Source organism: Chryseobacterium sp. CS3K3.1, assembly GCF_059515165.1.
The window spans coordinates 1-57,671 of sequence record NZ_JCAKRV010000020.1 but is presented as its reverse complement, the minus strand read 5'-3'; the positions used below and the strand labels follow the sequence as shown (position 1 = coordinate 57,671).

Genomic DNA, 57,671 nt, shown 5'->3' with positions numbered 1-57,671 from the left:
TCGTGGATTCTTATCTTTTTCTTCAGAAAGCCCGTTTTGGAGAAGGGATTAAGTTTACCAACGAACTTGGAAAAGAAACCGCTCAAACGCTTATTCCTCCTTTTACCCTTCAGCTATTGGTGGAGAACTGTATCAAACATAATATTGTCTCGCAAAGTAAGCCCTTACACATCAAAATCTATAATGCAGATGACAAAATTGTTATTGAAAATCTTATACAGCGAAAAGTAACCCCCGAAGATTCTTTGGGTGTTGGACTGGACAATATTAAAATGCGCTACAAACATTTATTGGAAAAGGATATTACCATTCATTCAGACGAAAAAACATTTCAGATAAAACTACCATTAATCCATGAATATAATCATTATTGAAGATGAATTCAGGGCGGCAAAATCCCTGCAGAATTTAATTTCAGACTTAAAACCGGAATCAAAGATACTGGGTGTTTACGACAGTATTGAAACAAGTATTGAAGGCTTAAAGGAGATCAAACCTGACCTTATTTTTATGGATATCCATCTTTCGGACGGACTCTCCTTTGAAATTTTCAAATCGGTGGAGATTACCTGCCCAGTGGTTTTCTGTACTGCCTTTGATCAGTATATGCTGGATGCTTTTAAAAGTAAAGGAGTTGATTATGTTTTGAAACCTTTTTCCAGGGAAGATATTGCCGAAGCCCTGCGAAAGGTTGATGAACTGAAAAAATTCTTCCAGAAAAATGATCTTCCGGACCTGGAGTCTCTGATACAGAAAATTAGCCAGCCTACTGTCGCAGGTAAGAGTAGTTTTCTGGTTTTTAAAAATCAGAAATACACCACCATTCCTACCGAAGACATTGCTTATTTTTACATTCATAATGAGATCACCCACCTGGTTACATTCACAAAGGAACAGTTTCCTCTTACCCAGCCTTTAGGACAAGTAGCGGAACAGGTTTCCGACAAACAATTCTTCAGAGTCAACAGGCAATATCTCGTTAATTTTAAAGCGATTAAAGAAATGGAGCATTATTTTCAGCGTAAAATACTCGTAAAGCTTACCGTTGAAACTCCCGAAAAACTTTTAATTAATAAAGAAAAAACGCATAGTTTTTTTACGTGGCTTGAGGACAGGTAGAGGAGAAAGGAAGCTGGAAGCTGGGTACTGGAAGTACTTGAAGGCTTTATAATCAATAAAATTTTTATTTAAATATACTATAGCCCTGATTGAGATGATCAGGGTTTCTTTTGTTAATTTTTTAAGCTTCCTGGCTTATATTAAAAATAAACCTCTATTCAATTTCGTGCTCAGAAACTTCCAGCCTCCCACTTCCAGCTTCCATCCTAAAACCCTTCCCCTCACAATTTCCGGATTCACCTCTTAATTTGTCCGGTTGAACCTATTTTGTATTCTTTTACCTTTATCAAGTATCTACTTTTGAATCAAATTAAAAGACATGATACTAAAAAACTTAATTACAGTAAGCGCTTTTACCGCAGTATTATTTGCAGCCTCAGCATTTATTCATCAAAATAAAGAACAAAAGACATCACAATCTAAAGCTTCTGAGAATAACGGATTTGCTGTTTTGGAACTCTTTACTTCAGAAGGCTGTTCAAGCTGTCCTCCTGCAGATGAACTGATGGGAAAAATTGAAAAGGAATACAAAGATGAGCCTGTTTACCTTCTCTCCTACCATGTTGATTACTGGAACCGTCTCGGATGGAAGGACCGGTTCAGTACGGCTGAAAACTCTCAACGGCAACAGCAGTACAGCCGAATATTGAATTCACAGGTTTATACTCCACAGCTGGTAGTGAACGGAAAAACAGAATTTGTAGGATCTGATGAAAATAATATCAGAAATGCCATCCGGAAAGCTCTGATTACTTCTAAAAAAATACATGTAGAGTTATCTGCCGCCATTTCTCAGCATAAAATTGATGTTCAGTATAAAACACCTTCCGCGGATCCTCAGAATATACTGCTCGTTAATCTGGTTGAAAAACATTCTTCCACGGAGGTTGGGAAAGGTGAAAATGAAGGACGTCATCTGCATCACTGGCAGATTGTCCACAAGCAAAACCTCATCTCATTGAATAAACAGCAGGAAGGAATCACAACATTTAAACTTCCGGAAGGCTTTTCTCCGGAAAACTGGGAAGTCATCGCTTTTATTCAAAATAGGAGAACGGGAGAAATCTCAGGATCAGCAAAAACAGCTTTTAAATAAAATACTATACAATTTAATTATCACTAAAAATTACAACAATGAAAACAAAAACTACAAAAATTATCTATTGGTCAGGTGCTATTTTTATGTCATTATGGTTTGGAGCCAGCGGTTTCTTTGAACTGACAAAAAATCCGGTTGTATGGGATATTACGCGACAGCTTGGATATCCGCCTCATTTTATTTATATATTAGGAATTTTTAAAATCTCCGGAGTTATAGTTCTTTTGCTTCCCAATAAATTATTGAGACTAAAAGAATGGGTGTTTGCAGGAATGTTCTTTGATATTCTTTTTGCTTTCTTTTCAAAAATTGCGGTCCTGGGTTTTCCGTCTACGGTAGATGCAATTATTGCCTTTTCTGTGTTAACGGTAACTTACATCATGTTCAGAAAGCTGTATTCTCCTGAATTGGTATTTGGAGAAGCGTAACATTAATAAACTCACATTTTCTTATGTTTGAAACAGATCCTTCCGTTGCCTGGGAGGATCTGTTGTTTCAGTGAGGTGATGAATAAGTTTTGGCTGAAGGCGGATAGAGGAATACTGTTTTTGAAAGCGGACTAAAGTCCGCTGCTATTGATTGTATTGCATGTATGATGTATCATTCCGTTTTGACCACCCCGTCAAAAATTCTTTGAATTTTTGACACCCCTCCAGAGGATGGGAATGCCAAGCACTTTATTCGTATTGGTTAAGATAACATTTCCTTGTTTCCAATTTCTATTTGTCGTCCCTAATCCCTGCAACCTATTACCTATTACCTATTACCTATTACCTATTACCTATTACCTATTACCTATTACCTATTACCTAATACCTGACACTTAATTCATAAAAGCTTCGGGAAACCATTCAAATCCTGTTTCTTTTTTCTTTGTGTAGCCAAGGCCCGGCCAGGGTAAATGATAAGCAAACGCTCTGATTCTGGTATCCGCCAGTTGCTGAAGGAGTTTTTTTCTTGAAGCTGTTGCGATATCCAGATCAGTGTCCCCAAAATAGCCCCATTCAGGGTGTGGAAACAAGACAACATCAGAATGGATAAGGTCTGCAATATAGATCAGCTTTTCATTTCCTGAAGAGATGGTTGTAACGGTTAATCCTGGTGTATGACCGGGAGCTAACTGAAAACTAAAATAATCATACAATGGATGATTAAGGTCATAAAACTTTAGTTTGGGCTGAATCGTTTTCAAAATATTCTGAATTGCAGGAATAATCTGATTAAGAAATCCAGGTTGTGTTTTCAATGCACTGTTGCTGAAATCTTTGATGGAAGCTTTCATCCAGAAATCATGTTCTGTTTTGGAGATGAAAATATCAGCATTGGGAAAAACAAACTGATTTTGTTTATCCACGACTCCGCCAATGTGATCCGGATGGGCGTGAGAGATAAAGACATCGGTAACATCTTTCGGAGAAAATCCTGCTTTTTGGAGGCTTTTCAATAAAAAACCGCTTCTTTCATCGGCGAAAATACCCATTCCGGTATCCAATAAGATGAGTTTATTCTTTGTTTTAACCAATAGAATGTTCATCGCCATATCAATATAATTCTCCGGTCTGAAATTATCTTTAAGAATTGTTTTCAATTCTGAAACAGTGCCTCTTGGTGCAAATGAATTCAGGTTTTCTTCATGGATATATCCGTCCGTAAGAACAAATAGTTCAAGCTCACCAAGCTGCAGTTTTTTAAATCCGGAAAGGTCATCACCAGTTTTTTCAACAGTTGTTTTAGACTGTGCCGTTAAGCCGGAGAAAGGAATCATGCTCAATGTACCTGCCAATAATCCGTTCTTTAATAATTCTCTTCTGTTCATAGTCGAACTCATTTTAAATATAAAAACAAAAAAACTGAGCTCTTTTTATTGTAAGAAGCTCAGTTTTTATCTAACATAGTGTTTAATTGTTCACCAGTTTCATTGAACCTTCATTGTATCTTTCTCCTACATTAGGGTATTTTTTCAAGATGGCATCAATGGTATCCAGATCTGATTGAGATAGTTCTATATTGACGGCTGCAATATTTTCTTCCAGATATTTGATTCGTTTTGTACCCGGAATCGGAATGATATCATCTCCCTGGTTCAGTACCCACGCTAAGGCAAGCTGGGTTCCTTTCACTCCTTTGGAAGCTGCAAATTCGTTGATTTCGTTAGCCAGCTTAGTGTTATTTTCAAGGTATTCCTGCTGATAACGCGGTAATGATTTTCTGAAATCGTCATCACCCAGATTTTGTGCATCATAGATATTGGTAAAGAGTCCTCTTGCTAACGGCGAATAAGGAACCAAAGAAATCCCCAGTTCTCTGATGGTGGGTAAAATCTCATTTTCGACATCTTTCGTAAGGATAGAATATTCTGACTGCAATGCTGCGATAGGGTGAATTTTATTAGCCTTTCTGATAGATTCTGCCGAAGCTTCAGACAATCCAAGATATTTCACTTTTCCTGCCTTTACCAATTCTGCCATTGCTCCTACCGTTTCTTCTACAGGAACATTAGGATCTACTCTATGCGCATAATACAAGTCGATTGTATCGATCTTTAATCTTTGAAGGCTTAAATCCACGGCCTTTCTTATCCATTCCGGAGAGCCGTCGAAATAAGTTCCCGGAGCACCGCTGTGGCTTGCCTTACCATCTTTAAACCTGAATCCGAATTTGGTAGCAATGAAGATTTTATCCCTGTTCGGTACTAAAACTTTAGAAATAAGTTTTTCATTTTCTCCATTGGCATACATATCTGCCGTATCCCAAAAGTTAACTCCTAAATCCAAAGCTCTGTGCAAAGTATTGATACTTTCCTGCTCGTCGGTAGGACCATATGCGAAACTCATTCCCATACATCCTAAACCGATTGCTGATAACTGTTCTTCTGTGTTTCCTAATTTTTTAAATTTCATGATAGGTATGATTTAATTTTACATGACAAAATTAGAACATCAGGAAGCCAACCCTGATATAGAATTCAAACTAAGAATTATAAAATTCAAACAACATCCATTCTTAAGGCATTGGGAGTAATTCCGGTTTGTTTTTTAAAATAATTGGTGAAATAAGCGGGTTCTTCAAAACCTAATCCGTAGGCAATCTCAGCAATATTCCAATCCGTATGTTTCAGTAAGGCATTGGCTTCCTGAATAATCCTTGCGGTGATCTGCTGGCTGGTTGTTTTTCCTGTAATCTCTTTTACCGAACGGTTCAAAGAATTCACATGAATGGAAAGACTCCGGGCATAATCATTCGGCGTTTTTAATTTCAAAAAGGCCTCAGGGCTGTCGATAGGAAACTGTCTTTCCAACAATTCCATAAATAAAGAGGCAACCCTTTGTGAAGCATTCTGATAAGGTTCGAAACTTTCTGCCGGCTGCATTCTCATCGTCTCATGAATCATCAGATGAAGATATGCTCTCAGCATATCATACTTGTGAATATAATCCGACTGGATCTCCGTCATCATTTTGGTATAGATCTCAGCAAGTATTTTCTGCTGTTGTTCATCTACAAAAAAAACCGGAGTTCCTCCAATCTTGAACAGCGGAGAATCCTGAAGGTTTCCCATACGGCTTCCATTGTGCAGAAACTGATCGGTAAAAAGGCAGAACCAGCCTTTCTGATCTTCATCATCGGCTTCCCAGGAATAAGGAATAATGGGGTTGGAAAACAATAATGCGGGACGGTCTACTTTGATCCATTTGTCAGCATAATGAAGCTTTCCCTTTCCTATAATTAAAGAAATCTTATAATAATCTCTCCTGCTGTAAGGAGTGTGCGGAGAGCAATACTCCCGTGAAAAGACATTGAAGTGGCCCATTTTATTCACCCCAATACATTGAGATGCCAGATTGGGAGCATTCCTTTCATAAAAACCTTTGAGTGATTCGTGTGATTCCATAGATCAAAGTTATAAAAATCAAACAAAATAAATCACATCAGATATTGAAAAATAAAATGGCTGACAAAAAATGTCAGCCGTTATAAGTGATAGAGTTGATAATGGGTTTAATCCCAATCACCGTCATGTCCGTGACCGCGATGTTTATTTTGTTTTTTATAGTATTTCTCCTGATTTTTATAATACTTTTCCTGTTGTTTACGATATTTTTTATAATCGTTTTTGTTTCTGCCATAGACGATTACCGGATTCTGACCTCTGTAATATTTCTTTTTAAAAAGGATATACTTTTCTCTACCCAGAATTCTTTCCAGCTCCGAATAGCGGTCATTCCTCCATCTTCCAGGTTCTACTACGTAAACTCTGTTCCACGTATCATAATCACGGTATCTGTCATTCAATACGTAAATCTGATTGGCCTGTGTTGTTGAAAGCACAAGATCAGTAATTACCCTTTGCCAGTTGATATCTGAGATACTCCTTCTGTAATCATTATAATAATCTGATTGGGCATAACTCAAACTGAAGGTCCCAACCAATAATGCTGTTAATATTAACTTTTTCATTTCACACCACTTTAAAATTAAACATGAAGGGATAGTCAATTAAAGTGCCAATTCTTAAATATAAATACTAATATTTGTTAATGAAAATCATAAACCACTGATTATCTTTGAATTATTTTCTGTATTTTTTATTAAATTCTTAACATCAATTATTCTAAAGTTATGATTAGATCCCAAGAATTATTAAACAACAACCCTATTATACATTAATAATCAACACATTGCAGATTTATAAAAACACCTATATTTAAGTTTCGGCTAAAGCCGTAGGAGAAATTATATATTGTATGGCGGGCTAAAGCCCACCTCTATTGATCCTGACATACGGATATTTAATGGTAATATCTTTTATCTTTTTCCAGTTATGTTATAAAATTCGTTAAGATTATTAAAAACTATTATCTGATATCATTTAATTTCGTAATTTTAATGGAGATAATGTTTTTAAAAGAATTTCTCAAAATTATTTTTAATCAACCAAATCTTAGATTGTTATGGAAAATATAAAGTTTCAGGTATCTCAATATCAGGATGAATTGCAGCTACTTATCGATGGGAAAAAGGCAGGTTATATGTCCATAGAGGTTGATGGAAGACTGTTAATTGTATTTTATACGAAACTTGACGAAGAGCGTGAGGGAAAAGGATATGCAAAACTATTGCTGGACGAGCTGGTACGCTATGCGGAAGAAAAAGATTTGCTTGTAGACCCGGAATGCGATTTTGTAAGACAACAGTTTGAAAATCACCCCGCAAGATATAAAGAAATCTGGCATGCCTGATCAGCTTTCCCACCAGGCTGTAAATTTCTGGTCTGACTGATTCAGATGTACAACCTCACCGATCATCGGGGTGAGGATATTCAGCTGTTTTTCTTTTCCAAGGGCGGTTATCTTTTGTAAAGGTTCATTCCACGGATGAAGTGCCAGTGCAAATTTGGCTGCATGAACCGGGATAATACGCTGTGCTTTAAGATCAATAGCAGCCTGAATAACATCTTCAGGTAGTGTATGAATATACCGCCATGCCTCTCCATATTGTCCGTTTTCAAGAACAGCATAATCGAAAGGTCCATATTGCTCGCCTATTGCTTTAAAATGGGAATCATAGCCACTGTCTCCTCCCAGGAAAATTTTCTTAGTAGGTGTTATCAGTACGTAAGAACTCCAAAGCGTATCATTCTGTCTCACTCTTCTTCCTGAAAAATGTCTGGCAGGAGTGAAAACAATTTTTACATCATTTTTCAGGGCAACTTCTGTTCCCCATTCTTCTTCAATAAGCTTGTGTTCAGCATATCCCCATCTTTCCAGGTGCGCTCCTACTCCCAATGGTATAATGGCCATTTCTGTTCTTTCTTCGATCGATTTTACCGTTGGGTAATCCAGGTGGTCAAAATGATCATGTGTGATGACCAGATAATCTATGCCGGGAATGTCTTCAGGCTTAAAAATATCTGAACCTTTGAAAGCTTTATTAAAATATTTGAAAGGTGAGCCGTAAAGACTCAGGACAGGATCTATCAAAAAGGAAACGCCATCTGTCTGCAGGTAATAAGATGAATGTCCCAGCCAGATTAAGGTATCCTGATTTTTATCAAAATTTTTCAAATCGGTATGAAGAGATGGAATGGCTTTTAAGGGTTTCAACAGAGGATCTTTTTTTCCTAAAAAGAAATCATAAGTCACTTTTGACATTTTGTAGCCTTCTGTAAGGGAAGGTGTATGGCTGATATTCTGGAATTGTTTCTTTTTATAAAGTTTCGACTGCCTGATGCGCTTCAGCCTTTTTCCTTTTGGTACACCACCAAACGCCTTCATATTGATCACGATAAAAAAAGTTACCGTCAAAACAACTATACACGTAATAATCCAGTAAATCATCTGTACGAAATAAATATCAAATGTATTGACTTTTGTCTTTAAATGAAAGTTTATTCCATTTTACTCCATTTTTTAACTAAATTTATCATGTATTTTTAAAAATTTATTATTCATTTAAGTCGGGATTAATTTTAAACTTTCTATTTTAGCACCCTAAAAAACTCAGATACATTGAAAAATTATTCGGTAATATTTCTTCTCGCTATTTTTTCGTCTTGTGCCTCTGTAAAAAAACACAACGAACAGCGGGCTTCATGTATTCCACCGGAGCAACTTAAAGAGGATGTGGACTTTGCGTATTCAAAATTACAGCAAATGCACCCTCAATTATACTGGTATATTCCCAGGAAGGAACTGGAGCGTAAATTTGACAGCCTCAAGCAAACGATCACCGAACCACTTACCCCACTTCAGTTTTATTTCAAACTTCAGCCCGTTATCGCCGGAATTCGTGAAGGCCATCTTTCATTGAGAATTCCCAGAAAGAAATTTACGAAAGAAGAAATTAAAAGGCTGGAACATCAAAAAGGAATGTTCAGCCGTTTTGAATATTATATATCGGGAGACCGAATGTATATCATCCAAAACAAAGATTCTATTGAGCACATAAAGCCGGGAACTGAAATTTTATCCATCAATAATGTACCTGTATCTGATTATATCAAAAAGTACAGAAGCCTGATCAGCAGTGATGGGGATAATACCACTTTCCACCCGTATTTTTTAAAAGATCTGTTCTTTAATTTTTATACTGCTGAAAATGGTTTTGACAGCAAAGCTACTCTTGAAACCCTATACCAGGGAGAAAAAAAGACGTACACCTTAACCAGAGAAACAAAATCTGACTCTGATCTTGAAAAGGATAAGGAAATGAAGAAAAAGACCCCGGAAAAGAAACTGAACGATTATGTAGCTTCAAGTGATTCTTATAACAGAAGCTTCAAGTTTCTGGATAAAGACAGTACTATTGCTTATATTAAGGTAAAAAGCTTCTCAAGGGATTACTCAGATAAGTTTTATAAAAAAGCCTTTGCCAGCATCAACCATTCAAAATCTTCCTACCTCATCATCGATGTCCGAAACAACTACGGCGGTTCATTATATGAAATCAATAACCTGTATTCGTATTTAGCTGATGCACCGTTTACTCTGATTAAACCCTCTCAGCTAACTTCAAGAAATGCGCCTTTACGCACCAATTATTTCAGAAAAAGTACTCCTTTAGAGTATGCTCTTAAAAGTATTGCCTATCCGAGTTATTTTCTTGCACAGACTTTCAGCACCTATAAAAAAGATGGAAAAGTATTCTACAAGATGAAGGCAGACAAGCCTACAAAGCCTAAAAAGGAGGCTTTCCATGGAAAAGTTTTTGTACTGATTAACGGAGGGAGCTTCTCGGCATCTTCTATTATCACCGCCAAACTTAAGAATGATAAAAGAGCAACGCTTGTGGGAGAGGAAACCGGTGGAGCCAATGACGGAACTGTGGCCGGATTTTATTCCTACCAGAAGCTTCCCAATTCTGAAATCAGATTTCCGATAGGACTGCTCCTGGTGCAGCCTAATATTAATTTTTCAGAATCACGGAAAGGGGTTGTTCCGGATGTGACTATTATTGAAAATATGCAAGATATTATTGATCAAAAAGATCCTCAGCTGGATTGGATAAAGAACGAAATTGCCAAAGAAAAAGAAAACAAAAGTAAGTAATGAATATTGATCCGGCGGGCTTTCAGCCCGCCGGAATCTTTTCTGTATTTTCAATTCTCACAGAAGACTTTGCATATGCTGACTGGTAATTTTTTGAAAATTATTTTGTAAAAAAACCTGGCAGAAAATACAGCCAGGCCTCATTGTATTTTGAAGCTTTTTACGATTTCCCCTGAATAGTATGAGTCGGAATAATTTTTTTCCGAACTGATCAGTTAGTAGGAAAAATTAAAAATGTTACGTAAAAAAAACAATAACCTGAAATTTTTAACATTAGGTCATTGTTTTTATGTATCTAATTCTTTTATTATTTAAAATCAAAGAAGTCATCTTTTTCCAGATAATGGTTCAGGGCAGTGATAAGCTGAGAAGAGCTAATATCAGCACGCTGTCTGAAAGCAAGATCCACCACATCCTGAATATTTTCATCCGAACACATATAATGGAGCTTGTTATGAAAAACAAAATCAGGTAAGATTTCATTATCATCCCCACCAATATCCAAAGGATCTCCGATAAAAATTTTCATTCCGGGCTTAAATTCGTCTGCTGAAGAATAAACTGCATAATTATATTCAGGGTCGAAGGCTGCTTTCCTGTCCTGCTTGTTCTTTACAAGCTCCAGAAATTCTTCTATAGAATACATCTGATTTTTAAAATCATCCATGTAATATTTTTTTTACAACTCAATGTTCTAAAGATAGAAATTTTACAGAAGATACAATCATTTCTAATTCAGTTTATTTAAAGCTCGCTGTAATGAACCGATATCCAGGAAATCAAATTTTGCTCCCACTATGATAACGATCAGAAGAATAATTGTCAGCAATAAAATGATTAAAAAATACATGGACACAAACCATATCACGGTATTCAGAATATTTCCTTTAATCCCCATTTTATTCATAAAAAATCTCTGTGAACGTTCAAACCATGTCATTTTCTTTTCAGGTTTTGGGCTTACTTCAATTCCGTTAAGCTCATCCACCAGACGCACCACGTCATCAATATATCTTCCGTACATATAATAGATCCAGTATTTGATGATAAAGGCGATTAACAGAAGGGTAATGAGAAGACTGATACCGAAAATAGCCAGGTTATATTCCCTATCAAAATGAAAATTAATTTTGATCAGAGACAACAGAAACCCAAGAGGAATATAAGCAATATAATAGGAAATATAAATTTCTTTCGATATGAGGAGCTGCGTTCTCAGATTAAACAAATCATAATTGGTATTGATGCTGTTTTTTCCAAGCAGCTTATACAATTTCAGGAAGCGGGAATAAAAATAAATAATAACAGCAACTGTCAGAATCGTGACAAATATTGAAATGGTTTTAATATTAGAATCGGCAGAAGCCAATGGAACACCTGTTAAGAGCAAAGGCAGTGTTATAATCATCAGCCAGAATTCAGTTTGCATATTCACTTTCAGCATCTCCAACGGGGAATGTATTTCCTTCTGTTTTTCCAGAGAAATTTCAGGGGATCCGTGTCCTGTATCTTTATTCCAAAGTTCTTTAAAGTTTTCTAACTCCATAGTGTCATTTTTTAATGGGAATCTGCACCTTGTCCGGCAATAATCTCTTTCAGCTTTTCTTTCGCCCTCTTCAGCTTTACGCGTGTATTCACTTCAGTAATTCCCAGTTGTACAGCAATCTCTTTTCCCGAAAAACCCTCTAAAAAGAAAAATATAAGGGCTTTATCAATGGGGCTTAGTTGATGGATGGCTTCATACATCCTCTTCATATTCATATCATCCGTATCATTATAAGGTTCCTGCCTGGCACTCAGCCCATCCACATTCTGATTTTGTATAAAACTACGTTTTTTTTCACTTCGCAAAAAAACAATGGCTGTGTTGAGCGCAGTTCTGTACAGCCATGTGGAGAAATCACTTCTCTTTTGAAAATCAGCGTATGATTTCCAGGCCTGGTAAATGATCTCCTGGTAGAGGTCATTCTGGTCGTCCTTATTATCCATATACATTTTAGAGATCTTGAAAATAACACCTTTGTGCTTTTCAATTTTCTCTAAAAATTCTTTTTCGGGTGAAGACATGATTTACACACTGATCATTAGATGACATCTCTAAAAAACACCATCCTATTATAACACAAAACTTTAATTTCCGGTATTAAGTTAAAAAAATCCTCAACAAATCAAGGCATTTATTGAGGATTTTATTTTATGTTAAATATAATGCTGGTCAGAATCAGAAAATATAATCTGTGCTTAAAAAGTTAGAATCATGTTCCCTTACAATCGTATTCAGCAGCTCTTTGTTGGAATCTGTCAGCTTTGCCGCCACCAGAGACCGGATGGAGAATGAACGGAGCGCATCAAATACAGAAAGTGTTCCTTCCGCACTGTCTTTTCTTCCGGTAAATGGAAAAACATCGGGACCTCTCTGTGCCTGGCAGTTGATGTTGACACGGCTTACAAGATTCACAAACGGATCAATCAGTCTTGCTACTTCATGAGGATCTTCACTGAAAATACTTATCTGCATTCCGTGGGAGGCATTCACCTGATATTCTATAGGCTCTTCTATATCTTCGAAGGGAACAACAGGAATCACAGGGCCAAACTGTTCCTCATGATACAGCTTCATATCACTGTTTACAGGATATACTACAGCCGGAAAAACAAAAGATTCATCTGTATATCCTCCATCTTTATTCAGTACTGCAGCTCCTTTCTGTAAAGCATCATCAATACATTCTTTCAGATAAGCAGGTTTGTTGACCTCCGGAAGCGGTGTTACTTTAACGTCTTTTTCCCATGGCAGCCCGGCCTTTAAGGCAGAGACAGCGGCACTTAATTTCTCTGTAAACTCCAATGCCACTTCTTTCTGAACGAATATCAACTTCAATGCTGTACAACGCTGCCCATTAAAAGAAAGCGTTCCTAAAATACACTCACTCACCGCAACATCAAGATTCGCATTTTTGGTAACGATGGCTGCATTTTTAGCATCCAGACTCAGAATAGCTCTTAAACGGTTCACTTTCGGGTGTAGTTTTTTTAATCCGTTAGCCACTTTACTGGATCCGATAAAAGCCAGAACGTTTACTTTCCCGCTTTCCATAATCGGAGTGATGATTTCTGATCCTTTTCCATATAATGTATTCACCGTTCCTTTCGGGAATGCTTCCTTGAATGCGTTTAATAAAGGATAATGAGCAAGGACACCATGTTTCGGCAGTTTAAAAAGGATGGTATTTCCCATGATCAGAGCCGGAATCAATGTGGTAAAAATTTCATTCAGAGGATAATTGAATGGCCCCATACTTAACACTACACCAAGCGGTGCCCTTCTGATCTGTGCAATCGTTCCCTCAGCCTGTTGAAAGCGTGAAGATTCCCTATCAAGATCTTTTAATGCATCAATGGTCTGATTGATATAATCTACCGTACGGTCAAATTCTTTGGTAGAATCGGCCAGTGTCTTTCCGATTTCCCACATCAGCAGTTTGATAACCAGATCTCTCTGCTGGATCATCAGGTACACGAATTTCTGCATACATTTGATTCTTCCTTCCACAGACATGGTAGGCCATTCACCAAGACCATTATCATAGGCTTTTACACAAGCTTCAAGGACTTCCATGGCTTCATTCGGGCCAATATTCGGGATGCTTCCCAGAAGCTTCCTTTCCAATCCGTTTTCTGTAGGAATGCATACCGGGGAATAGATTTCGGTAACTTCGCCGTTCCATTCCACCAGTTCTCCATTTAAAAGATAGGTTCTCTGATGGATCACCGGAACTTTATATTCTTCCGGAATTTCGTTTTCTCCTTTAAAAATGTTGTGACGAAATGATGCTGTATTTTCTGAACTCATAAATCTTTATATTTTTTTATGTGATAAGATTGAGATTGTCTCAAAATTTAAATTATTTGACTTTTGTCACTCTGACGAAGGAAGAATCTCTATTGATTTTTATATGAGATTCTTCATTACATTTTATTTCATTCAGAATGACACCTTTGAAACTACTACGTTTTATAATATAAAGGTAAAAGTAAATTATGTTGAAAAAAATAATCTGACAATAGATTCGATCTATTTGAATTAAAATTAATCTCAGCTCCTGAAAAAAGAATAATTTAGCTTAAAAATAAATTTCATGTTTTCAAAATTAGTTTGCAGCACACTGTTATTCTTCTCTGCAGTGGGGTTTGCTCAAAAATCTAAAGCGATCAATACTGTTTTAATGGGAGGAAAAGAAGTTCACACTTATGCCAAATTGCCGGCACTGAACAAACCGGCTCCTAAATTTACCCTTACCGATGTGAATATGAATGACCAGACACTGGATTCCTTCAAAGGAAGATATGTTATTCTGAATATCTTCCCGAGCGTAGACACTGGTGTTTGTTCTGCTTCTGTACATCATTTTAATGAAGAGGCTGGAAACCTTCCCAATACGGTAGTCCTTTGTATTTCCAAAGACCTGCCGTTTGCCCAGAAAAGATTCTGTGGTGCGGAAGGAATTAAAAATGTAGTTATGCTTTCCGATTTCCGTTCAGATTTTGGCTGGAATTATGGGGTGGAACTGGTAGATTCTCCAATGAAAGGTCTTCTGAGCAGAGCGGTTGTGGTGATAGATCCTTCAGGTAATATTATCTATGAAGAACAAGTGCCGGATATTTCTCAGGAACCCAACTATGAAGCGGCTATTGCGGCTGTGAAATAATAAATTACATTAAACCATTAAGAAAAATTAAATAGCTAAGAATATTAAGGTGAAGATTGATATTCTTAATGGTTCAAAAAAACTCAGCAAATTGCTGAGTTTTTTTACCGTAGTTGAAAACGCAAAGATCAAATTAAAGAAATACAATACTCAAGCGGGCAAAGAAGAATCAATCAAGATTGATTTTATGAAGCTGCCGTTTTACATCCCGCTTCATCAGTGGCGCAGCCACATCCCTTTGCTTCCTTATTCTAAGGAGAATAATAATTAAAAGCTTTGCGTCAAAAACATATTTTGTTGGTAAACGCAGAGGCGCAAAATAATATTCAAAAAGACTGTTTTAAGGCGCCAGGATTTTATCTACGATAAAATTTCAACGGCATCTTTGTCATTCCGAGCAAAGCAAGGAATCTATACCTTAATGATCTCTCGCAGATTAAGCAGATAAATATGAAAAAGATCTGTGAGATTTGTGGGAAAATAATCACGTATTACCTGCTGAAAATCTCATATTGAGCGAAGTCGAAATGTTCTGCACCTTAAAATAAGACATCAAGCATAAAAAACTTTGCGTCTTCGCGATTCTCCAACAAAAATTTTGCATATTTGTAGAAAATACGGGTCATGCAAAAAGAAAAACTACGCAATGCAAGAAAAGTAAAAGGCATCACGCAACAACAGATTGCAGATATCATCGCCACAGATGTCTCTAACTACAGCAGAAAAGAAAGTGGAGATGTAAGGATTTTCAATGATGAATGGGAAAAAATTGCCCGTTTTCTGGAAGTTCCCGTAGAGGAAATCTTTGAAGAAGAGGAAGCAAAGCAGATCAATCATTTTGATAATATTACTGGAAGTAGTGGTTTTGGAAATAACATAAATGGTAATCTTTATTGTAACGTTCCAGAGTTCCTTCTCGAAAGCCAAAGAGATTATATAGAAATCTTGAAAAAAGAAAACCAGATATTACAAGAGGAGCTAAATGCCCTTAAGAAAAAATAAAAAACTCAGCAAATTGCTGAGTTTTTTTACCGTAATTGAAAACGCAAAGATCAAATTAAAGAAATACGGTATTCAAGCGGGCAAAGAAAAATCAATCAAGATTGATTTTATGAAGCTGCCATTTTACATCCCGCTTCATCAGTGGCGCAGCCACATCCCTTTGCTTCCTTATTTTAAGGAGAATAATAATTAAAAGCTTTGAGTCAAAAAAACATATTTTGTTGGTAAACGCAGAGGCGCAAAATGATATTCAAAAAGACTGTTTTAAGGCGCCAGGATTTTATCTACGATAAAATTTCAACGGCATCTTTGTCATTCCGAGCAAAGCAAGGAATCTATACCTTAATGATCTCTCGCAGATTAAGCAGATAAATATCAAAAAGATCTGTGAGATTTGTGGGAAAATAATCACGTATTACCTGCTGAAAATCTCATATTGAGCGAAGTCGAAATGTTCCTCCGCCTAAAAAAATACTTATGCTTACACAACTTGCATGTTCGCGGTTCTCCAACAAAATAATAATCCACCTATTTCTGTGGAGTTTCACCACTCTCTTTCTTCTCTGATGTAGAGTTCTTTGCTGCCTTCACCAACTCGTTAGTATCACTGTACAGCAATTCCCAGCCTGATACCTCTTTCATTACCGTAAGCAGATTAAGATAAGATTTCACTGTTTTCTCCAGATCTTTACGGATAGCACTAGCACTCGTCATTTGACGAAGATCGGCATTAGCTCCCGCCTGCTCTGCAAACACTATTTCAAAAGCATCCTGCTTAGCTTTCATCTCTGCAAAGGCTGCATCCAGAGAAAGAAGTGTGATCTTCTGTTTGTTTTCTGTCGTTTCTAATGCTTCTATAAGCTTCTTCATCTGAGCGGTTTGTGAAGAATAACTCAGCCTGTCCAGGTTCAGCCCAAAAGTTTTGAATACTCCGTAGAGATCCTCTGCCAGCTGATAGTTGGCCGCAGAAGGCAGCTTACGATACCCGTTCAGGAAAGATTTCAGATTGGCATACGCGGTATCTCTTTTGTAATCGGCTGTGGCTACGTCCTTCCCTTTTCCGCTGTAGACTTGCTTTGTATAGACCTTATCGTATTCCGTATAGGAAGATGCCAAAGAGCCTACAAGAGGATGATTGTTAATAACAGGGTATTTTCCGGATTGGGCATTGGAAATAATTCTTTGAGCTAAAGTCGCAAGATCTTTAGTGCTCAGCTGTGTGAGGGCAATTTTCATTTTTTTGTGTTTTTGGTTTTAAAAAATTAATAATCAAATATAGAAAAAAGTTGTTTTGTTACAAACATACCTGCAACAAACCTCCCAAGGTCTTGGGAGGTTTCCCCCAACTTGCAGGAGACTTCACAAGTTCTTGGGAAGTTTCAAACATACTTGTTTGTAATAAGCGGAGGGCTTGGGAGAGCTGTTTTACTATTGTTTTGGAGTTCTGAAGGGTTGGGATGGTTGTAAATGGGATGTTTTAGCACTGGAAAGTTTTGGGAGTTACGGAAACCCGTAAGATTTTGAAAATGATGTAGTTTATATTTGATAAAATTTCCGTAGAAATACGGAGATTATTGTTGAACTACTTTTATATTTTTGATAATCAAAATAATACATAAGCCTTAATAAGCTAACATATTAATTAATGGAATATTCACAATAAAACCCAATATTATGGCAAAAAAAATTACTCCTAAAAAAACCACATCAACTAAAGTTGCAGGTCAAGCCTCTAATGTATTAAAAAGTAAATCCACTGGTAAGGATTCAAAAACATCAGCGGGAAGTGCTCTTTCACAAACAAAGGATTCAAAGAAAGTAACTTCAAAAAGAGCCGCAACAATTGCATCAAAGGTTTTAAAAGATGGAAGAACATCTTCTAGTTCAAAAAGTGCAGCTGGAAGTACCTTAAGTCAAGCTGAAGGTAAGGGAAAAATAAATATTAAAGGAACAGGACCTAGAGATAAATAATTATGAAGCTTTCAGAATATCAACAAGATTATTATACTTTTACTGGTAAATTGAGTGATATTACAAGACAATTGAGCTTAGCAGGCATCGCCATAATTTGGATATTTAAAACAAATTTTAAAGATAAAATTATACTTGATGAATCATTACTTTATTCTGCTATACTTATTCTATCCAGTCTAACTTCAGATCTATTTCAGTATACATATCAATCTATTATTTGGTCAAGGTTTTACCATAAAGAAAAGAAAAAAGGTAAAAATGATGATGATATTGTTTCATCTCCAGAAAATTTAAACTACTTCTCATGGTTTCTTTTTGGATTAAAAGTAATCCTACTAATTATTGCCTATATCAAAATTTTAATATTTTTAAACGAAAAAATTACCACCCACTAAAATAATTATACTTTAGCCTTTTCCAATCTTATTCTAATTACTTTACACTAAAAATACTTACAATGAATTTACATGATTTCGATTATGCACTAAAAATTAAAACACAATTAGATAAATTAAAGCTTGACAATGAAAAAATAAAACTCTTACAAGAAGCTGTAAATCATTTCAGAAACAAAGGTTATAATGATTTAGCCATTAAAAAACTTTTTGAAACTGAGTTAATCAAAGAACAGGATAACTCTCATATGGTTAATAATAATAGCAGATATTTAGCTTTATTAAATGAAGTCTTAAATAAAAAATAACAACAAAATGGATTGGAATATTATTCCAGGAATTATTTCAGCAGTTGGGAGCTTGGCTACAGTAATTGTAGCGTATTATCAACTTTCAAATCTTAATAAAAGTCTTACAGCAAATAATTTAATGACAATTTTTGAAATTGAATTTGAACTTAATAGGAGAAAAGAAAGACTTTCTGAAATTAGAAATGAAAATGAGAAATTTATACATTCTCTCGAAGAACAACCCTCTTCAAAAGAAAAAGAAATTTTGAAGGTACTTGACAGTCATAGAAAAGAAGCTTTCGAAAATTATTTGAATGTATTTGATAGATTATGCTATTTTGTGATTAAGAAAAAACTAGATGAAGATGATTTTAAACTTGAATATAGAGATATGCTTTTCAAAACTATTGAAGATGATCAAGAAGGAACTTTTCAAACAGGAACTAAATGTAGAAATATGAAAAGATTATACAATAAATGGAAAGAGGAATAAATTCTTTTTATTGGATATTATATAATAATTTACTATGAGCTCAGCTTATTAGCAGATTTGTATTTTAACCAAACAGAAAATAATCTGAAAACATTTTGGATTTCAAACCATTATATTCTCATTTTTCACAAAAAACTTTAACCTTAAAATTGAGTTATCAGACAGACAGGCTGCTGAGATTTATGAGTTTGTGGGAATTCTGCGCTGTTTGAGAAAATATGATATACCCATCAAATGTTTTGGGATTTCAAACATTCAAAAAACACAGGAAAGCTCCCTACTATAAGTATTATCTTTGAGGAAGATGGTATTTATATTTGTCAATATAGTTCTTCTTATGCGTGGACAAATCTTGGAGATCTGAAAAACTATCTGGAGAAAGGGAAAATATAATACAAACTCATCGATTATCAGGAAGCTATGGAAAACTTTTCATAGCTTTTTTGTTGAGAAATTTTAAAGGTTTTGATGTTTAATCGTTGTCGAGATTCCTGCGGAATGACAAACTGTGTGGATAATCTAAGCGCTCATTTTGTCGTTCCGAAGGAAACTAAACTCTTATTATTAAATAAATAAAATACAATAAGGTTATCAATAGCATCGGCCTTTGTCCAATATAAAAAGAAAAATACAAAAGGCTTTAGCCAAAACTTAATTTTAAATTTCGGCTAAAGCCAATCTTATTACGCACAAAAGAAAACAGGCTTCCTTCGTCTATGCTCAGAATAATAACCTGCTCCTATTAATGTTGAGATTCTTCATTCCATTGCATTTCACTCAGAATGACAGTTTTCCTTACAAATATCAGTTAAGATTCTACCAGCATTGCTCCATCCTTCAAAACCACATGCTCCTGTCCTATTTCCTCAGAAATATTTTTCAAATCCTGCTCGTCAAAAACCTGAGGAATATAGCATTTCTCATGAGCAAACAATCCGTAATGTATAGGCACCAGCTTTTTAGCATGCAGAAGATGAGCTGCAGCAAAGGCTTCTTTCAGATTGAGGGACGCGGGAACTGGGCTGTATTCTAATCCAATGATCTCAAAGTTGACTACTACTCCGTTTACGGGTAAGAAAGCGTAATCTATATTGGGGTTTTCTTTTCCAAGCTTCCAGAACTGGTTGTGCCAGATGGTATCTCCTCCGTGAAAGATTTTAGTGTCACCATCATCTACAATCCAGGAAGACTGTATTTCTCCCACACCATCCATGGCAAATACTGGTTTGAAGGTGATGTTGTTTTCTGTGAAGGTTTCATTAAGATTCAGGACGATCATTTCAACATCAGGTACAAGTTTTCTTACAATAGGTTCCAGTCCCGCATAGATGATCAGTTTTCCGTCTTTCTTTAAGCATTTCCGGATCACTCCTTTATCAAAATGATCGAGATGTAGATGGGTAAACAGGATATAATCTGCCTGTACATGGTCTGAAAATTCTATGAGATTCTCTACAGCATCTCCCAAAACAGGTTTGTAATAAGAGAAATCTTCTACAGCATCTATTAAGATGGTTTTGTTATGTGAAGTGAGTTTTACACCTGCCCAGTTTAATTTTTGTATTTCCATATTCTTTTTTCAGCAAAGGAAGAAACTTACGGAAGGCCAGTCAATAAACAAAAGATAATTAATGAATAGGTATGTAGAAAGATAAACGCGATGTATGCAAAGAATATATTAATGATGGTTATTTTTTCGATCGCAAGGGCATTTCATTCAGCTAAAAAATTATACCATTGCTAAGCGACAGCACATTTGCGAACGTTGCGTTAAGGCTTACGAAGACAAGGCAATAAACAAAAGATAATTAATGAGGATGCATGTAGAAAGATAAAAACGCGATGTACACAAAGAATATATTGATGATGGCTATTTTTTCGATCGCAAGGGCATTTCATTCAGCTAAAAACATACTGTTGCTGAGCGACAGCACATTTGCGAACGTTGCGTTAAGGCTTACGAAGACAAGGCAATAGACAAAAGATAATTAATGAGGATGCATGTAGAAAGATAAAAACGCGAAGTACGCAAAGAATATATTAATGATGGCTATTTTTTCGATCGCAAGGGCATTTCATTCAGCTAAAAAATTATACCATTGCTGAGCGACAGCGCCTTTGCGAACGTAAAAATAAAATGAAAAATCTTTGCGAGCGTTGCGTTAAAAATAACACTAATTAATACGCTTCCTGATCCGGCTTAAAGAGATTGCCGTAATGCCAATATAAGAAGCTAGATATTTCAAAGGAATATTTTGAATGTAATGAGGCTTATTTTTCAGCAGATATTCATACAGATCCTGCGGAGTATTTTTCAGCAGAAGCATTTCCCTTTTCATTGCAGCGTTGAGCTTTCTGCTCAGATAGTAGTTCTGTACGAAACGGCAGTGCGGATTGACAGCGAACAGGTTTTTCACCTCATCCAGGGTGATTTCCCATGCCAGTCCTTTGTTGATGGACTCATAAACGGCATCAGAACTTTTTTCTTCAACAGTAAAAATATCGCCGGGAAAGTAGAATTCTGCACAGATCTCGGTGTCGATATCTGAGGTACTGTTGATGTAGTATTTACGGACAAGCCCATCTTCTACAAGATAGGCTTTGTTGTCAGTAAATATATTTTTCTTTGAAAATTCAACTTCAGCAAACTTCTCCCATACAGGATCACTATCCTCTACGTTCAGGTGTGAAAACAATTTTTTGTTGATGGTTGCCAATGTTGAATTTTTATATTACAATAAGTTTTCGTCTACAAGGTTCGGAAGGGTTACTTTCAGGTTCGGTTCTGCTTCCATCGCCCTTTTAATGGCGAAAACAGCACCTTCATTTCGTGCCCAGCTTCTCCTTGAGATTCCGTTGTTCACATCCCAGAAAAGCATGGATTTTAATCTTCTGTCGGCATCATCGCTTCCGTCAAGGAGCATTCCGAAACCTCCGTTGATTACTTCTCCCCAGCCTACTCCTCCTCCATTGTGAATGGAAACCCACGTAGCTCCACGGAAACTGTCCCCAATCACGTTGTGAATGGCCATATCTGCTGTAAATCTTGATCCGTCATAGATATTGGAAGTCTCTCTGTAAGGAGAATCTGTTCCTGAAACATCGTGATGGTCTCTGCCCAATACAACTGGTCCTATTTCCCCATTTTTAATGGCTTTGTTGAAGGCTTCAGCAATTTTTATTCTTCCTTCTGCATCTGCATAAAGGATTCTTGCCTGAGAACCTACCACCAGTTTGTTTTCCTGTGCACCCTTGATCCATTGGATATTGTCTTTCATCTGCTGCTGGATCTCTTCAGGAGAGTTTTTCACAATTTCCTCTAATACTGCACAGGCAATATCATCTGTTTTTTTCAGATCTTCAGGGTTACCGCTTGTACATACCCAACGGAATGGTCCGAAACCATAATCAAAACACATAGGCCCCATAATATCCTGTACATAGCTCGGATATTTGAATTCTCTTCCTAATGTCGGGTTTTCTGCCATTACATCGGCTCCTGCTCTGGAAGCTTCCAACAAAAAGGCATTTCCATAATCAAAGAAATAGGTTCCTTTTTCTGTATGTTTGTTGATGGCTGCAGCGTGTCTTCTCAATGTTTCCTGAACTTTTTCTTTGAACAACTCAGGGTTTTCAGCCATCATGGTATTGGATTCTTCAAAACTTTGTCCTACAGGATAATAACCACCCGCCCATGGATTGTGAAGGGAAGTCTGATCTGATCCGATATCGATTCTTAAATCTTCCTGATCAAATTTCTCCCAAACCTCTACAATATTTCCAAGATAAGCCAAAGACACTGTTTCTTTGTTAGCCTGTGCTTCTCTTACTCTTTTTACCAATGCATCAAGATCTTCATGAATTTCATTCACCCATTTCTGATCGTGGCGGATTTTCGTGATCTTAGGATTCACTTCTGCACATACGGTAACGCAGCCTGCAATATTCCCTGCTTTGGGCTGAGCTCCACTCATTCCTCCTAATCCTGACGTTACAAATAGTCCTCCTTTCGGTTCTTTTTTGATTTTTCTGAAAGCATTTAATACCGTAATCGTTGTTCCGTGAACAATCCCCTGAGGACCGATATACATATAACTTCCCGCTGTCATCTGCCCATACTGGGTAACGCCTAATGCATTGAATTTCTCCCAGTCATCCGGTTTTGAATAATTCGGGATCATCATACCATTCGTTACAACAACTCTTGGTGCATCTTTGTGAGAAGGAAATAAGCCCATCGGATGTCCTGAATACATCACCAGGGTCTGTTCATTGCTCATTTCAGACAGATATTTCATGGTCAGCAGATACTGAGCCCAGTTGGAGAACACCGCTCCGTTTCCACCATACGTAATCAGTTCATGTGGATGCTGCGCTACTGCATAATCCAGGTTATTCTGAATCATCAGCATGATCGCTTTTGCCTGTTCAGATTTTCCGGGATAGTCTGTAATAGGTCTCGCCTTCATTTCATAATCCGGACGAAAACGGTACATATAAATCCTTCCGTAATCTTCCAGTTCCTGCTTAAATTCAGGAATCAGTTCTGCGTGAAACTTAGGATCGAAATAACGTAAAGCATTCTTCAATGCCAGTTTTTTCTCTTCTTCCCCTAAAATTTCTTTACGCTTCGGAGCATGGTTGATATTGGTCTCGTATGGTTTGGGTTGTGGCAGTTGATTCGGAATCCCCTGCTGTATCTGTTCTTGAAATGTCATATTGCTATTTAAAGGTCTATGTTTTTAAACAATGTTTGAAGTTTTAAAGATATTCAAAATAGGAAATATAGGCAAGAGGCGTAGAGAAGAATGGTTTAAAGTTTAAGGTTTAAGCTTAAACCTTAAAGCAAAATTATGAAAACTGTAAATCGACTATCATTTGATATTAAATACTATATTTGAATAAATATACCTCAATTCCCCTCCCTCGGAGGGGTGGATTTCAAAGTTAATAACTTTGAAAGACGGGGTGGTTAAAAACACAATCATGAAAGAAATCCTCACCGTCATCAACGGAATTCCGATCCGCAGGAATTTCGTTGAGAACCTGCCCTACAATCCTTATTTAAAAGTATTATTAAAAGAAAAACGTAAAGCCCGGATTTTGGGTGAAGTGATATTCTGGAAGAAAGTCCGTGCAAAAAAATTCTATACCATTGATTTTGACAGACAAAGTATTATCGGAAATTATATTGTTGATTTCTATGTGAAAACTCTTGGACTTATTATAGAAATAGATGGTTCGAGCCATGACGAAAAACAGATTTATGATGGGATAAGAGAGGAATATCTTGAATCTTTGGGGTTGTTGGTTTTTAGAATCAGTGATTTTGATATGAGGAATAATTTGAGTTGGGTGATGAAGGAATTGGAGGATTTTATTGTGCTGCACTATGGAACCACCCCGTCTTCAAAAATTCTTTGATTTGTGAATCCACCCCTCCGAGGGAGGGGAATTGCCCTTCCCCATATTAGTTGGTATTTCACATAAAAAAACCTTACTGAAATTCAATAAGGCAGGTTTTTGTATCGTTAAAGTTTACGTTAAAACATCATCGTTTTCCTCTTCATGGTCATCTTCATTATCGCTGAGACTCCAGTAATTATTTTCTTCATCTTCTGCACCTATTTCTTCCATTTCATCATCATCTTCGGCTCCCGGAATATCCAGGCCTTTATCGATTTTATCTTCATCAAAATCTTCATCCAGAATGGGATTTCCGTCTCCATCAAGCGGAATGTGTTTTTCTTTCTGGAAAATATCTTCATTGGGATTATAATCCATTTGTTCCAGCTTTCTGTTCTGTTCATTAATATTGTCTTCCGGTATCATGATAGTGGTATTTAAGGGTTTACATATTTAAAACAAAAATAATTCCAAGTTATGCTGAATAATCAGAATAAACGTCAGGATTTGCACAATGCGGCATTTTCTCATTTCGTGAAAAAGCGATGATATTTCCTGCTGCCAGTCTGGCCATTCCGTTTCGGGCCTCAACAGTAGCCGAACCTATGTGCGGAAGAATACAAACACTTGAAAGCTGCAGAATAGGATCATCTGCAGACATCGGTTCCGGATTGGTTACATCCAGACCTGCTCCCCAGATTTTTTTATCTACAAGTGCCTGATACAAATCTTTTTGGTTATGAAAACCTCCTCTGGCTGTATTGATGAAAATCGAGTCCGGCTTCATTTGTTCAAATATTGAATAATTAAACAATTCTTTCTGTTCGGGGGTAAAATTAGCGTGTACACTCAATACATCCGAGCTTCTGATTAGTTCTTCGAAAGAAACATAAGCTGCCCCCAGCTCGTTTTCTGCTTCCTCATTCTGATGGCGGTTGTGGTAAATGATGTTCATACCAAAAGCCTTTTTTGATTTTTCAGCCATTTCATAACCGATTCGGCCCAATCCAAAAATTCCCAGTGTTTTTCCATATAATTCCTGGCCCAGGGCATGTAGAGGATCAAATGCTCCCCAATTATCATCTTTTACTTTCTGAAAATTATAGCTCGCTCTTCTGGCAACAGACTGCATCAGTAAAAAAGCAACATCTGAAGTAGCCCTGCTCAGAACATCGGGCGTATTTCCCACCGGAATGTGTCGTTGTGATGCTTCTTTAATGTCAACGTGATCAAATCCTACGGAATAAAGAGCAATAGCCTTCACATTCGGGCAGGCTTCAAAGAAGTTCTTATCATATTTAAAATCTGCGCCAATACTTAAAATCGTATCTGTATTTTTACAGTAATTAAGCCATTCTTCGTAAGAAAGGTTTTCTTTTTCCGGGATTATAATCTCCAGGCCTGCTTCTTCCAGCATTTTAATTCCTGTCTCGGGAATTCTTTTATTGATAAAAACTTTCATAGTACTGTGGTTTGGTTATTTTAAATAAAAAACCTCACTCGCAAAAAGTAAGGTTATTGAACTTTAATATTAAAAAATTATTTCTCTTCATCCGAATGGTCTTTGTTTTTCTCCCAGGCTTCAGAAGCAATTTCCTGAATTTCTGTCCAAACTTCTTTTGCAGATTTCTGAGCCTGCGCCATAAATCCTTGTTTGGTAGCTTCCTGATTCCTGCTTTTCATGTCATGAAGGTAATCTTTCACCTGCTGGGAATAGCTTTCTATACTGTATCCCGGGTTATTATGCAGATTTTTCTGAAGATTACTAAAATCATGTGACGCCTTGAATCTGTTCGTGTCCATAATATTAAGATTTTAGTGATTGGGTTCTCATGTGAATCCAATTTTTATTCCGAAACAGATTTAAAATGTATTAAAAAAAGATTAAATCTTATTAATTATCGAATTTCAAAAACACAAACTATGGCTAAGAACAGGTATTTGAGACCAGTAGGCTGACCAGTCCTTGTCTGTAATACATTATTGATTTGTATTTCCAAGCATCGGAACAAATTTATAAGCTCCGAATTCTTCTTTTTCAAATTCTGTAGGCCCTACTTTGGTAAATCTATATAAAACCTGTTCATCCGTTGGTCCCAATGGGATCACCATTATTCCACCGATGTTCAGTTGTTTTAAAAGCTCTGTGGGTAATGTAGAAGCACCACAGGTTACGATGATTTTGTCAAAAGGAGCAAAAGTTGGAAGCCCGGCAAAACCATCCCCAAAACTCTGAAATTTTGGAAACAGATGAAGTTCTCTGAGTTTCTTTTTGGAAAAATCAAAAAGGTCTTTCTGCCTTTCTACAGTATATACATGAGCTTTCATCGCCATTAAAACTGCGGTCTGGTATCCACATCCTGTTCCGATCTCCAAAACTTTTTCACCTGGTTTTACCTTCAACAATTCAGACTGTTCCGCTACCGTGGACGGATGGGAAATGGTCTGATGGGCGAGAATAGGAAATGCCCTGTCTTCATAGGCAAAATCTTCAAAAATACTTTCGATAAAAAGGTGTCTTGGAATTTCATTCATTGCCGAAAGTACATTTTCATCCGAAATACCAATTCTGTTTCGAAGGTAGTCTACTAAAATCTTTCTTTTTCCTTTATGTACAAACGAATCCTGCATTTGACAAAAGTAAGAAATTAGAAATTAGATTTCAAATCGGAACAAAGAATATCCCAAAAATAAAGCAGCCATTATTTTGACTGCTGTGTTTTTATTTTTAATTCCATTGTATCGGATAAGGCCCGTAAAAATCACTGAAGGTATTATCAGCACATCTTTTTCTCACAAAAAAGTTATAATTCACTGTTTTACTTAATCCTACATAAACAGCTTTTTGGCCTGCAAACACCAAATCTCCACTTGCAGGAGGAGCAAAACTTGTTGTCAGAACAGTTTCATATGCGGAAACCCCATCATTTTCCCAGGATACTGTAGCATCAAAAATAGAAGAATTCGCAGAAGAGGTTGTTTTCGAATAGGTTGCATATTCTGGTTTTGCGCAGGTGGTAGTAGTGCCAGCCAATACGGTAACAGGTCCTGCCCAGTTGCTCCGGCCGTTGTCAATTCCGCAGTTTTTTCTTACGTAAAGGTCATATTTGTTATCTTTATAGAAAGGAAGGCTATAAAAATACTTGTTAGTGACCACTGTAGTTCCCTTTCCCAAAGAGAAACCCTGTTCCCCATACTGTACCTCATAATATCCTTCTCCCTGACTGATAAAGTTCCAGGAAAGCCGATTATTTGCTTTTTCAAACATCAGATTTGTGGGAGTACCACATTTGGCCTGCGGATCATATGGACTATCTCCTATACATCCGGCAGTACATAATCCGGAAAGGATTACAATCGAAATTATTCTTTTCATAGCTATTTTTCTAACCGTGAATTTAGTATAATTTCTTTAATGAATGTAGGCGTTCATTCCTGACTATCACCAAGTGAAAAGTCATGTATTTTATAAATGTACATTCACTATCTTTACAAAAATTTAATACAGCTATGTTAAAAGCAGGTTTGGTAGGTGCCGGACACTTGGGAAAAATACATTTAAAACTTCTTAATCAGTCAGATAGATATGAATTTGTAGGTTTCCATGATAAAGATGTTGAAAACGGAAAGAAATTAGAAGCCGAATTCGGATATAAATATTTTGAAAATTTTGATGAATTGCTTGAGCAGATTGACATGCTTGACATTGTCACTCCGACTGTTTATCATTATGATTATGCTTTAAAAGCCATTGAAAAAAGCCTTCATTTCTTTATTGAAAAACCGGTAACCCAGACTCTTGAACAGGCAGAAGAAATTCTTCGTCTGTGCCAGGAAAAAGGAATCAAAGCACAGGTAGGACACGTTGAGAGATACAACCCGGCGTTTATTGCTACTAAGGAATACATCAGTACTCCAATGTTTATTGAAATCCACAGACTGGCAGAATTTAACCCACGTGGTACGGATGTTTCTGTAGTATTGGACCTTATGATTCACGATCTTGATATCTTATTAAGCATTGCAAAATCCAAAGTAAAAAACATCCATGCAAGCGGTGTTTGTGTAGTCAGCAAAACTCCGGATATTGCCAATGCAAGAATAGAGTTCGAAAACGGGTGCGTTGCCAACCTTACTACTTCGAGAATTTCTATGAAAGCTATGAGAAAAAGCAGATTCTTCCAGAAAGATGCTTACATTTCCGTTGACTTCCTTGAGAAAAAGGCTGAAGTGATCAGAATGAAAGATGCTCCCGAAAACCCTACTCCATTTGATATGATTATTGAAAATGCGGAAGGAGAAAAGAACCAGATCCTGTTTGAATATCCGAATATCCAGCCCAACAATGCTATTCTGGACGAATTAAATTCTTTCGCTGACGCTATTACTGACGACAAAAATGTAGAAGTTTCTCTTGAAGATGGTACTGAAGCGTTGAAAGTGGCTTTGGAGATTATGAAACTGATCAGTTAAAAACATACTGATTCTTAAATATATCATGCTATCTTATAATCAGAATAATGGATTATGAGATAGCATTTTTTATTATTATAAAACGCAAAGTTTCATTTTCAGCCACGGATTATGTTAAGTAAGCAAAGAATGAATCAATTAAAATTGATTTGATGAAGCTGCATATTTAATTAATTCAGAATTTGTATTTTAAGAAACTCATGTAAAAAAAAACGATTCATTAATAATTACGATTTATCAATAAAAAACCCTTTTCAAAACAAAAAAATAATATATTTGAAGAATAATTCAATAAAGCATTGAAAAATTTTGTTTTACATATATGGATATCCGGCAAACGCGAAGATGTGAACTTTGATTCATCTCGTTTGGTCACCATTCCGTATTATTTCTAATATTTTCCTATTATTTTAAACATTGCAATCACTATGAAAAGAGCCATTCTATTATCCGCACTTTTATTGTCTCAATTTGGGACATCACAATTACTGAAGACTTCAGGACAGAAAATCGTTAATGATAAAGGTGAAAATATTCAATTGAAAGGCCTTGGGCTGGGCGGTTGGATGCTACAGGAAGGATATATGCTGAAAACTGCCGATTTTGCAGGCCCTCAGTATAAGATTAAGGAGAAAATTGCAGAATTGATTGGTGAAGACGGAATGAATGAGTTCTACAAAGCGTACCTGAAAAACGGAATCACTAAACAGGATATTGATTTTCTGGCCAAAGCCGGATTCAATTCGATAAGGCTTCCGATGCACTACAATCTTTATACACTACCGATTGAAAAGGAACCTGCAAAAGGAAAAGATACGTGGCTGGAGGAAGGTTTTACAATGACTGATGATCTTCTTCAATGGTGTACCGATAACAAAATATACCTGATTCTCGATCTGCATGCAGCACCAGGAGGTCAGGGAAATGATGCGAATATCTCTGATAATGATAAATCCAAGCCTTCACTTTGGGCCAGTGAAGAAAATCAGAGAAAAACAATTGCCCTCTGGAAAAAACTGGCTGAAAGATATAAGGATCATCCATGGATCGGAGGCTATGACCTGATTAACGAACCCAACATCAACTTTACAGGTAAAAACCCGAATGGTACAGATGAAATGTCCAATGCTCCGCTCTGGAAACTTCAGAAAGATATTACAGCGGCGATCAGAGAGGTGGACAAAAAGCATATTATTTTTATTGAAGGAAACGGCTGGGGAAACAATTATAACGGACTTCCGGCGATCTGGGATAATAATATGGCCTTCAGTTTTCATAAATACTGGAATTACAATGATGATCAAACCATTAAGTTCGCCCTGGATCTCAGAGAGAAACATAATATGCCGATATGGCTTGGGGAAACTGGTGAGAATTCCAATGTATGGTTTACCGAGCTGATCCAGCTTTTGGGCAAGCATAATATCGGTTATGCCTTCTGGCCGATGAAAAAGATTGATAATATTGCAGGAATTACCAATGTAAAAATCACACCTGAATATGAAAAGCTATTGGATTACTGGAAAAACGGAGGTGAAAAGCCTTCTAAAGAATATGCCAAAAAAGCTTTATTACAGATTGCCGACAATTATAAGCTGAACAACACGGAAATTAAAAGGGATGTGATTGATGCGATGTTCAGACAGATTACAGATATTTCAACAAAACCTTTCAGAAATCATCAGGCTCCGGGAAGAATATTCGCTTCAGAATATGATTTGGGAAGAATGGGTGCTGCCTATCTGGATAAGGATTTTATTAATCTCTGGGTAAGTGATCCGGCAAAAAGATCGGAGTGGAACTCCGGACAGCAGATGAGAAATGATGGGGTGGATATTTATCAATGTAATGATAAGGTTACCAATCAGTATTATGTAGGAAAAACAGAAACAGGAGAATGGCTTCAATACACGGTTCAGTCCAAAGAAGACAAAAGATATTCGATGGATATCAGATATTCGGCGGCCAATGATGCTAAAATAAGAATTGAAACGGCTTCAGGAAAAGTTTTAGCTACAGTATCATTGTCATCTACGGGTGGAAATGAAAACTGGAAAACGGTTTCAGCAAAAAATATCAGCCTTCAGAAAGGCGAAAACAAGATCAGAATTGTCTTTGAAAATGATGGAATCAATCTGAATTATTTTGAATTAAAATAGTAATAATTGTCTTAAATTGCAGCTCTCTTCCGGTCTTCGGAAGAGGGCTTTTTTAATGATCATATTATGAAAAAAACAGCACTCTTTTTCCTTCTGATTTCAGCATTTACCTTTGCTCAGACTTCTCTATTGGAACAAAAAATAAACTCAATTCTCAAAAACAAAAAAGCGACGGTAGGCGTTTCTGTCCTAGGTTTTGAAAATGGTTTTACATACAATAAAAATGCAGATAAAAAGCTGCCAATGCAAAGTGTATTCAAGTTTCACATTGCCGCAGCGGTTCTGAATGCCGTAGACCAGGGAAAGCTTTCTCTGGATCAGAAAATTAAACTGGATCAGTCAAATTTACTCGAGAATACATGGTCGCCGCTTCGTGATCAATATGCCGGAAAGAATGCAGAAGTTCCGTTAAGTGAAGTGATTGAATATACGGTTGCCAAAAGTGATAACAACGGCTGTGATATTCTTCTCAGATTATTGGGAGGAACCCAAACTGTTCAAAAATTCATGGATTCCAAAGGGGTAAAAGGTTTTCAGATCAAATATAATGAAGAGGATATGCATAAAGACTGGAATGTTCAATATGAAAATTACAGCACGACAAAATCAGCAGTCGATGTCCTTAAAAAGTTTTATGACGGGAAATTACTTTCCAAAAAATCTACAGATTATCTGATGAAAGTACTATGGTCTACTTCCACAGGATTGAATAAAATGGTAGAACAGCTTCCGAAAAACACGCCTGTGGCAAGAAAAACGGGAGCTTCAGGGAAGAATGATGCAGGTCTAACAGGTGCAGAAAATGAAATTGGAATCGTTACTTTACCCAATGGAAAACATTATGCATTAGCTGTATTTGTCAGTAATTCAACGGAAACGGATGCTGTCAACTGCAGGATGATTTCAGATATTTCCAGGGAGGTTTGGGAATATTTTAATAAGTAAAATTTTAAGCTTATTTTTAAAGCGATTTAACATGAAAAAAATAATACTAACAACGGCTCTGTTTGCTTTCACGTTCTTTTACGCACAGAAGAATCAGAATTATTTAGAAATCAGCTACGGAAGTGTATGCTGTGGCCCTGCCTCTGATAAGCCTGTGATGAGTTTTCTGAAAGAATTTAAGAACAAAAGCCAGATAAAAAGCCTGGAAGTCCTGATGCAAAAAGGCATGGGAAGAGAAGGCGAATATACATTGTATGTGGGCACCGACTTTCTTACAAAGAATCAGAAAAAACGATTGATAAGAGGTTTAACAGCTACTGTTTCCAATCAGAATAACAGTAAAAAAAGCCAGAGTGTAGGAAATGTTACCTTTGATTCAACAGCTGTTGTCACACAATCTGACCTTACAGACGCAAAAAATTTAACTATCTATAAAAAATAAAGGAAAAATGATCAAAAACATTGTAGTTATCGGAGCGGGAACCATGGGAAATGGTATTGCACATACTTTCGCACAAAGCGGTTTTAAAGTAAATCTTGTAGATGTATCCCAGGAAGCTTTGGACAGAGGTTTAAAAACCATTACTACCAATCTTGACAGAATCATTGCAAAAGGGAACCTTACAGAGGAGCAAAAAGCTGAAACTTTAGGTAATATCACAACTTTTACAGCATTGAATGAGGCTGCAGGTTCTGCAGATCTTATTGTAGAGGCTGCTACTGAAAATCTTGATCTTAAACTGAAGATCTTCGGTCAGATGGATGAACTGGCTCCTGCCAACTGTATCCTTGCAACCAATACTTCTTCTATTTCTATCACAAAAATTGCTGCGGCTACCAAAAGAGCTGATAAAGTAATCGGAATGCACTTTATGAACCCGGTTCCTATTATGAAACTGGTAGAAATTATCAAGGGATATTCAACTTCCAAGGAGACTTTTGACGCCATTTATGAAATGAGTAAAACTTTGGGTAAAGTTCCTGTAGAAGTGAATGACTACCCTGGTTTTGTGGCGAACAGAATTCTAATGCCAATGATCAATGAGTCGATCGAAACCCTTTATAACGGAGTGGCTGGTGTAGAAGAAATTGATACGGTAATGAAACTGGGAATGGCTCATCCGATGGGTCCGCTTCAGCTGGCTGACTTTATTGGTCTTGATGTATGTCTTGCTATTCTGAACGTTATGTATGACGGTTTCAAAAATCCTAAGTACGCTCCGAACCCATTGCTTGTTAACATGGTGACAGCCGGAAAACTGGGTGTAAAATCTGGAGAAGGGTTCTACGATTATTCTGAAAGCAAAAAAGCTGAAAAAGTTTCAAAAATGTTTTTGAAGTCATCTTAAATCAATAATTTTAATTATCTTTGAGAAAGTTAAAACATTAAAAAAATGAAATTACCAAAGTTTTTATTAGCAGATAATTCGGAATTTCCAGAGGATCTATTCGTAGTTCATACAGAATATCCAAGATTTATCTTAAACGTTGAGGAAGAAGAAGTTGAGTGGTTAGATGATCTTGAAGGTGATGATGAAGAAACGATGGCAGACGAGGCTACTAAAGTAGTAGAAGCAGCATTCAAATGGTGCGATGAAGAGTTGGCTAAGTACGACGAAGAAGAGGAAGATTAATAACACTCTAAACATAAAAAAGGAACTCAATTGAGTTCCTTTTGTTTTTTTATTCTGATTTAGTGAATTTCAATAACAAAAGATTGTCTTTGTACAATTCTAAAGTATTTCCGGAAACCACATATTTGTTAGCTTTCCCCATCATATCCATAAAGTTCTGTTCTACCCCGATGTTGCTGCACATCATTTTTGTAGATCCCATCTGTCCGGCTGTAAAACTTCCTGTAGACGGATCTATGGTAGCCGTTCCGAAATAGTTGTTACATCCTGCATTTCCGGTGATCTTTTCTCCTTCAATATTCAATGTCGGAACTTTACCTTTTACCGTTTCAGCCAATGTCCATTTTGTGCTGGCAAGAGCAGGCTGAGCTTTTCCTACTTTAGATGCAGACGGGCTTGTCATAGATCCACATGAAGCCAATACTGCAGCTGTACATATACTTAAAAAAAGATTTTTCATTTTTTTCTTTTTGAATTAACCCAAATTTACGGAAATTATATTATTTAAACGGGCTGCCGTGAATTTTATTATTCTTTAACATCTTGTATTTTGAATAATTTTCAGAATTATTTTTATGCTCTTGATGATCAAAAAAGGATTGAAAGCCTTAATACATAAGAACTTTATCTGCACTAAAGTTGTAACGTTGCCTTTGTCATTCCAAAGGAATCTCTATTACAATTAGCTTATAAAGAGCCCTGAGACTTCTACGGAGTGACAAAGGCTGTGGATAGAGTGTTTTTATACAAAATTTCCATTTTAAACACGAATAACACTAATATTTTCACTAATATCACTAATGCAATTCAATAGGAACGGGCTTTAGCCCGTTTTTCTATCCACAAAAATTCATTTGGCTTTAGCCAAAACATATTAATACATTTTTATTAAACTTAAAAAACAAAAAAAAAACGGACTTAAAAAAGTCCGTTTCTATTTATTAATGAAATATATTTTCAAGTATTAAGATCTCAACTCAGCGTTGAATTCTTTCTGGAAAGCTTTGATCAGAGAATCCATTACTTCTGTAATCTCTTTTTCTTCCAGTGTTTTTTCTTCGTTTAACAACTCGAAGGTCATGGCATAAGACTTCTTACCTTCAGGAAGATTTTTACCTTCATACACATCGAACAGATTAATGTTTTTAATGAATGGAGATTTGTTCTTTTTAGCCGTCTGGTATAAATCCTGATAGTTAACTGTTTTATCAATCAATAAAGCTAAGTCTCTTCTGATTTTGTTGAACTTCGGAATGTCTTTGAATTTCAATTCATTTTTAGAACGCAATTCCTGAGCAAATTCCAGTTCAATTTCAGCGTAGAAACATTCCTGATCAATATCAAAGTCTTTCAATAAAGCAGGCGCTACCTTTCCGATTCTTACCAATGCTTTACCATCCGCTTCATATACCAATGCATCAGAGAATCTGTCATCAGTTAGAGCTAATTCTTTATAATTTACAGCTAATCTTTCCAATAAAACTTTTACATAAGCTTTAAGGTTATAGAAGCTTACTGCAGATTTTGGCTGAAGCCAGTTTTCTGCAACATCTCTTCCTGAAACCAATAATGCAAGTTGTTTTCTTTCTTCGTATTTATCTTTTTTGTGATAAATTTTTCCTAATTCGAAGAACTTGATATCCTGATTTTTTCTGTTGATGTTATATACTGTATTCTGAAGAAGTCCTTCCAATAAAGACTTTCTCATGAATGCCAGATCACCGCTTAAAGGGTTCAATAGTTTTACCGCATCTGTTTCGTCTTTCACAGAAGTTAATGAGTTGTTCATTACTTCATTGAAACCAAGACCTTGTAAAGTTCTTGCCCAGCTGCTTTCCAGTTCGTCCTGATCGTTAGCACTTAGCTTAACAGGAGTAAACGAAATCTTCTGTGGAGCATCAATTTTATTGTATCCGTAGATTCTTAAAATCTCTTCAATCACGTCAATTTCTCTTGTTACATCTGCTCTGTACGCAGGAACGGAGATTTCGAAACCATTTGGGATTTCATTTAAAACCTGAATTTCCAATGCTTTTAAGATTTCCTTTACTTTTTCTCTGTGGATTTTTGTTCCTAAAATCTGCTCAATTTTAGAGAATCTAAGAATCACATAATTGTCCTCTATTTTCTTAGGATATTCTTCCAATAAGTCACCTACCAATTTACCTTCAGCAATTTCCTGAATCATTTTAATAGCGTGAGTGATGGCTGTTCTTGTAAGATTCGGGTCTACTCCTCTCTCAAATCTGAAAGAAGCATCTGTATTCAAGCTATGCGCTTTTGCTCCTTTTCTCACTGCAATCGGGTTGAAGTAAGCACTTTCAAGGAAGATTGTTTTTGTAGTATCAGATACTCCTGAATTCTCGCCACCGAATACTCCGGCAATACACATCGGCTTATCTTTACCATCTTTGATCATGATTTCAGAACCATTTAATGTTCTTTCAACACCATCTAAAGTCGTGAATTTCGTTCCCGGTTTTACTACACCTACTTTCACTTTTTTATCTGCAATTTTATCTGCATCAAATGCGTGAAGCGGCTGTCCGTACCCGTGAAGAATATAGTTGGTAATATCTACAACGTTATTGATCGGGCTTAATCCGATCGCTTTCAGTCTGTCTTTCAACCAGGATGGTGATTCTGCTATTTTTACATCTTCAATAACGGCTCCGATATATCTTGGACACAATTCTGCATCTTCAATTTCCAGTTTGAAATCATGTGTTCCTTCATTATTCAAAACTTCAGAAGCAACTTTATTAAATTGCGACTTCAATTGGTTTGTAGAAAGGTAGGCATGTAAATCTCTGGCAACGCCATAATGAGACATGGCATCTGTTCTGTTCGGCGTTAATCCGATTTCAAATACCTCATCATTGGTCAGTTCAAAATAGTCTGCAAAGTTTTTTCCTACTTCATATTTTGTTTCATCCAGCACCATAATTCCTCCATGATCATCGCTAAGACCTAGTTCGTCTTCTGCGCAGATCATCCCCTGAGAAACCTCACCTCTGATTTTTGCTTCTTTAATTTCAAAAAAGTTTCCGGTCTTGTCATAGATTTTTGTTCCGACAACGGCTACAGGAACAGTTTGCCCCGCTTCTACGTTAGGAGCTCCGCAAACAATGTTCAGCACTTTTCCGTTTCCTACGTCTACAGTTGTCTTCTTCAGTTTGTCAGCATTAGGATGCTTTTCGCAGGTAAGTACTTTACCTACAACAATTCCTTCCAGGCTGCCTCTTACACTTTCAAATTTATCTATCCCTTCAACCTCAAGACCTATATCTGTAAGGAATTCACCGATTCTTTCAGTTTTTGATTCCGTTTTTACAAAGTCCTTCAGCCAGTTGTTTGATATTTTCATTTGTTAATCTATCTACTTATTTAATTTGTCAGATGTACCCTAAGGTTTTATCTGCTCTATTTTGAAACTTTTATTTGAAATCCCACACCCTTTCCGGTGTGATTTTTCGAGCTACAAATGTCGTGTTTTTTTGAGAAATAGAGAAATTTACAAGCGATTTTAAGATAATAAATTTTCGTTAATCTTTGTGCTGCTGATTCGGGAATCTATTGATCCGACGGACCTACCAGCTTCTTCAGACTGTCAGAAAATAACACCAGCCCTGCAGCCATCATGATAATATCCTTTAGTACAAGACGTCCTGCCCCTGACAGATATGGAAATCCATATTGAGGAGTTGCATAGTCTCCACCCAGATTGGGGACGTAAACTTCAGGAGTAGTGATCAGGAATGACAGGGTAACGAGTGACATTAAAAATGTTAAAGCGCCTCCAACAGCTCCAATTTTAGGAAACCAGATTCCCAATACTACCAAAACTCCTATCACAACAATCATTGTTCCCAAGCCATAGGAGAACGCATACGTTCTGTTTTTCTGATGCCAGTCAATATTTTTCTGAACTACCTTTCCTTCCGGATTTTTGTACAAAGTATATTCTTTAACCGATTTTTGATCTTCATTAAGCACTTTATGGTTTGCATTTTTGTAAAAAAAACTCATCAAAGGGCTGTTGGCTACGAAAGGTACAATTCCATCAGCTTCGTAATGAAAGGCTTTCAAGCCTCCAATCCAGGCCATGACGATGAAAATTGAAATTCTGAGAAAATTGAAGAAGTACGTATCCCATTGTAATAATTGGTGATAAAGTCTGCTGTTTTTCATGTGATTTATTTTTTACCAAAGGTATTCACATGCCTGCAGCACCAACATAGACATTTCAGGACATTACATGGACATTTTCGCCACCACGGAGATCCCTACTTTTTCTCTGTAATTTTTAGGTGAGCAGCCTACTGACTTTTTGAAATACCTGCTGAAATAAAATTCATCTTCAAATCCCAGTTCAGAAGCAATCTCCTTTACAGATCTGTAGGTTAAATGTAGTAGTTTTTTAGATTCCAGAATAATTCTCTCATTGATAAGCTGAGTGGGTGTTTTGGAGAATTCTTTCTTTACTGCCTTGCTTAATGTACTATTGGTAATGTTTAGCTTATCGCTGTAAAATGACAGTTCTTTTTCATTTTTAAAATATGTTTCCAGAAGTTTCTGAAATTCTGCAGCATTTTTATTGGGAAGCTTTTCGTGAGAAACCACATTGTTTTCAATACTGCTTTTCTGTTTGCTTCCAATGGCAAGAATAAGCTGGATATAGGTCTTGATAATGGATTCCGAAAACGGATGTTTTTCAGATTCTTCTTTTTTAATATGATTAAAAAGCTCAAGAATATAATTGAAGTTTTCTTCTGACAGTTCAACCCCGGGATTCAGATAAATATTATTGAAAAGAAGTCCGTTACAAGCCACTTCTTCTTTATGATATTCTATACAGTAATAATCTCCGTGAAAGAAAAGCACGTGGATATTTTCATCAGATTCCGAAACCAGCTTTACCTTTTGATAAGGAGAAAGAAAGAGAATATTGTATCCGCTGTAAGAATAATTAATACCATCTACTGAGAAAACACCGGAACCTTTCCATAGAAACACGCTGTAATTTTCGGTTGTGAACTCTGCGGAAAAATCTGAGGTGTGGTAAGACTGTATTTTTATTTCCATGATGAGTTAATTTAAACACTAATGACGCTAATGATTCACAAATAACACTATCTGTTTAATACTCTTTTGAATACGTCTTTTTCTCTGTCAAATATTCATTTTTATTTCCGTCACCAGTTCTGAAAAGAGTTTTGATTGTTTCTCTGTATTTATCATTTTCCACTCTGGGAAGATAGCATACAAAGTGCAAATGAGGCCCTTTGCTCCACCCTGTATTACCACTTAATCCAATGACATCTCCTTTTTTCACCTGATCTCCAATATGTACTTTAACACCGTTTTGCTTTAAATGATAATATTGTGCAAACGTTCCGTCTGGATGCAGAACAGTGATATAATTTGCTTTATCTACACAACTTCTTGTTGGGCAGCCTATATCACTGGTGCTTACAAGATCAGTTACCAACCCTTCTCTGGCAGCAATGACTTCAGTACCTTCCGGCATTGTAAAATCTAAAGAATTTTCATTTTGATGAGAGAAAGTTCCATTATATCCTTGATAGATGTTAAATGATTTTCCTTTTTTAAAAGGTAAATCATAATGATAATCTTTATCATAGTTCTTTAAAGTAACATCTCCGATATACATCATATAGCCCGGAATCTTTTTCACTTTCCATCCTTTCATTTTATCATCGACAATAAAGTAACCTACTTTATTTTTCACTGAATTAGCAGGAATCACCTGTGTTGTTCTAAATGGTTGTGGTATTCTCATATTTTCTACTTCCGGAGATCCTGAAAACACTAAAGACATCGGGTAAATTCCCTTATTATCTGCATAAAGGCTCAAAGTATCTCCTTTCTTCTCATGATATACTTTGATATTATTTTGTGAAAATAAAGTGATAGATGATAATAATAGAATAAGAGTTGTTATTTTTTTCATGTTTATTAAATGCTTTTTTCTTATTATACTTTTACCTTGAAGCAAAAGTATACAAAAGTTCAAGACAGGAATCATCCGCTAAAAATTTGAATGTACTCCTAAAATTTCCAAACTCGCATGGATCGTCCGGTTCTTCTTCGGTTCTAAATTTTGTCCATGCTCAAACAATGGAAATTTTTTAACGGATTACATTTAAATTTTCTTAACGCTCCTGATTCCTAAGTCGATTAGCCCCTATTTACAACTATAAGTCAGAGAGCAGACTACAAAAAAAGCCGGAGAATTCCGGCTTTCTATTATTTGTTATCTTACTATTACAATCCGATAACCGGCATTGATAACATTAAGATATTTTCGTTTTCTTCAAGACCATCAAGAGGTTCGATGATCCCCGGTCTGTTAGGCTGAGACATTTTCATGGTAATATCGTCAGATCCTAAAATCGTCAGCATTTCTGTTAAGAATTTTGAGCTGAATCCGATATTGATATCTTCTCCGTTGTAATCACAAGGAATCTGCATGTCTGCTTTGTTGGCATATTCAGTATCTTCTGCATGAAGGTGAAGAATATTTCCGGAAAGCTTGAATCTTACCTGGTTGGTAGATTTGTTAGACATAATAGATGCTCTTTTGATAGCTCCTAACAACAGATTTCTGTTGATGGTCAATACATTTGGATTTTCTTTTGGAATTACCGCAGTATAGTTCGGATATTTTCCGTCAATCAGTCTGCAGATCCAGATATGCTTACCAAAAGTAAACTTAGCCATATTCTCATTGAAGTCGATGGTAACGTCTTCATTGGAACTAGCCAGGATATTTTTGAAAATGTTAAGAGGCTTTTTAGGCATGATAAACTCCATCGGCTCAGCATTCATCAGGTCTGCTCTTTTGTATACCACCAATCTGTGGGAGTCTGTAGAAACGAAATTGGTTTCATTTTCTCCAAACTGGAAAAGCACTCCTGTCATTACCGGACGAAGAGAGTCGTTACTTGTAGCGAATAGTGTGTTTGTCAATGCTTCAGACAATACTCCTGCCGGCATTGTTACACTTTGGGAAGCGTCGAATTCCGGTAATTCAGGATAGTCATCAGCATTGTCTAATGCTACTGCGAAATTATCTTTTTCATCTAAAATCTCAAGCTGGCTTCCGGTACCTTCAGCATTGTCTTTTACAACAAATGTCAGAGGCTGTTCACCATATGTCTTGATAAAATCCTGAAAAATTTTAGCAGGAACAGCAAATTTACCTGTATCATCAGACTTTACTTCCAGGGAAGTAACAAGAGTTGTCTCACCGTCAGATGCTGTAATGGTAACATTATTTCCGTCTAATTCAAAAAGATAGTTTTCTAAAATCGGTCTCGATTGAGAGCTTGATATTACGCCACTTACAGTTTGCAAAGCCTTCTGCAGTTCACCACTTGAAATAATAAATTTCATAGATTTATAAAATAAGTTTCTACAAATATAATAAATAGATACAACAAAGAAAAGAATAATATGGAGGAGTTTTTAACAAAGATCCTTAATTTGTTTTGAGCCTTGATATTATGCTTATATTTCTTCGGGCAACTCTATTTTATCAAAATACAAAGACTATCTTTGTCTCAAAAGTTTAAAATTATGCAAAAACCTCCCATCCATAAAAGTTTTCTCAATGCTTTCCGGGGTGTTTTTATGATGATTAAAACAGAAAGAAATTTCCAGATTGAGCTTCTGGCATTTTTTGTCAATCTCTTCCTTATTTTTTATTTCAACCTGAGCAGCACAGACACCGCTTTGGTTATTATCGCTTCAGTCGCTGTTTTAAGTGCTGAAATTTTTAATACCGCTATTGAAAAGATCTGTGATATCATTCAGCCTGATTTCGACAAAAGAATTGGCTTTATTAAAGACATTGCTGCCGGAGCTGTATTGCTGACGGCCATTGCATCTGTGATTGTCGGAGTCTTGGTGTATGGGAAATATGTTTTCAGTTAAAATGGGGGAATTATTGAAAAATGCTGCTAAACCACCCCGTCAAAAATTCTTTGAATTTTTGACACCCCTCCAAAGGAGGGGAATATCACGTCTTCAGTTCAAAGGTCTGTGAAAGTATGAGATTTTTCACTTTTTTATTTTACAGCGATGAAGATATCTACTTCGGCATCTGAAGGATTTTGTGCTTTTTCTCCATACACTTCAAAATCGGCGGTAAATGTTCTGTTCAAATCCATTTCCCAGATTTTTAACCATTCGTTGATAACCAACCCTTTTGAAAGATCTCCTTTTGTGGTAAATTTCAGATATTCTCCTCCATCAAAAGTATAGCCGACCATTCCTTCCGGGATATTATCTAGGTTTTCCACTTTACATCCAAGAACTGTTGTATAAGGCTTTGTATGGTCTTTTTCGTAATCGGTGTAGATAGAATAAATGGTATTGTCTATTTTATTTGGAATTGAATTGACAATATTCTTGCTGATCATTTTTTCCCATAGTACAGGAATATCTTTTCCTGCCTGTCCATTTTCATTGGTTGTTCTTACTGCAATACCGATTACCTTAAAAGGTCCGATTTTTACTTTATTCATATCTTGATTTTTTGTTATGACAAAGATAAAAACAGGTTGTGACAAGGGTATGTCAGTAGTTTTTTTTAAATTTGGGCTAAAGCCAATGGATTTATTTTATAAGATAAGTGGACTAAAGCCCACTTCTATTGAATATTAAATTGGTCATATTAGTAGAAAAGCACATATTAAGTCTAAAAGTTACTCCATTTGCAAAAGCTGTGAGAAAACTTCATATTTAGATTCCTTGCTTTGCCCGGAATGACAATGTTTTAAAAGATGAGAAACTATTTTCCGACATAGATAAATCCTTTTTTCCTGGATTTAAAGACTGTTTCTATTCTTTTATAATCATCTACTTCATATTCGTCTGCCTGGAGGATCTCTTCATCTGTCACTTCAAAAAGTACTCCTTCTATCTCATCCTCATTGTTTCCTGAAAACTCCAGTACAGGATGGTATTTCTGGCCGCTTTTTCTCAGGACTTCAGGATCTGTGATTTCAAGCATGTTTAATTTGTAGCCTGATAAAACATCTTTTTCACCCTGCAAATGTCTTCCGAAAGTTTCAAGCTGTACCTGCTCTTTCTGCAGGGTTCCATAAGAAAATAAATTAGGCATTACAGATACTTTTCAATGATTGGTATTGCGATTTCGGCCATCATTCCATAGCCTTTTTCATTTGGATGTACACCGTCTGCAGAAAGCAGAATTTCTTTATCATCTAGGAAAGCAGAATAAAAATCTATATATCCCAATGAGTCTTCTGCCGCAATATTTTTCAAAATCTGATTATATGTGACAACATCTTCGTTGATTCTTTTCTTCCCTGAACTTACCACTACTCCATCTATTTTTTGAGAAAAAGGAAGAATACTTACGAGATAAATGGTATTGGAAAACTGCCTGGCATGGGCAACAGCTTCTTTGATATTGGTTTTAAATTTTTCAGGATCTACGATCTGTACTCCATCTTTTACCGCAAGATCATTGGCTCCATAACTTAGAAAAACGATATTTCCATCAGCAGAATTTCTTGCAGCCAATTCATGAGGAATTCTTTTGAGTAATCCTTCTGTGGTTTCTCCTCCTATTCCGAGATTGAAGAGAATCAGTTCATCTCCATTTCCTTCATGAAATTTCTGCAGGGCATATCTTTTCAGAATATCTACCCATCCGCCAAAAACTCCGTCATATTCTCCATAGGTAATGCTGTCACCGAAGAACAGCCCGTAAATAATTTTCTTCATTGAACTTTATTGTTTCCTGTTTTGTTGAAGTAAAAGTATTAAGAAAAAATTGTTTAAGGGAAATAATTCTCCTTAATTTATATGATTTTTAGCGCAAAAGGCGCTAATGGTATTAACTTTTATGTTTTCGTTCGCAAGGGCGTTTCACTTAGCTATCGACCAATTTGTACCCTGGTCGAATAAACTTATTTGAACCATTAAGATTTTTGAAGGAGTGAAGAAGTATTAAGGTAATAGCACAGCTATTAATTAGCAGCCTACTTTATTCATCATCGATGAATCTTAACTTTCCTTATAATCTTTATTATTCTTAATGGTTAATAATATATTCTGTTTTTTTGACGCAAAGATTTTTATTGTGAGTGTGTTGATTCAAGGAAGCAAAGAAGGAATCAACAAGTTGATTGGACGAAGCTAGCTGGAAAATTTCATCGTTTAAAAATTTCCACTCATTACTCAATACTCATCATTCCAGGCTCAGCGTAATATTCATATGTGATTCTATAATTTCAATCAGGATTTCAAAAAGTGTTTGTCCTTTTCCTTCGATCAATTCATTTAATTTCTGTTGAATGAGTTCTGTATTGAAGGGTTTTCCCTGTCTGATCTTGTTTTCATAGAATTCACGGGTGGCATTAAAACCAAGGTCTTCTTTTGACTTTTCTGATTCTTTCCAGATGATTTCAATTTCTTCTTTGCCTTCGATTACTCCAAACCCTCCGTAAAGGATGTCATCAAAACCATCTAATGTCCCTACTTTCCAGTCTGTATCTTTCATCAGAACACTGGAAACTTCTTCGTAGAAACCTCTTAAAGACGAAAAATGACCGCCATGGATGACGATCATTTTTCTTGTATTGTTATTTGAAGTATTCAACACCGTTTTTGAATATGTTGTGATAATTCGCGGTTGGTATATTCTTCATGAGACCTTCTGCAAAACGTTCAGGATGGCCCATTCTTCCGTAGATTTTTCCACATGGACTGGTGATTCCTTCGATTCCAAATAAAGAGTTATTAGGATTGAATGGCATTCCGTGTGCGATGTTTCCGTCAAGATCAATGTATTGGGTAGCAATCTGCCCGTTTTCATATAATTTCTTAATCTCTTCTTCTGAAGCCATGAAACGTCCTTCTCCGTGGGAAATCGGAATTGTGAAAGTTTGTCCTTTCATTCCTTTTAACCAAGGGCTTTCATCATTCACTACTTGTACAGTAACCATCTGAGAGATATGTCTTCTGATCGCATTGTGAGCTAACGTTGGAGAGTTTTCATCCAGATCTTTGATTCTTCCGTAAGGTAACAATCCTGATTTCACAAGCGCCTGGAATCCGTTACAGATCCCAATGATCATTCCGTCTCTGTCTAATAATTCATGAACTGCATTTTTCATTTTCTCGTTTTTCAGAACGTTGACAATGAATTTTGCAGAACCATCCGGCTCATCCCCTGCGGAGAAACCACCTGAGAATGCCAGAATCTGAGAAGTTCTGATCTCTTCTACCCATGCATCAATGCTTTCATCCAGTAACTGATGATTGATATTGATTAAAGGCAAGCTGCTTACTACAGCACCTTCTTTCTGGAATGCATTCAGCGTGTCATACTCACAGTTGGTTCCCGGGAATACCGGAGCAAATACTTTCGGCTGTGCGATTCCGTGTTTTTTGATGATGATATTTCTTGGATGGATTGAGTTTGATTTTTCATCAATTTCAACCGTGATCTTTTCTTTTTCTACAGTAGGGAAGAGATTCTCGAATGTACAAGTGAAACTGGATTCAAGATTTGAAATTTGAAATTTGAAATTGTTGATGCTCAAAGTTTCATCCTCAACTACTTTTCCGATCAACTGAAGAGCAGCCGAGCTTAATTCTTCTTTAGTTTCAATGATCAGGCTACCGATATTTTTAGCTAATAAAACAGCTTCGTCAGCATTGATTTCAGCTCCTAATCTGTTACCGAAACTCATTTTTGCTAAAGCTACTGCCAAACCTCCTTCTTTCACTGTTTTTACAGAAACAATTTTTCCTGCTTTGATGTTTTCGAAAATGAATTCAAAAGCTTCTTTTAAAGCATCATAGTTTGGAAGTCCGCTTTCCTGAGCAACGTGATTGAAGAAATACAGTTTGTTCCCTGCACTTTTCAATTCAGGAGAGATGATATTTTCTTTATCTCCGTTGGCACATGCAAAAGAAATCAAGGTCGGCGGAACATTCAGATCCTGGTAGGTTCCACTCATGGAATCTTTTCCTCCAATCGCTGCAAGACCTAAATTGATCTGCGCATTGTAAGCTCCTAAAAGTGAAGCTAGAGGTTTACCCCATTTTTCAGGATTTTGCCCCAATTTTTCGAAGTATTCCTGAAAGCTTAGTCTGATGTTTTTATAATCACCTCCCATCGCCACAATCTTCGCCACACTCTCTACAACAGCATAAGATGCTCCTAACAGTGAGTTTTGCTTTGAGATTTCAGCATCGAATCCCCAGCTCGCCAAAGAAACGGTTTTAATATCTTTTGCTCCTAAGATCGGTAGTGTCTGCACACTTCCTTCCATAAGGGTCTGCTGGTATTTACCACCTAAAGGCATTGCTACTGTGGTTGCCCCAATTGAAGAGTCGAACATTTCAAGCAGTCCTTTCTGGGAAGCTACATTTTTATCTTTTAAGATGTTCAGGAAGTTTTCTGCTGTGAAAGCTTTTGTTTCTTCTTTTACTTCTTCAAGGTGAGTGATTTTCACTTCCTGAGATTTTGAACATCCGTTGGTATCTAAGAAAGCTCTTGAAAGGTCTACAATTTTGTCTCCTTTCCAGAACATCTGCATTCTTCCTGAATCTGTCACTTTTGCTACTTCTACCGCAACAATGTTTTCAGCTTCACAGAATTTAATGAATTTTTCTTTATCCTGAGGATCCACAACTACCGCCATTCTTTCCTGAGATTCGGAAATAGCCAGCTCGGTTCCGTTTAATCCTTCATATTTTAATGGTAATACATCAAGGTTTACTTCTAAAGAGTCTGCAATTTCACCGATTGCTACAGAAACTCCTCCTGCTCCGAAGTCGTTTGATTTTTTGATCAGCTTTGTTACCTCAGGATTTCTGAATAATCTCTGGATTTTACGCTCTTCTACAGCGTTTCCTTTCTGAACTTCAGAACTCATCGTGTGGATAGAAGTTTCGTCCTGCTCTTTTGAACTTCCGCTTGCTCCTCCTACTCCGTCACGACCTGTTGCTCCTCCTAAGATAATGATAGAGTCACCATTTTCAGGCTTCTCACGTCTTACCCAGTCTACAGGAACAGCTCCTGTAACGAAACCTACTTCCATTCTCTTGGCTTTGTAGCCTTCGTCATAGATTTCAGAAACCATTGTAGTGGCAAGACCGATCTGGTTACCATAAGATGAATATCCGTTGGCAGCCTGTTTGGTAATGGTTTTCTGAGGGAGTTTTCCTGGTAAAGTTTTGTCAACAGATTCCAAAACATCTGCAGCTCCCGTTAATCTCATCGCCTGGAAAACGAAAGATCTTCCGGATAACGGGTCTCTGATAGCACCTCCCAAGCAAGTAGATGCTCCACCAAACGGTTCAATTTCCGTAGGGTGATTGTGCGTTTCGTTTTTGAATAATAAATACCAAGGTTCTTTTTTACCGTCATATTCTGCTTCGATCTGAATGGTACATGCATTGATCTCATCAGAAATAACAAGGTTATCAAGATTCCCTGTTTTATGGAAATATTTACCGCATACTGTTGCCAGGTCCATTAAGGAAATTGGCTTCAGCTCACGGCCTAAGAATTTTCTTTTTTCGATATAATCATTGAAAATAGTTTCCAATGTGTGTTTGAACTGACCTTCAAACTGAATGTCTGACAATTCTGTCTCGAATGTCGTGTGACGACAGTGGTCGCTCCAATAGGTGTCTAATACTTTTAATTCTGTTTCCGTAGGATTTCTTTCTTCAGTTTTGAAGTATTCCTGAATGAATTTCAGGTCATCCAATCCTAATGCAAAGCCGTGGCTGTTATAGAAGTTCTCAAGTTCTGCATCATTGAAATTGATGAAGTTTTCGTGGATAATTACTTTTGACGGGGTTTCATCTGCAGGAATATCCAGAATGGATAAGTCTTTTTCCTGAGATTCTACTTTGTTGATCAAAAGGTCTTTGATTTTAGCCAAATCCGCTTCAGAAACTCCTTCAAATTCGATTAATTTTCCACTTCTTACTTTTGATTTTTCATTTTCTGTCAGTAAAGCGATACACTGCTGTGCAGAATCTGCTCTCTGATCATACTGACCTGGCAAAAATTCCATCCCGAAATGAATAGCTTTTGCAGGGTTTTCTGTATGTAAAATATCAGTAACAGGGTCTACGAAAGTGTTGTTCACCACTTTTTCAAATTCTCCGTCATTCAGGTTGAAAATATCATACACATTGTATACTTTCACACTTTGAACTGCCGGGACAACCGCTTTTACTTCATCAAAAATTTTTGGACTTTCAACATCGAAAATTCCTCTTTTTTCTACGAAAATTCTTTTGTTATTAGACATTAGATGTCAGATTTTTAATATTAGATTTATTTTTTATTTTCAAATTTATTTCTTGCTATCTCTATTGAACGATGCAATTTTTCAAGCAAAACTTTTTCTGAAGGTAAGATAAGTAAATATTCTGCTACTTTTATATTATCCCCTTCCAGATTCATGAGTTCTATATGTTCGGAATTTTTCCCGGAACAAAGTATTAAACCAATGGGAGGGTTTTCACCTTCTACTTTTTCATATTTATTAAGGTATGAGAGATAAAGCTCCATCTGCCCTTTATGGCTGGCTTCAAATTCACCTAATTTCAGTTCGATAACGACTAAAGACTTTAATTTCCTATGATAGAAAAGTAAATCCAGATAGTAATCTCTGTTATCTATTGTGATTCTTTTCTGTCTTGAAAGAAATGCAAAATCACTTCCTAATTCAGAAATGAATTTTTGAAGTTCTACGATAATGGCTTCTTCTAAATCTTTTTCAGAAAAGGTATCTTTCAATTCTAAAAAATCTAGAAAATAGGGATCTTTAAAAACTAAGTCAGGGTTTAAAATATTATTTTCAGACCAGTTTTTCAGTTCTTTATCTATTATTTCTTCAGGCTTTTTGCTTATTGCTGTTCGTTCAAAAAGCAGAGAATTGATTTTTTCTCTCAAGACTCTGACACTCCAATTTTCAATTTTACAAACTTCAAGATAAAAGTTTCTTTTAGTATCTTGCGAAATAGGAATAAGAAGCAGAAAGTGAGTCCATGATAATTGTCGCATCGCTGATGCGACAATATTAAAATCACTAAAAACAGACGCAAACTGCATCATTTTTCGGATATTTTTCTCAGAAAATGAATTTCCAAATTCTAAGGTAAGTTGTTGAGAGATTTGTACAATAACTTCTTTACCATACTCTGCTCTCTTATTATCTAAAACATCTTCATTTATTCTTTTTCCTATCTCCCAGTACAAAACCACCATTGCCGAGTTTACCTGAGCAGCGACCTGACTTCTTGTCTTGTCTACCAGCTCCTTAAGATCGGTCATTAATTGTTGATGATTTTGATTCTGTAACATTATTAAAAATTAGATGTCAGATTTTTAATATTAGATTTATTTTTCTTTTTTACTTTTTCTGAGTTAAAGTTTTTTCTTTAAACCCATCTATATTGGAAATTTTTGAAAGAGATTTTCCCTCCAATCATTATTCTGTACAAATTTACTCTTTTACTTTCTTTTTCCTCTAACTTTTTCTTATAAAACAAATGCCAGATTATTATCTTTTGTACCATCATTATTGGATGTTTTTTTAGAGGCTCCAATCCATTCTTCTTTATTCAATACCAATCTAAAAGAATACGTTTTTCCTTTTTCAAAACGAGATACCGGAACTTCCAATTCATAGTGGTTTTTATCCTTTTGTACCATTTGATAATCTTTGTTTTCGGAATCCCAGTCATTGAAACTTCCTGCTACAGAGACGGTATGAAGAAGGCCAGCATCTAAATTTACAGGATGAGCATAAGAGAAGATCAATTTATCTCCTTTCACAGTATATCCATATACCTGTTTTTTATCTGAAGTGGAAATAAGATCTCCCACTAAACTGCTGGTACCATGATAAAGTGCAGAAAATGTTTCAGCTCCATTGACATTCACAATGATACAGACTCCGATATTCAACTCCGGAAATACTGTAAATAAGCTGTTTATTCCAAAAGACCCACCATGTTTATATCCTCTTTTACCATGTTCTGTAATCAGATATTTGTCCCAGAAATATCCAACCCACGCTTCTTTGCTATTATCAATATTTCTTTGAGATTCCTGTGCTATTTTATTGTTTGAGTTGAGCTCTTGTTTTAAAAATTTCACCATATCTACCATTGTGGATTGAGTTTTAGACCCTCCTGCTCCCCATAAAAGACTTTTTGAGACTGGCATCAAACGACCATTTTCAAAATATCCATTGGCCTGAATTTCATTTTTACCGAGTTCCAGTTTGGTATGATCCATCCCATTTTTTGAAAAGATATTTTCTTTCAAAAGGGTTTCGTAGCTTTTCCCATATATATTTTCCAGCATAAGGCCGGTTAATTCCAGGCTTGTATTGCTGTATTTATATTTTGTACCAGGTTCTGCTTCTAATTTTACAGTAGCCAATTCTCTTTTAAAATTTTCCTTTGTATATCCTTCCACCAGATTACTGTATAAAAAAGCGGTTTCATCCGTCATATTTTTTCTCAGTTCATCATCAATAGGAAGATTTCTAGGCAAAGCAGTTTCATACGAAATCAAATCTCTCACTTTTATAGGAACTCCATTGTATTCTAAGTTTGGATAAGGGTCTTTCAGAAATTTACGTACATCATCATCAAGGCTTACTTTTCCATCCAACACAGCTTGCGCCAGCAATTGGCCTGTAAAAAGTTTGGTAATGGAAGCTATCGCAAAATAAGTACTATCGTTTGCTTTATTACCTTTTCCTTTATCAATCTCCCCAAAGTGTTTGATATAAATTTTCCCATCCTTTACAACACCTACAGAAACAGAGTATGCTTTTGATTCTTTTGCCACTTCCTGAGCAGCTGCATCAATGATTGAATAAACCGCTTTATCTGTTTGTGCATAATTTCTCACAAATCCCAAAGCTAGCATCAATACTATTATACGTTTTCTCATCTTCTGAGTAAATTCTGCTACTTGTTTATAAATTTATTCGGATTATCCTTATGTTCTTTCTGAAAGTCTTCTGCATTTTTTATTTCTTCTTTCAGCCAGTTTTCAAAAGGAACTTTCTTTTCATTAAAATCCTCAATGGCATAAAATGTTTTACCATCTTCTGAAACCAGAAACTTGAAGCGGTAAAGCATATCTAAATCTTTCTTCCTATCATTATAAGTATTCACCTGATAATAGGGAAAATTTTCTTTTGGTCTTTCTACGATTTCAAAAAACAGATTCTTTTCTTTTTCAGATAATTTGTCATAAAAATTCACATAATAAAGATCTGACAGTTTTTTCTTCTGCTTTTCAAAGAACTGAAGGATATTCTTCTCCTTTTCATTGTACTGAAACGGGTTCGGGTAGTATTTCCCGTCTATTTCAACATCCTTTTCTGATGGTTTTGCCAATGGCTGAACCGTTTCTCCTTTGACATTCATCACTCCCCATTTTCCGCCTACAATGGATCTGTGCTCGTCATTTGTTTTTTCCCAATCACAGCCGTCACAAAATGCAGCATAACCGTAATTGAAGGGGAATGCAAAATTATGCTCAGCTTCAATGACAATTTTTCCGTTTCGGTCTGCAAATCCTACTTTACCATTTTTAACCAGTCTTCTTACCCCTTCAGAGAAATAATCTGCTCCATTGTCAAAAAGGAAAGGCTGATACAGGAATTTTCCATTTCTGTCATACACATAGCCCCATGCATTTTTCTCCGGTTCTTCGCCTTCTTTAGTTCCGTCAAAAAGAATGGTTTCTCCTTCTACAGGATCTTCATCTTTTAGGAATGAAAAGACTTTGAACTGTGCAGGAACAATTATTTTTCCTGCTTTATCTTTTACTCCTACTAAAGAATCTTTGGATTTGAAATAATGTAAACCTTCTTTAGCCTGAGAAAAAGAAATGATTGGTATCAGTATGATGGTTAAAAGTATTTTTTTCATTGAATTGGAGATGGTTTCAAAGCTTAATTTACTCGTCTTTAGTGAGATCTGTTTTCTTACGCGAATTTACAATAATATAATACTTATTAGCAACATCATAGTCTATAGAATTGTTTAGCTTCCACTTTTGATAACCTTCATAATCAAACTGATGATTTTCTGGCGGACTTAATAAATAGTTATACTGCTCCATTAAATATTCGTCTGTGAAACCATCATTTCTAAGTTTTGTGAAGAACGAAATCAATTTATCTACTGTGAAATTACCTTCTTTAATTGGTGTGGAATTTTTTTTCGTCTTATAATCTATAAAACCATTAATTCCCGCCATGTGAAAATCTAAAAGTATTCCAGGAATTCCTGAAGCTCTTTCATATTTATCAATATTCTCATATATCCATTTCATCTTATTTGTAGCACTACTCATGGTGATTCTTAATAATACCGTGTCACGAGCAGCAACAGGTGCATAAATAATATTCGAATATCTTGTTAAAGGATTATTTTGTACAATTTGTGCTGGTTGTAAATTCTTTAAAAATTCGTCATGCATTTTATCCAGAACTAAAGTATCATTCCCTTTTTGGCTTATTTCTGAAATAAAAACCCAAAAACCTGCATCATAAACTCTTACATTAATCAATCTGTTAAGATGGTGAAAATAGCTGCTGATTCCGTGAAGCTTGAACTTTCCATCTTTAAAGGTTACTCCTTTATTTACTTTTTCATTTTCTTTAGGAGTATATTTTCTTTCAGCTAAATCTCTATAATAATGATTTAAAAGCCTTTCTTCGTCAAGAAAAGCCGGAATAATTTTGAATTTAAATAATGCATCGTTACTCTTATTTTCATATTCTGCAGCAAAAACACTATCATTTTTGGAGTTTGTAAACAATGCCGTCCTGGAAAAGTCACCCAAACTAACAGGAGCGGTAATCCCTGAAACCATATGGCTAAAATCAGCATCGGATCTGATTTTTTTATTAGGTTTTAAATCCTGAGAAAATATCATCACAGGAAATAAAGATAAAATAAAAAACAGGTAAATCTTCATACGAATTAAATAAAATATGCAGCCCAAAAGACTGCATATTGTTTTATACTTTAAGATCAGCTTCCAATCCAATTAAGTCCTTGTTTTGGTCTATAATCGGCTGCACTTCATTTTTGATGAATTCCTCCGTCTGGATCGGCGCGAAACCAATAAAGTTTTTAGGATCTAAAACTTCTTTCAGTTTTGATTTGTCTAGTTTTAAAGAATTATCATTCAGGATTCTTTCAATAAGGTCGTTTTCTTTTCCTTCCTCTTTCACTTTCTTGGAAGCTTCCATAGAATGAACTCTGATTACCTCGTGGATTTCCTGACGGTCACCACCCGCTTTTACCTCTTCCATGATGATGTATTCTGTCGCCATGAAAGGAAGCTCTTCCATAATATGTTTGTTGATTCTGTTTGGATAAACAACAATTCCGTTCAGAATATTGTTCCAGATCAAAAGAATAGCATCCACAGCTAAAAACGCCTGAGGAATGGTTAATCTCTTGTTGGCAGAGTCGTCCAATGTTCTTTCAAACCATTGTGTAGAGGCCACCATTGCAGAACTTGTTGTCAGAGACATTACATATTTTGCCAATGCTCCGATTCTTTCACTTCTCATTGGGTTACGCTTATAAGCCATTGCCGATGAACCGATCTGGTTTTTCTCGAATGGCTCTTCAATTTCCTTAAGGTTTTGAAGCAGACGTAAATCGTTTGTGAATTTATGCGCAGATTGTGCAATATTTCCCAATAAAGCAACTACTTTTGCATCAATTTTTCTATCGTAAGTCTGTCCGGAAACTCCGAAAACTTTATCAAAGCCAAATCTTTTTGAAAGCTCTTTATCTAAGTGTTTTACTTTGGAATAATCACCGTTGAAAAGCTCAAGGAAACTTGCAGCTGTTCCTGTTGTTCCTTTTACTCCTCTGAAACGTAGGGTTTCAAGGAAGAAATCCAGTTCTTCGATGTCAAGAACCAGACTCTGTAACCAAAGCGTAGCTCTTTTCCCAACTGTTGTAAGCTGAGCCGGCTGGAAATGTGTGAATCCTAAAGTCGGAAGGTCTTTATATTGAATAGCAAAGTCTGCTAAGTTCTTCATCACGTTCACCAACTTTTTCTTTAAGATTAAAAGCCCGTCACGGATCTGAATTAAGTCTGTATTGTCTCCTACAAAAGCTGAAGTTGCTCCCAGGTGGATAATTCCTTTTGCTGAAGGCGCCACATCCCCATAAGCGTGAACGTGAGCCATTACATCATGACGGAATTTTTTTTCGTACTCTGCTGCTTTCTCATAATCGATGTTTTCAGCATTAGCTTTTAACTCAGCGATCTGCTCGTCTGTAATTTCAAGTCCAAGGTCTTTTTCGATTTCAGCAAGAGCTATCCAAAGCTTTCTCCAATTCTGGAATTTGTTATTATGTGAGAAGTTAAATAACATTTCTTCACTGGAGTAGCGCTCTTCCAATGGATTTTTGTAGGAATTCATTCGTTCTTTTACTTTTTAGATGTACAAAAATACGGTTTTTCAGTGAGAGATGAAAATCCAGATCTGATGATTTTCATTCATAATTTATACTTATACTTTTGTCTTGAAATCGAAGATTCGACGTAGTCAAACAAAAGTATACAAAGTTCAAGACGGGAATCATCCGCTAAAAATTGGAATGTACTCTTAAAATTTCTAAACTCGCATGGATCATCTGGTTCTGCTTCGGTTCTGAACAAGTCCCATGTTCAGACAGCGGATTTTTTTAACGGATTACATTCAAATTTTCTTAATGCTCCTGATTCCTAGGTCAGATATTAACGCAATAATCTACCTTTAGCATTGAATTGTTATCATCATAAAAGCTAGGAAAGTTCCTAAAATGGCTATAACTATTCCTAATATGTTCAGTGCTAATATTATAAATTCACCTCTTAAGTTTTTGAAAAATGTTGCAGCTGCAGGAAAGATAAAAACATTTGAAATCATTAACAGGGTAGAAAAATTTAAGCCTCCTTCAAAGAGACGAAAACCATTTCTTATTATATATATATTTACCAGTAATATTATAACATTCAAAAAAATGATACCAACAGCAAGAATATAATTTGTTCTGGATCGCACGAAAGTTCTGTAATTAAGATTGCAAAATAACATTTTTTTCATTTATACTTTTGCCTTGAAGCAAAAGTATGCAAAAGTTCAAGACGGGAATCATCCGCTAAAAATTTAAATGTACTCCTAAAATTTCCAAACTCGCATGAATCATTCGGTTCTGCTTCGGTACTGAGCAAGCCCCATGCTCAGACAGTGGAAATTTTTTCACGGATTACATTGAAATTTTCTTAACGCTCCTGATTCCTAAGTCGATTGGTGGTCAGCACATAAAAAAAGCTATCTCATTTCTGAGACAGCCTTTTTTACTATTTTTAATTAGTTAATCGATAATAAGCCCGCATGGTGATCCAACAGGGATACATTTTCTTTCCAGTGAGCACCAGAAGTATCCTGCAAGACACATTGGGATACCTCCCTGAACAGTTTTCAATTCTCTTTTTGAAAGTTTTCTTAAGTTTTTCATAGTAATATTTTTTGATTTTCTCCTACTCTATATGCTTTTCGGATTACGCTTTAATTTGGTAATACAATATACATATTTTTGGGATATGAAAATATAAGCTGTTCATTTCATATTGTTTACAATAATTTTTTTTTATCAACTTCGGATGATCATCCTTGTATATCTGTATAGTTTTTTAAAAAAAAGATAAAAAGAGACTGTATCAAAAGTGAGATAATCTCTTCTTTTCATCTAGCACACGATACAATCGTGTGAGAGCGGGGGCTCGCTTGTGCTCATTACCCATCATTAAGCTCATTACCCTAATTCCACTATCACATTGATATATATTAATATATAACAATATTATAAAATAAAAAAAATTTGGAATATTAAAATAAAGAAAACTTATATCATGAAGTTATAAAAGCAAAATTTATATGAATAAACCTTACGTAGCAACAAGGAAGATCATAGAATATAAACTCCTAATGAAAATTATCCCTATATAATAAGAAGTGTAACGGATAAAACCACTATTTATGCAGTAGCTTTTTCTTAATTACGGGCACGAGCGAGACGCTAGAACCAGCGGGGAGGATATTAAAGTATTCAATTAAAATTCCGGAAGTAATAATTTAAGAAGTTCATTATCTCTTAGCATAATACAAAGATACACCTACTAAACATTCCCACCAGCTTTTGAGACAGATCCAGTAATGATCTATATAACAATGATTACTTCTATGCTACTCTTGATTTACAAAAGAGCAAATAATTTGGGCTATAAAACCACAAAAAGATATATAACAATGGAACTTCAGGGTATATTACTGCAATTCTAATCGTATTTGTAGGTGGAGATCTTGGATCAAGTGCAAAGTTAAAAAAAATAAAAAAGGTCGGAATTTCTTCCGACCATCACTATCTAAAGAGTGCCTTTTTTGTATCATTTATCTCTGCATTTCTCCTGTTTCATTAGTAGCATAACCCTCCAGTATATTTATGCTTAAAAAAGAAGCATCTCTATTTATATCAGAGAATTTTTTTGCATTTTTTTTATAAATTATTGGTTTGTATTTTTCTTTATTTGATATATAGTCTGCAAACGAGTACTTTTTATTAACTGAATTAGATATTTCATAATTATCTTCTGATTCTTTGTTTATTAAAATAAGATTCGGTAATCTATTACTATAGTAAAAAGTAAAATAACCTCGATTCGATGTCTTTATATACCCATCTTTTGGCCTTGCAATCCCATAATATTTACCAGGAATTAAATAACAAGTTCCACCCCATCTCTTCCACATTGTAACATATTCTCCATTTGATGTCTTGAAAAAGGAACGACGCTGGTCTGACCAAAGAAATAAGCCTATACTAAGACAAGCCAATATAATAAGTGTCTTAAATATTTTTCTCATAATCAATATTATTTAGGACCACGTAATGGATTTGAAGATTGAGATTTATAAGCATTAACACGTCGTTCAGTATATTTTTTTATAACCAAGACTATGTCCTACTTTTTGTGCCATTTGGGTGGTTTGTCCTTCAGTAGCAAAGCTACGTTGCTGCCAACTTTGAAGAGCGTCAAATCCTAATCTTCCAGTCCCCCAAGTTAAACCATTATTTCCTGCAATATAGCCTGCTCCAAAGTTTCCAATATCTCTGGCTGAAGCAATTACGGTTACATTATCTGTTTTATCTCCTGTATTTACTGAAAATAGCAGACCTCGATATGTGTATTGTGTCACTGTCATTCCTTCAGGCCTTTGATCTGTTCCTCCTACTTCTCCATTAGGTCCATTTGTTTTAAAATCATATTTTTCATTACCTTTTCCATTCGCCATATAGTTAAAAATATTAGGTTCATTAGGTCCCATCAAATCATTAAGAAAATTATTACCACTCAAATCACCAGGACTTATTACAGCCCCTTCAACAGCTTTATTATCGTCTCCCATAAAAGAACGCGGTGTCAGAGAGTTGGCAATATGATGAGATGTATTAACATCATAATTCCCTTTGTCGTCAGCTAAATAAATTCCATTATTACCGTCATCTTTGGCATTTACTACAGTGTATGTTCCATCCTTATTATCTTTTACTCCTGTACTTGTCACACCACGGCCATCAGGGTCAATAAAACGGATTGGATTATTCATCGTGTAATTGTATGGTGACCATCTACGATATTGTTCAGCTAAAGGATCCACCACACCCCATCTTCCAATATCTGGCATATAAAATCTCGCTCCGTAGTCATACATACCACTTTCCTGCAGTTCCTTACCGTTGTACTTGTAATTATAGGGAACTCCTCCAAAAGGAGCAGGAACTATCAAC

Annotated in this window: 57 protein-coding genes (1 of these 57 running past the window's edge); 20 read left to right on the top strand and 37 right to left on the bottom strand. The window is 36.0% G+C overall.

The features are described from left to right. The 4 genes from AC5YGI_RS17565 to AC5YGI_RS17550 form a co-directional block, all read left to right on the top strand. Positions 1-374, top strand: the 3' portion of a protein-coding gene (locus tag AC5YGI_RS17565) for a sensor histidine kinase (protein ID WP_496169074.1). It extends 640 nt beyond the left edge of the window; only the last 374 of its 1,014 coding nucleotides appear in the window; its start codon lies beyond the left edge, outside the window; its stop codon occupies positions 372-374. Then, positions 355-1,119 carry a LytR/AlgR family response regulator transcription factor gene (locus AC5YGI_RS17560; protein WP_446105481.1) on the top strand — a complete coding sequence of 255 codons (765 nt, stop codon included), beginning with the start codon at positions 355-357 and terminating at the stop codon, positions 1,117-1,119. Before AC5YGI_RS17565 ends, AC5YGI_RS17560 begins: the two co-directional genes overlap by 20 nt. Positions 1,120-1,438: 319 nt before the next feature. Then, on the top strand, positions 1,439-2,215 hold the full coding sequence (locus AC5YGI_RS17555) for a DUF1223 domain-containing protein (protein WP_496169072.1): 777 nt from the start codon (positions 1,439-1,441) through the stop codon (positions 2,213-2,215). A 38-nt stretch (positions 2,216-2,253) separates the two neighbouring features. Beyond that, positions 2,254-2,646 (top strand): DoxX family protein, encoded by a 393-nt coding sequence (locus AC5YGI_RS17550; protein WP_496169070.1) that lies wholly within the window; start codon positions 2,254-2,256, stop codon positions 2,644-2,646. A 395-nt stretch (positions 2,647-3,041) separates the two neighbouring features. Here the strand turns inward: AC5YGI_RS17550 and AC5YGI_RS17545 are convergent, their stop codons facing one another. The 4 genes from AC5YGI_RS17545 to AC5YGI_RS17530 all read right to left on the bottom strand — a co-directional run bounded on the left by AC5YGI_RS17545 (position 3,042) and on the right by AC5YGI_RS17530 (position 6,676). Next, positions 3,042-4,034, bottom strand: coding sequence for an MBL fold metallo-hydrolase (locus AC5YGI_RS17545; RefSeq protein WP_496169068.1), 993 nt, complete (start codon positions 4,032-4,034; stop codon positions 3,042-3,044). Positions 4,035-4,116: 82 nt separating this feature from the next. Beyond that, the gene (locus tag AC5YGI_RS17540) at positions 4,117-5,118 is read right to left on the bottom strand and encodes an aldo/keto reductase (protein WP_496169067.1); all 1,002 of its coding nucleotides are present in this window, start codon (positions 5,116-5,118) and stop codon (positions 4,117-4,119) included. 86 nt (positions 5,119-5,204) lie between these two features. Then, entirely contained in the window at positions 5,205-6,110 is a 906-nt protein-coding gene (locus AC5YGI_RS17535) for a helix-turn-helix domain-containing protein (protein WP_202838572.1), read from the bottom strand. 107 nt (positions 6,111-6,217) lie between these two features. Then, positions 6,218-6,676 carry a hypothetical protein gene (locus AC5YGI_RS17530; protein ID WP_330746855.1) on the bottom strand — a complete coding sequence of 153 codons (459 nt, stop codon included), beginning with the start codon at positions 6,674-6,676 and terminating at the stop codon, positions 6,218-6,220. Positions 6,677-7,170: 494 nt separating this feature from the next. Between AC5YGI_RS17530 and AC5YGI_RS17525 the strand changes: the two genes are divergently transcribed. Beyond that, the gene (locus AC5YGI_RS17525; protein ID WP_047433564.1) at positions 7,171-7,458 is read left to right on the top strand and encodes a GNAT family N-acetyltransferase; all 288 of its coding nucleotides are present in this window, start codon (positions 7,171-7,173) and stop codon (positions 7,456-7,458) included. On the opposite strand, the gene AC5YGI_RS17520 is transcribed toward AC5YGI_RS17525, so the two are convergent. Continuing rightward, positions 7,459-8,556, bottom strand: a complete 1,098-nt coding sequence (locus AC5YGI_RS17520) for an MBL fold metallo-hydrolase (RefSeq protein WP_330746856.1) — start codon at positions 8,554-8,556, stop codon at positions 7,459-7,461. Positions 8,557-8,727: 171 nt separating this feature from the next. Between AC5YGI_RS17520 and AC5YGI_RS17515 the strand changes: the two genes are divergently transcribed. Then, positions 8,728-10,266 carry a S41 family peptidase gene (locus AC5YGI_RS17515; RefSeq protein ID WP_496169065.1) on the top strand — a complete coding sequence of 513 codons (1,539 nt, stop codon included), beginning with the start codon at positions 8,728-8,730 and terminating at the stop codon, positions 10,264-10,266. A 307-nt stretch (positions 10,267-10,573) separates the two neighbouring features. On the opposite strand, the gene AC5YGI_RS17510 is transcribed toward AC5YGI_RS17515, so the two are convergent. The 4 genes from AC5YGI_RS17510 to AC5YGI_RS17495 form a co-directional block, all read right to left on the bottom strand. Continuing rightward, entirely contained in the window at positions 10,574-10,933 is a 360-nt protein-coding gene (locus tag AC5YGI_RS17510; RefSeq protein WP_330746858.1) for a DUF7716 domain-containing protein, read from the bottom strand. A 63-nt stretch (positions 10,934-10,996) separates the two neighbouring features. Beyond that, entirely contained in the window at positions 10,997-11,812 is an 816-nt protein-coding gene (locus tag AC5YGI_RS17505; RefSeq protein ID WP_330746859.1) for a hypothetical protein, read from the bottom strand. 11 nt (positions 11,813-11,823) lie between these two features. Then, positions 11,824-12,333 carry an RNA polymerase sigma factor gene (locus AC5YGI_RS17500; protein WP_330746860.1) on the bottom strand — a complete coding sequence of 170 codons (510 nt, stop codon included), beginning with the start codon at positions 12,331-12,333 and terminating at the stop codon, positions 11,824-11,826. Positions 12,334-12,487: 154 nt separating this feature from the next. Continuing rightward, positions 12,488-14,119: an NADP-dependent glyceraldehyde-3-phosphate dehydrogenase gene (locus tag AC5YGI_RS17495; RefSeq protein WP_330746861.1), complete on the bottom strand. Its 1,632-nt coding sequence runs from the start codon at positions 14,117-14,119 to the stop codon at positions 12,488-12,490. 286 nt (positions 14,120-14,405) lie between these two features. On the opposite strand from AC5YGI_RS17495, the gene tpx reads away from it, so the two are divergent. Beyond that, entirely contained in the window at positions 14,406-14,975 is a 570-nt protein-coding gene (tpx, locus tag AC5YGI_RS17490) for a thiol peroxidase (protein ID WP_185097557.1), read from the top strand. Positions 14,976-15,599: 624 nt separating this feature from the next. Beyond that, entirely contained in the window at positions 15,600-15,977 is a 378-nt protein-coding gene (locus AC5YGI_RS17485; RefSeq protein WP_496169064.1) for a helix-turn-helix domain-containing protein, read from the top strand. 528 nt (positions 15,978-16,505) lie between these two features. On the opposite strand, the gene AC5YGI_RS17480 is transcribed toward AC5YGI_RS17485, so the two are convergent. Then, a complete protein-coding gene (locus AC5YGI_RS17480; protein ID WP_330746864.1) occupies positions 16,506-17,213 on the bottom strand; it encodes a DUF6261 family protein in 708 nt (235 codons plus the stop codon). A 438-nt stretch (positions 17,214-17,651) separates the two neighbouring features. Between AC5YGI_RS17480 and AC5YGI_RS17475 the strand changes: the two genes are divergently transcribed. The 4 genes from AC5YGI_RS17475 (at position 17,652) to AC5YGI_RS17460 (ending at position 19,129) form a co-directional block, all read left to right on the top strand. Then, on the top strand, positions 17,652-17,948 hold the full coding sequence (locus AC5YGI_RS17475) for a hypothetical protein (RefSeq protein WP_330746865.1): 297 nt from the start codon (positions 17,652-17,654) through the stop codon (positions 17,946-17,948). Between the two features lie 2 nt (positions 17,949-17,950). Continuing rightward, a complete protein-coding gene (locus AC5YGI_RS17470; RefSeq protein WP_330746866.1) occupies positions 17,951-18,346 on the top strand; it encodes a hypothetical protein in 396 nt (131 codons plus the stop codon). A 62-nt stretch (positions 18,347-18,408) separates the two neighbouring features. Continuing rightward, the gene (locus tag AC5YGI_RS17465; protein ID WP_330746867.1) at positions 18,409-18,654 is read left to right on the top strand and encodes a hypothetical protein; all 246 of its coding nucleotides are present in this window, start codon (positions 18,409-18,411) and stop codon (positions 18,652-18,654) included. Positions 18,655-18,661: 7 nt separating this feature from the next. After that, the gene (locus AC5YGI_RS17460; RefSeq protein WP_330746868.1) at positions 18,662-19,129 is read left to right on the top strand and encodes a hypothetical protein; all 468 of its coding nucleotides are present in this window, start codon (positions 18,662-18,664) and stop codon (positions 19,127-19,129) included. An 808-nt stretch (positions 19,130-19,937) separates the two neighbouring features. Here the strand turns inward: AC5YGI_RS17460 and AC5YGI_RS17455 are convergent. The 3 genes from AC5YGI_RS17455 to hutU all read right to left on the bottom strand — a co-directional run bounded on the left by AC5YGI_RS17455 (position 19,938) and on the right by hutU (position 23,847). Beyond that, a complete protein-coding gene (locus tag AC5YGI_RS17455; RefSeq protein WP_330746869.1) occupies positions 19,938-20,699 on the bottom strand; it encodes an MBL fold metallo-hydrolase in 762 nt (253 codons plus the stop codon). A 604-nt stretch (positions 20,700-21,303) separates the two neighbouring features. Further along, the gene (locus AC5YGI_RS17450) at positions 21,304-21,846 is read right to left on the bottom strand and encodes a Crp/Fnr family transcriptional regulator (RefSeq protein ID WP_330746870.1); all 543 of its coding nucleotides are present in this window, start codon (positions 21,844-21,846) and stop codon (positions 21,304-21,306) included. A gap of 15 nt (positions 21,847-21,861) precedes the next feature. Further along, on the bottom strand, positions 21,862-23,847 hold the full coding sequence (hutU, locus tag AC5YGI_RS17445; protein WP_330746871.1) for a urocanate hydratase: 1,986 nt from the start codon (positions 23,845-23,847) through the stop codon (positions 21,862-21,864). Between the two features lie 268 nt (positions 23,848-24,115). On the opposite strand from hutU, the gene AC5YGI_RS17440 reads away from it, so the two are divergent. Continuing rightward, positions 24,116-24,553 (top strand): endonuclease domain-containing protein, encoded by a 438-nt coding sequence (locus AC5YGI_RS17440; RefSeq protein ID WP_496169063.1) that lies wholly within the window; start codon positions 24,116-24,118, stop codon positions 24,551-24,553. Positions 24,554-24,667: 114 nt separating this feature from the next. On the opposite strand, the gene AC5YGI_RS17435 is transcribed toward AC5YGI_RS17440, so the two are convergent. The 5 genes from AC5YGI_RS17435 to AC5YGI_RS17415 form a co-directional block, all read right to left on the bottom strand. Beyond that, positions 24,668-24,961, bottom strand: coding sequence for a hypothetical protein (locus AC5YGI_RS17435; protein WP_114821005.1), 294 nt, complete (start codon positions 24,959-24,961; stop codon positions 24,668-24,670). 49 nt (positions 24,962-25,010) lie between these two features. Continuing rightward, entirely contained in the window at positions 25,011-25,997 is a 987-nt protein-coding gene (locus AC5YGI_RS17430) for a 2-hydroxyacid dehydrogenase (protein WP_496169062.1), read from the bottom strand. Between the two features lie 77 nt (positions 25,998-26,074). Continuing rightward, the gene (locus AC5YGI_RS17425) at positions 26,075-26,338 is read right to left on the bottom strand and encodes a prevent-host-death protein (RefSeq protein WP_110011069.1); all 264 of its coding nucleotides are present in this window, start codon (positions 26,336-26,338) and stop codon (positions 26,075-26,077) included. A gap of 177 nt (positions 26,339-26,515) precedes the next feature. After that, positions 26,516-27,166 (bottom strand): protein-L-isoaspartate(D-aspartate) O-methyltransferase, encoded by a 651-nt coding sequence (locus tag AC5YGI_RS17420; RefSeq protein WP_330746877.1) that lies wholly within the window; start codon positions 27,164-27,166, stop codon positions 26,516-26,518. 97 nt (positions 27,167-27,263) lie between these two features. Further along, positions 27,264-27,911, bottom strand: a complete 648-nt coding sequence (locus AC5YGI_RS17415) for a hypothetical protein (protein WP_496169061.1) — start codon at positions 27,909-27,911, stop codon at positions 27,264-27,266. A gap of 134 nt (positions 27,912-28,045) precedes the next feature. Here AC5YGI_RS17415 and AC5YGI_RS17410 point away from each other — a divergent pair, with 134 nt between their 5' ends. The 6 genes from AC5YGI_RS17410 (at position 28,046) to AC5YGI_RS17385 (ending at position 33,746) form a co-directional block, all read left to right on the top strand. After that, entirely contained in the window at positions 28,046-29,008 is a 963-nt protein-coding gene (locus AC5YGI_RS17410) for a Gfo/Idh/MocA family protein (RefSeq protein ID WP_496169060.1), read from the top strand. Positions 29,009-29,436: 428 nt separating this feature from the next. Next, complete coding sequence (locus AC5YGI_RS17405) at positions 29,437-31,167, top strand: cellulase family glycosylhydrolase (RefSeq protein ID WP_496169059.1); 1,731 nt, start codon at positions 29,437-29,439, stop codon at positions 31,165-31,167. A 66-nt stretch (positions 31,168-31,233) separates the two neighbouring features. Next, positions 31,234-32,112 carry a CGA/CIA family class A beta-lactamase gene (gene bla-A, locus AC5YGI_RS17400; protein ID WP_496169058.1) on the top strand — a complete coding sequence of 293 codons (879 nt, stop codon included), beginning with the start codon at positions 31,234-31,236 and terminating at the stop codon, positions 32,110-32,112. Between the two features lie 31 nt (positions 32,113-32,143). Then, positions 32,144-32,554 carry a hypothetical protein gene (locus AC5YGI_RS17395; protein ID WP_496169057.1) on the top strand — a complete coding sequence of 137 codons (411 nt, stop codon included), beginning with the start codon at positions 32,144-32,146 and terminating at the stop codon, positions 32,552-32,554. A gap of 10 nt (positions 32,555-32,564) precedes the next feature. Further along, a complete protein-coding gene (locus AC5YGI_RS17390; protein ID WP_202844343.1) occupies positions 32,565-33,461 on the top strand; it encodes a 3-hydroxybutyryl-CoA dehydrogenase in 897 nt (298 codons plus the stop codon). Positions 33,462-33,506: 45 nt separating this feature from the next. Further along, the gene (locus AC5YGI_RS17385; protein ID WP_002977986.1) at positions 33,507-33,746 is read left to right on the top strand and encodes a DUF8828 family protein; all 240 of its coding nucleotides are present in this window, start codon (positions 33,507-33,509) and stop codon (positions 33,744-33,746) included. Positions 33,747-33,795: 49 nt separating this feature from the next. On the opposite strand, the gene AC5YGI_RS17380 is transcribed toward AC5YGI_RS17385, so the two are convergent. From AC5YGI_RS17380 to dnaN, 6 genes are all read right to left on the bottom strand, one after another. Continuing rightward, positions 33,796-34,206 (bottom strand): META domain-containing protein, encoded by a 411-nt coding sequence (locus tag AC5YGI_RS17380; protein ID WP_047433591.1) that lies wholly within the window; start codon positions 34,204-34,206, stop codon positions 33,796-33,798. A gap of 504 nt (positions 34,207-34,710) precedes the next feature. Then, positions 34,711-37,113, bottom strand: coding sequence for a phenylalanine--tRNA ligase subunit beta (gene pheT, locus AC5YGI_RS17375; RefSeq protein ID WP_496169055.1), 2,403 nt, complete (start codon positions 37,111-37,113; stop codon positions 34,711-34,713). Positions 37,114-37,319: 206 nt separating this feature from the next. Further along, the gene (locus tag AC5YGI_RS17370) at positions 37,320-37,937 is read right to left on the bottom strand and encodes a DUF417 family protein (protein ID WP_330746885.1); all 618 of its coding nucleotides are present in this window, start codon (positions 37,935-37,937) and stop codon (positions 37,320-37,322) included. A gap of 63 nt (positions 37,938-38,000) precedes the next feature. Further along, a complete protein-coding gene (locus AC5YGI_RS17365; protein ID WP_330746886.1) occupies positions 38,001-38,831 on the bottom strand; it encodes an AraC family transcriptional regulator in 831 nt (276 codons plus the stop codon). A gap of 55 nt (positions 38,832-38,886) precedes the next feature. Continuing rightward, positions 38,887-39,720 carry a M23 family metallopeptidase gene (locus tag AC5YGI_RS17360; protein WP_330746887.1) on the bottom strand — a complete coding sequence of 278 codons (834 nt, stop codon included), beginning with the start codon at positions 39,718-39,720 and terminating at the stop codon, positions 38,887-38,889. Between the two features lie 314 nt (positions 39,721-40,034). Then, positions 40,035-41,165 (bottom strand): DNA polymerase III subunit beta, encoded by a 1,131-nt coding sequence (dnaN, locus tag AC5YGI_RS17355; protein WP_034699704.1) that lies wholly within the window; start codon positions 41,163-41,165, stop codon positions 40,035-40,037. A gap of 183 nt (positions 41,166-41,348) precedes the next feature. Between dnaN and AC5YGI_RS17350 the strand changes: the two genes are divergently transcribed. Next, entirely contained in the window at positions 41,349-41,705 is a 357-nt protein-coding gene (locus tag AC5YGI_RS17350; protein ID WP_330746888.1) for a diacylglycerol kinase family protein, read from the top strand. A 134-nt stretch (positions 41,706-41,839) separates the two neighbouring features. Here AC5YGI_RS17350 and AC5YGI_RS17345 read toward each other — a convergent pair whose 3' ends face one another. From AC5YGI_RS17345 to AC5YGI_RS17285, 13 genes are all read right to left on the bottom strand, one after another. Continuing rightward, positions 41,840-42,298 (bottom strand): GyrI-like domain-containing protein, encoded by a 459-nt coding sequence (locus AC5YGI_RS17345; RefSeq protein WP_330746889.1) that lies wholly within the window; start codon positions 42,296-42,298, stop codon positions 41,840-41,842. A gap of 266 nt (positions 42,299-42,564) precedes the next feature. Then, a complete protein-coding gene (locus tag AC5YGI_RS17340; protein WP_330746890.1) occupies positions 42,565-42,897 on the bottom strand; it encodes a gamma-glutamylcyclotransferase family protein in 333 nt (110 codons plus the stop codon). Next, complete coding sequence (locus tag AC5YGI_RS17335) at positions 42,897-43,526, bottom strand: SGNH/GDSL hydrolase family protein (RefSeq protein ID WP_330746891.1); 630 nt, start codon at positions 43,524-43,526, stop codon at positions 42,897-42,899. Before AC5YGI_RS17335 ends, AC5YGI_RS17340 begins: the two co-directional genes overlap by 1 nt. A 466-nt stretch (positions 43,527-43,992) precedes the next feature. Continuing rightward, positions 43,993-44,406 carry a barstar family protein gene (locus AC5YGI_RS17330; protein ID WP_330746892.1) on the bottom strand — a complete coding sequence of 138 codons (414 nt, stop codon included), beginning with the start codon at positions 44,404-44,406 and terminating at the stop codon, positions 43,993-43,995. Beyond that, positions 44,387-48,082 carry a phosphoribosylformylglycinamidine synthase gene (locus AC5YGI_RS17325; RefSeq protein ID WP_330746893.1) on the bottom strand — a complete coding sequence of 1,232 codons (3,696 nt, stop codon included), beginning with the start codon at positions 48,080-48,082 and terminating at the stop codon, positions 44,387-44,389. The genes AC5YGI_RS17330 and AC5YGI_RS17325 overlap by 20 nt, the downstream gene beginning before the upstream one ends. 26 nt (positions 48,083-48,108) lie before the next feature. Next, the gene (locus tag AC5YGI_RS17320; protein ID WP_309513485.1) at positions 48,109-49,110 is read right to left on the bottom strand and encodes a PDDEXK nuclease domain-containing protein; all 1,002 of its coding nucleotides are present in this window, start codon (positions 49,108-49,110) and stop codon (positions 48,109-48,111) included. A gap of 207 nt (positions 49,111-49,317) precedes the next feature. Beyond that, on the bottom strand, positions 49,318-50,745 hold the full coding sequence (locus tag AC5YGI_RS17315) for a serine hydrolase (RefSeq protein ID WP_330746895.1): 1,428 nt from the start codon (positions 50,743-50,745) through the stop codon (positions 49,318-49,320). A 17-nt stretch (positions 50,746-50,762) separates the two neighbouring features. Beyond that, complete coding sequence (locus AC5YGI_RS17310) at positions 50,763-51,734, bottom strand: WG repeat-containing protein (RefSeq protein WP_496169050.1); 972 nt, start codon at positions 51,732-51,734, stop codon at positions 50,763-50,765. 28 nt (positions 51,735-51,762) lie between these two features. After that, a complete protein-coding gene (locus tag AC5YGI_RS17305) occupies positions 51,763-52,788 on the bottom strand; it encodes a hypothetical protein (protein WP_496169049.1) in 1,026 nt (341 codons plus the stop codon). 43 nt (positions 52,789-52,831) lie between these two features. Next, positions 52,832-54,259, bottom strand: a complete 1,428-nt coding sequence (purB, locus tag AC5YGI_RS17300) for an adenylosuccinate lyase (RefSeq protein WP_002977968.1) — start codon at positions 54,257-54,259, stop codon at positions 52,832-52,834. Positions 54,260-55,196: 937 nt separating this feature from the next. Next, the gene (locus AC5YGI_RS17295; RefSeq protein ID WP_156121528.1) at positions 55,197-55,340 is read right to left on the bottom strand and encodes a bacteriocin-like protein; all 144 of its coding nucleotides are present in this window, start codon (positions 55,338-55,340) and stop codon (positions 55,197-55,199) included. Positions 55,341-56,272: 932 nt separating this feature from the next. After that, positions 56,273-56,746, bottom strand: a complete 474-nt coding sequence (locus AC5YGI_RS17290) for a hypothetical protein (protein WP_330746900.1) — start codon at positions 56,744-56,746, stop codon at positions 56,273-56,275. Positions 56,747-56,812: 66 nt separating this feature from the next. Further along, positions 56,813-57,671, bottom strand: an 859-nt coding sequence (locus AC5YGI_RS17285; RefSeq protein ID WP_496169047.1) for an RHS repeat-associated core domain-containing protein, incomplete at its 5' end; no start/stop codon positions are given.

Excerpts from the sequence above, each read along its gene's own strand:
- AC5YGI_RS17560 (WP_446105481.1), top strand. The coding sequence starts at position 355 with ATGAATATAATCATTATTGAAGATGAATTCAGGGCGGCAAAATCCCTG.
- AC5YGI_RS17555 (WP_496169072.1), top strand. The coding sequence starts at position 1,439 with ATGATACTAAAAAACTTAATTACAGTAAGCGCTTTTACCGCAGTATTA.
- AC5YGI_RS17550 (WP_496169070.1), top strand. The coding sequence starts at position 2,254 with ATGAAAACAAAAACTACAAAAATTATCTATTGGTCAGGTGCTATTTTT.
- AC5YGI_RS17545 (WP_496169068.1), bottom strand. The coding sequence starts at position 4,034 with ATGAACAGAAGAGAATTATTAAAGAACGGATTATTGGCAGGTACATTG.
- AC5YGI_RS17540 (WP_496169067.1), bottom strand. The coding sequence starts at position 5,118 with ATGAAATTTAAAAAATTAGGAAACACAGAAGAACAGTTATCAGCAATC.
- AC5YGI_RS17535 (WP_202838572.1), bottom strand. The coding sequence starts at position 6,110 with ATGGAATCACACGAATCACTCAAAGGTTTTTATGAAAGGAATGCTCCC.
- AC5YGI_RS17530 (WP_330746855.1), bottom strand. The coding sequence starts at position 6,676 with ATGAAAAAGTTAATATTAACAGCATTATTGGTTGGGACCTTCAGTTTG.
- AC5YGI_RS17525 (WP_047433564.1), top strand. The coding sequence starts at position 7,171 with ATGGAAAATATAAAGTTTCAGGTATCTCAATATCAGGATGAATTGCAG.
- AC5YGI_RS17520 (WP_330746856.1), bottom strand. The coding sequence starts at position 8,556 with ATGATTTACTGGATTATTACGTGTATAGTTGTTTTGACGGTAACTTTT.
- AC5YGI_RS17510 (WP_330746858.1), bottom strand. The coding sequence starts at position 10,933 with ATGGATGATTTTAAAAATCAGATGTATTCTATAGAAGAATTTCTGGAG.
- AC5YGI_RS17505 (WP_330746859.1), bottom strand. The coding sequence starts at position 11,812 with ATGGAGTTAGAAAACTTTAAAGAACTTTGGAATAAAGATACAGGACAC.
- AC5YGI_RS17500 (WP_330746860.1), bottom strand. The coding sequence starts at position 12,333 with ATGTCTTCACCCGAAAAAGAATTTTTAGAGAAAATTGAAAAGCACAAA.
- AC5YGI_RS17495 (WP_330746861.1), bottom strand. The coding sequence starts at position 14,119 with ATGAGTTCAGAAAATACAGCATCATTTCGTCACAACATTTTTAAAGGA.
- tpx (WP_185097557.1), top strand. The coding sequence starts at position 14,406 with ATGTTTTCAAAATTAGTTTGCAGCACACTGTTATTCTTCTCTGCAGTG.
- AC5YGI_RS17485 (WP_496169064.1), top strand. The coding sequence starts at position 15,600 with ATGCAAAAAGAAAAACTACGCAATGCAAGAAAAGTAAAAGGCATCACG.
- AC5YGI_RS17480 (WP_330746864.1), bottom strand. The coding sequence starts at position 17,213 with ATGAAAATTGCCCTCACACAGCTGAGCACTAAAGATCTTGCGACTTTA.
- AC5YGI_RS17475 (WP_330746865.1), top strand. The coding sequence starts at position 17,652 with ATGGCAAAAAAAATTACTCCTAAAAAAACCACATCAACTAAAGTTGCA.
- AC5YGI_RS17470 (WP_330746866.1), top strand. The coding sequence starts at position 17,951 with ATGAAGCTTTCAGAATATCAACAAGATTATTATACTTTTACTGGTAAA.
- AC5YGI_RS17465 (WP_330746867.1), top strand. The coding sequence starts at position 18,409 with ATGAATTTACATGATTTCGATTATGCACTAAAAATTAAAACACAATTA.
- AC5YGI_RS17460 (WP_330746868.1), top strand. The coding sequence starts at position 18,662 with ATGGATTGGAATATTATTCCAGGAATTATTTCAGCAGTTGGGAGCTTG.
- AC5YGI_RS17455 (WP_330746869.1), bottom strand. The coding sequence starts at position 20,699 with ATGGAAATACAAAAATTAAACTGGGCAGGTGTAAAACTCACTTCACAT.
- hutU (WP_330746871.1), bottom strand. The coding sequence starts at position 23,847 with ATGACATTTCAAGAACAGATACAGCAGGGGATTCCGAATCAACTGCCA.
- AC5YGI_RS17440 (WP_496169063.1), top strand. The coding sequence starts at position 24,116 with ATGAAAGAAATCCTCACCGTCATCAACGGAATTCCGATCCGCAGGAAT.
- AC5YGI_RS17435 (WP_114821005.1), bottom strand. The coding sequence starts at position 24,961 with ATGATACCGGAAGACAATATTAATGAACAGAACAGAAAGCTGGAACAA.
- AC5YGI_RS17430 (WP_496169062.1), bottom strand. The coding sequence starts at position 25,997 with ATGAAAGTTTTTATCAATAAAAGAATTCCCGAGACAGGAATTAAAATG.
- AC5YGI_RS17425 (WP_110011069.1), bottom strand. The coding sequence starts at position 26,338 with ATGGACACGAACAGATTCAAGGCGTCACATGATTTTAGTAATCTTCAG.
- AC5YGI_RS17420 (WP_330746877.1), bottom strand. The coding sequence starts at position 27,166 with ATGCAGGATTCGTTTGTACATAAAGGAAAAAGAAAGATTTTAGTAGAC.
- AC5YGI_RS17415 (WP_496169061.1), bottom strand. The coding sequence starts at position 27,911 with ATGAAAAGAATAATTTCGATTGTAATCCTTTCCGGATTATGTACTGCC.
- AC5YGI_RS17410 (WP_496169060.1), top strand. The coding sequence starts at position 28,046 with ATGTTAAAAGCAGGTTTGGTAGGTGCCGGACACTTGGGAAAAATACAT.
- AC5YGI_RS17405 (WP_496169059.1), top strand. The coding sequence starts at position 29,437 with ATGAAAAGAGCCATTCTATTATCCGCACTTTTATTGTCTCAATTTGGG.
- bla-A (WP_496169058.1), top strand. The coding sequence starts at position 31,234 with ATGAAAAAAACAGCACTCTTTTTCCTTCTGATTTCAGCATTTACCTTT.
- AC5YGI_RS17395 (WP_496169057.1), top strand. The coding sequence starts at position 32,144 with ATGAAAAAAATAATACTAACAACGGCTCTGTTTGCTTTCACGTTCTTT.
- AC5YGI_RS17385 (WP_002977986.1), top strand. The coding sequence starts at position 33,507 with ATGAAATTACCAAAGTTTTTATTAGCAGATAATTCGGAATTTCCAGAG.
- AC5YGI_RS17380 (WP_047433591.1), bottom strand. The coding sequence starts at position 34,206 with ATGAAAAATCTTTTTTTAAGTATATGTACAGCTGCAGTATTGGCTTCA.
- pheT (WP_496169055.1), bottom strand. The coding sequence starts at position 37,113 with ATGAAAATATCAAACAACTGGCTGAAGGACTTTGTAAAAACGGAATCA.
- AC5YGI_RS17370 (WP_330746885.1), bottom strand. The coding sequence starts at position 37,937 with ATGAAAAACAGCAGACTTTATCACCAATTATTACAATGGGATACGTAC.
- AC5YGI_RS17365 (WP_330746886.1), bottom strand. The coding sequence starts at position 38,831 with ATGGAAATAAAAATACAGTCTTACCACACCTCAGATTTTTCCGCAGAG.
- AC5YGI_RS17360 (WP_330746887.1), bottom strand. The coding sequence starts at position 39,720 with ATGAAAAAAATAACAACTCTTATTCTATTATTATCATCTATCACTTTA.
- dnaN (WP_034699704.1), bottom strand. The coding sequence starts at position 41,165 with ATGAAATTTATTATTTCAAGTGGTGAACTGCAGAAGGCTTTGCAAACT.
- AC5YGI_RS17350 (WP_330746888.1), top strand. The coding sequence starts at position 41,349 with ATGCAAAAACCTCCCATCCATAAAAGTTTTCTCAATGCTTTCCGGGGT.
- AC5YGI_RS17345 (WP_330746889.1), bottom strand. The coding sequence starts at position 42,298 with ATGAATAAAGTAAAAATCGGACCTTTTAAGGTAATCGGTATTGCAGTA.
- AC5YGI_RS17340 (WP_330746890.1), bottom strand. The coding sequence starts at position 42,897 with ATGCCTAATTTATTTTCTTATGGAACCCTGCAGAAAGAGCAGGTACAG.
- AC5YGI_RS17335 (WP_330746891.1), bottom strand. The coding sequence starts at position 43,526 with ATGAAGAAAATTATTTACGGGCTGTTCTTCGGTGACAGCATTACCTAT.
- AC5YGI_RS17325 (WP_330746893.1), bottom strand. The coding sequence starts at position 48,082 with ATGTCTAATAACAAAAGAATTTTCGTAGAAAAAAGAGGAATTTTCGAT.
- AC5YGI_RS17320 (WP_309513485.1), bottom strand. The coding sequence starts at position 49,110 with ATGACCGATCTTAAGGAGCTGGTAGACAAGACAAGAAGTCAGGTCGCT.
- AC5YGI_RS17315 (WP_330746895.1), bottom strand. The coding sequence starts at position 50,745 with ATGAGAAAACGTATAATAGTATTGATGCTAGCTTTGGGATTTGTGAGA.
- AC5YGI_RS17310 (WP_496169050.1), bottom strand. The coding sequence starts at position 51,734 with ATGAAAAAAATACTTTTAACCATCATACTGATACCAATCATTTCTTTT.
- AC5YGI_RS17305 (WP_496169049.1), bottom strand. The coding sequence starts at position 52,788 with ATGAAGATTTACCTGTTTTTTATTTTATCTTTATTTCCTGTGATGATA.
- purB (WP_002977968.1), bottom strand. The coding sequence starts at position 54,259 with ATGAATTCCTACAAAAATCCATTGGAAGAGCGCTACTCCAGTGAAGAA.
- AC5YGI_RS17295 (WP_156121528.1), bottom strand. The coding sequence starts at position 55,340 with ATGAAAAACTTAAGAAAACTTTCAAAAAGAGAATTGAAAACTGTTCAG.
- AC5YGI_RS17290 (WP_330746900.1), bottom strand. The coding sequence starts at position 56,746 with ATGAGAAAAATATTTAAGACACTTATTATATTGGCTTGTCTTAGTATA.